The following is a 57,671-nucleotide window of genomic DNA, read 5'->3' as shown; positions in this document are numbered from 1 at the left end:
CGCGACACCGGCCGCTCCGATTCCGTCGACTTCACCACGCATCCGTACGCGCTCGCCGACCTGGCAGCCGACACGGCCGCCGTTCTGGACGGGCACCACGTCACGGCCGCGCACATCGTCGGTACGTCGCTGGGCGCGGCGATCGGACAATGGCTGGCCGTGCACCGGGCGGACCGGGTACACACGCTGATCGCGATGGCGTCGGCCCCGATGGGCAACAACCCCGGACCGGCGTGGGCCCGCGCCATGGCGGGTGAACCGGCGCCGGCCGGCGAGCTCCCGCCCCCGAGTGCACGGTTCCTCGACCACCTGATGGCCTCGGCGAAGGCGCCCCGGACGACCCCCCAGCAGCGCATGGACGCCGACGTGCAGACCTGGCGGGTGCTCAACGGCGATGTCCTGCCGTTCGACGAACCCGCCGCACGGCGGTTCGTCGAACACAGCTACGCCCGGGCCGGCGACCTCGCCGCCGCCGCGAATCACGATCTCGCCGGACGGCGCTGGGCCGACGACCGGCGGGCCTCCCTGTCCGCCATCGCCGCACCGACCCTGGTCCTGCACGGCAGCGCCGACCCGCTGTTCCCCCCGGCGCACGGAGAAGCCCTCGCGGCGCGGATCCCGACGGCGCGGCTGGAGATCGTGCCCGGCATGGGCCACCATCCGTTCTTCTCGCCAGGGCTCACCGAGCGGATCGCCGGCTCGATCATCCGCCACACCACCTGATCCGAGCCGCGTCGGCCGGACGGTTGTCCGCCCGGCCGACGCCGGTGAGCGCGCCGCCGGCGTACCGGACCGGGCTCGGGTTGCCAGCGGCCCCCGTGACCGTGGAAACCGCGCCGCTCCAGCCGGTGGGCGGGGTGCTGAGGAGAAGTTTCGACGGCCGGTCATGAACGAATCTTGATTCGAAGGCCGGGACTCTTGACCACGCGGCGTCAGGACCGGCCGATCGACGGCCGTCTTCTAGAGTGATCCGCAGGGGTCGGCCGGCGAGGCGAGGGAACCGTGCAGTTTCGCGTGCTGGGTGCGGTGGAGTTGTGGGACGGCGACGGGCGGGTCGACCTGGGCCCCATGAAGCAGCGCACGGTGCTGGCGGTGCTGCTCGCCGACGCCGGCAGGCCGGTGAGCCCGGAGGCGCTGATCCACCGGGTTTGGGACGACCGGGCGCCGGCGCAGTCCCGCAATGTGTTGCACACGTACGTGGCCCGCCTGCGCGGCCTGCTCAGCCGGCTCGGTGACGACCCGCCCCGGGTGGTGCGGCAGCCGGCCGGGTACCGGCTCGACACCGCAGCGGCGACCGTCGACCTGCACCGGTTCCGGGCACTGGTCGACTCGGCGGCCGCCGGCACCGCTGAGCAGCGCGCCGGGCTGCTCGGCGAGGCGGTCCAGGTCTGGACCGGCGAGCCCTTGGACGGCATGGAGGGCGCGTGGGCCGACGAATGCCGCGCGTTGTGGCGGGCCGAGCACCGCGACGCCACCGTCCGCTGGGCAGGCCTGGCGCTGGAGCTCGGCCGGGCCGCGGCCGGCGTCGCCCCGCTGGAGCGTGTCGCTGAGCGGTACCCGCTGGTCGAGCCGGTCATCGACGCGCTGATGCGGTCGCTGCACGCGGCCGGCCGGAGCCCTGAGGCGCTGGAGCGCTACGAGCGGCTGCGCCGCCTGCTCGCCGACGAGCTCGGCACCGACCCGGGCCCCGGCCTGCGGCAACTGCACCGGTCGATCCTGCGCGGCGGGCCCGGCGCGGCACGCCGGGAGTTCGAGGACAACGCCGTCTACGTGTCGCTGAGCGGAATCGACCCCGACAGGCTGGGCGGAGTCGCCATCCCGGTCCACGACGGTTCGACGGTCAGCGACCTCCTCAACGAGGTGTGGTTCCGTATCGCGGACTACGTCCCGGCCTACACGTACGGCAGGACGTGGGAGCTCGCGAAGTCCGACGCATCCGGAACGCGCCGGATCATCGAAGCATCGCCGCCGCCGGGTGTACCGGACGTCAGAAGACTGAAGGACGTGGGGGTGGCGGGAACCGACAGGCTGGTCGCGCGACTGCTCGGTCCCGCTGATCCGTAAGTGGATCGGGAAATCTCCACCGGTCGATTCGTAGGACCCTCGATGGATGAGATTCTCACGGGTACTCGCGGGGGCGTGCTCGCTGGTCGCCGGCGCGGCCGTCCTCCTGACCCGGCCGTCCGCCGCGCAGGCCGCGCCGACGCCGACGGTGCTGCCGTTGCCGAGCGGTAAGAGCGCCATCGCGTCCGCGGTCAACAACGCCGGTGTCGTCGCCGGGTCCGCCGAGCCCGCCTCCGGCTGCTGGCACGCGTCATCGTCGGCAGCGCCTACTTCGTGACGCCCGGCTGGTCCACGCGACCCGTGGTCTGGCGCTGACGAACCACCCGCACGAACGAACGTGGGCCCCGGGGGAGATCCCGGGGCCCACGTCGTCATCTGTTCCACGCTCACCCGGATGGTGACCCGGCCGTTCGCCGGCGGGTTCCGCCGGTCCGACCGCACGCGGGCGTGGACGCTCCCACTAGAACAGCGCGGTCACCGGCGACCCGAGTACAGCTGCGTCACGTGGTCGGCGGTGAGCTCGTAGCCGTACAGCCGGAAGTCGTCGATCAGGCCGTCGAACCGGGGGTCGCCCCAGCTCGTCCCGCCGATCAAGTTGGCCGTGGTGTTGCCGCCCACGCCCACGTTGCCGATGCCGATGGGGAAGTTGGTACGGGTGGCCTGGAGCACGCCGTTGAAGTAGATCTTGCCGGTCGAGCCGTTCATCGTGAACACCACATGGGTCCACTGGTTGAGCGGCAGGTCCCGGCCCGAACCGAGCGTGAGGCGCTCCTGTGCCGGGTTTCCCGCCGCCTTGAAGGTGGCCCCGAAGCCGGTGGTCCCGCTGTTCGTGCCCGACTGGAGCAGGAAGAACGTGTCCGTGCTGCTGCCGATCTGCAGCAGCGGCACCCAGTTCGGGAGGGTGTCCGGACGTGCCCAGAAGGACACGGCGAACTGGTTGGTCAGTCCGGCCTGGATGTTGTCGGGCAGCTTGACCTGGTTGCCCGAGTTCGCGGCGCCACCCGGCAGCGACACCGCGCTGCCGATCCGGCCGGCCGCCCAGGACGTCGTGCCCTGCAGCGCGGCCGCACCGATCGACGTCTTCGCGCCCGAGTTCCCGGCGGTGGTGCCGGTGTTCTCGTTGAAGGTGTAGCGGACGGCGTTGCCTTCGTTGTACATCGCCGTCACCGCCGCGGCGTTCTGCGCGGACGTGTACACCCGGACGTCGTCGATCAGACCGTCGAACGGGGCGTCGCCGTAGCCGTTGCGGCCCAGCCAGTTGTTGGCCGTCGGGCCGATGCCGGTCATGGTGACCGTCAGGTCCGTGCGGGTCGCGATCGCCACGCCGTTGAGGTACAGCGTGCCGGTCGCGCCCTGCCGGGTGAAGGCCACGTGGTTCCACTGGCCGGCCACCACGTCCCGGACCGGACTGGCGTAGACCCGCTCCTCGGGACCGGTCTTCGCCTTGAAGCTGGCGGCGAGCCCGGTGTTGCCGCTCACCTGGGTCTGCATCTGGATGTGGAAGTAGCTCCCGGCGGAGCCGAGCCCGTCACCGATGTGGAACATGCTGGTCCAGTTGCTCTTGGTGTCGGGGCGCACCCAGAACGCGGTGGTGAAGTTCGCCGCGTTCTGCAGCAGGTTGTCCGGCAGGTCGACCGCGTTGGCGGTGCTGCCACCGGGCAGGTTGACCGCCTTGCCGAGGATGCCGTTGGTGGACCAGCCGGTGGTGCCGGTCAGCACCGCTGCGCCGACCGAGCCGACGCTGCCGGTGTTGGCCGCCGTGGTGCCCGTGCCTTCCTCGAACTCGTAGCGGATCGGGACACCGCTGGCCGGCGGCGGCGGTGGTGAGCAGTCGGCGCTCAGCAGCCCGGCGGCGTAGGCGAGACCGTTCTTCATCTGGGCCCGCATGTACGGCTCGGCGTAGGCCGTGCCCTCGTGCCCCATCGCGGTGTACCAGGACCGGCCGGAGTCGATCTTCTGGCACCAGGTGATCGGGTGCGGGCTGCCGTTGGCGCCGCCGCCGTAGGACGACTCGTCGGCCTCGATCAGGGTGCGGACGTTGGGTGCGGGGTTGACCACCCAGTCGTACCATTCGTCGCTGCGGGTGAGCGAGGCGGTCACGCCCTGGACCAGCGGGTGGCTGGTGTCCGGCGTGAACACGCGACCGGGGCGGACGCCGGGGTTCTCCGGGTGTCCCTCGGAGACGGCGCCGACGAGGCGGGCGTAGAACGGGTTGACGTCGTGCTCGCTCTCACCGACCGACCATCCGGCGTAGTGCATGCCCATGTACCCGCCGCCACCGCGGATGTAGGCCTCCAGGGCGCTGCGCTGCGCCGCGTTGAACAGCACGCCACCGGTCTGGGCGAAGACCACGGTGTCCTTGGTGGCGAGGTTCGCGGTGGTGAAGGCCGCCGGGTCGTCGGTCTCCTGGATGTCGACCGGCTGGTTGTACTGCGTGCCGAGCTGGGTGGCCAGGTCACGCACGGCCTGCCGGGCCTGCACGTTGGAGGCGTGGAAGTTGGTCTTGTAGAACAGCAGCACGGTGAGCCGGCCGTCATCGGCCGGAGCCGCCAGAGCGCCGGCGTCGGCAGCGGCGGGCGCCGCCGATCCGGCGAGCATCGCCGCGACGAACGCCGCGGCGAGCGGGGCGATCGCTCGCCCGCGCCATCGATCGGCAGGTGCGAAGAGGGTCATGAGACATCCCTTGGGGTTCGGCATGGCGGATACCACCACCAGTAGGACTGAACGTGAACACTTCTTAACACAAAACACCGAACTGCGTCTATGTACTCGAACCCAAATCTATCGAGTTCTCATATATGAACAGGCCTCCGGATGTCGATGGTGGGGCGAGCTGGTCGAACGTCCTGGCAGTGGATCGCACGGAACGATGGTTCACGCTACTGGTCTGTCCTCTGTGGACGGTGGGGCGCTTGGTGCGCACTTCTGTCGAGTGCGTCGGTACACCTGGATAATACGTATTATCGTATTGACTGCCCGGAGTGCGCCCACCACCATTCGAGAAGCGCGCCAATTACACACAGCGGCAGGAGGGCCACATGGCGTATTGCCACGGCCGGCCGGCACCCGCCACCGTCCGCGGCAAGACCGTCCACTGTGGAGCCCCAGGTTCCGTTGCGACACCCCGGCTCGATCTCCACCGTTCACCGTTCATCGCCCGGACGGTCTGTCGTGCCTGCCCTACGGCCGCCACCAACGGCGCCGTGGGGACACCGTGCGACGTCGACCACCGTCCACAAGGGAGCTATCTGTGACATCTCAGCGCCTTGTCCGTCGTACCGCCTACGCTGCGGCCACCGGACTCGTCACCGCCGCCGCCCTCGCCGCGAACCCGGCCGCGGCCGCGTCACCCGCCGGCACCCCGTTCAGCTTTCCCAGCTTCACCTACGTCGGCACGGCGTTCGACAAGACCCAGCTGAAATACAACCCGACGAACGAGTTCATCTTCCCCAGCGTCATCCGGGCGGCCGACTACTTCGCGCACCCGCTCGGCACCTACTACCTGTACTACGCGCCGCACGAGAAGCCGGGCGGCATCTCCCTGGCCTACTCCGACTCCGTCAACGGCCCGTGGACCGAGTATCAGAGCAACCCGCTGGTCGCCAACACCTGGCTGCCGCACTACGACACGGTCAGCCACATCTCCTCGCCGCACGCCTTCTGGGTCGAAGGCGAGCAGAAGCTCTTCCTCTACTTCCACGGCGAGAACTCGATCACCCGGTACGCCACGTCCGACGACGGCATCCACTTCGAATACGGCGGCACGGCAGTCCAGCGCGACGACAGCACCGGCCGTGAGACGTCGTACGCCCGGGTCTTCGAACAGTCGATCCCGCGGCTCGGCAGCAGGTACCTGATGCTGTTCATGGACAACCCGATCAACGCGCTGCCCGGCCCGACCGGTCCGGTGGCGCGGCGCATCCGCTGGGCGGTCTCCACCGACGCCCGGAACTGGACGGTCCAGCCGGAGCCGATCGTCACCCCGCAGGGCGTCGAGGCCCCCAACGCCTCCGGCCCGTTCTACCTGCGGTGGCAGGGCCGCAACCTGGTGATCTTCCACGCGTCCGACGGGGACATGCACGCGGTGGACGTCGGCGAGAGCTTCGACCAGGAGGTCCACCTCGGCGTGGTGCACGACTCGATGGCGGCCGCGCCGGACCTGGGCCGCTCCGCGGCGCCGACCTTCTACTTCGACGGCACCACCGTCCACATGTACTACGAGGCCGGCGCCCGGCTCACCGCCACCATCGGGCACGCGGTGGCCACCCTGGACGAACCGCTGCCCGAGCGGCAGCTGAACTGCACGGTCGACCGGCCGCGGCTGTGGCCGCCGAGCCACCGCATGGTCGATGTCAACGTGAGCGTCGACCTCCCGGACGGCGTCCTCGGGCCGCGCGGGTTCCAGCTCGCCGGCGTCACCGGTGGTGACGCTTCGGACGTCACGGGGTTCGTCGCGGGGCAGCCGTCGCTGACCGGGCAGCTGCGCGCCGAGCGCGCCGGCAACGGCGGCGACCGGGTCTACACGCTGACCTACCGCGGGCACGACGAGATCGGCCGGGCGGCCGGCTGCACCGTCACGGTCACCGTTCCGCACGACCAGGGGCAGGGCCGGTGAGCTCCGCCGCGATGCGCCCGGGCCGGTAAACGCGACCGGCGCCGCGCCGGCGTGCGGCTCTCCCTCATCGGCAGCGACACCGCCACCTGTACAACGTGGTGGTGTCGCTGCCGGCGGACGGCGTCACCGTCGCGTCGGCGTGCCGGGCGATCGACGACGTGTACACGCCGGAGCGGCTGTTCGACGCGTACGTGGGTGCAATACGTCACAGCAGGTGGTCGCGGACGACGGCGATGGCGATCGGGGTCAGCAGCGCGGCCACCAGCACGATCCAGGCGATGACCCGGACGGCCGTGACCACCCCCGCCGGTGCCGTCCGGGGCGGCCGGCCGGGACCCGTGCCGACGCCGCGGCCCGACACATCGGAGTCGCCGCGCAGGTCCGATCCGGCGTCCCAGCCCGACGGGCGGTGCAGGCCTCCGTCCGCGCTGCCGGCGGCCCACCCCGAGTCGGCGCCGGCGCCTTCCCCATACGACATCGCGCACCTCCGTGTCCGGCCCAGTATCGCTGACGGCGTAGGTCGGCGCCCGCAGCCGGTGACGCCGTCACCTTCGGCGACGGGCTGAGTCGGTGCAGACACGCGAGGCATGGCAGTCTCGGGTTGTGGGTCTCGTGACCCACGCTGTCACCGCACCCGCTAGGAGCAACGCATGATCATCACCGGTACCGTCCAGCACGAGGCGTGGCAACGGCGGGTCCTGCCCCCGGTCGAACAGGTCCGCCCCGACGTGTGGTCGATCCCGGTGCCGATTCCGGACAGCCCGCTGCGGTACACCCTCAGCTACGCCTTCCTCGACGACACCGGCGTCGTCGTGGTCGATCCGGGCTGGGACACCCCCGAGGGCCGGGCGGCCGTGACGGCGGGCCTGCACACCGCGGGTGCGACCGTCGACGACGTCGCGGGCGTCGTCGTGACCCACGTACACCCTGACCACCACGGGCTCAGCGGCTGGCTGCGCGAACGCGGCGGAGCCTGGATCGGCATGCATCCCGTCGAGGCGCAGACGCTGGCTGCCCGGATGGGTCGCGCCCTCGATCCGGAAGCTGACTCCGCCTGGCTGCTGGAGCACGGGGTACCCGAGCCCGACGTCCCGGCGATGATCATCAACAAGGAGCGGATCGACGACATCCTCGGCATGGCCGACCCGGACCGGATGATCGAGGACGGCGACCTGCTGCCGCTCACCCGGCACGAACTACGGGCCGTCTGGACCCCCGGGCACACCCCAGGTCATCTCTGCCTGCACGACGCCAGCGCCGGCGTCCTGCTGACCGGCGACCATGTGCTGCCCAGGATCAGCCCGAACATCGGGGTACACGCCGCGCCCGAAGGCGACCCGTTGAGCGCCTACCTGGCGTCGCTGGAGCAGACCGCCAAGTTCGGCACAGATGAAGCACTGCCGGCGCACGAGTACCGCTTCCGCGGCATCGACGACCGCGCCGCCGAACTGATCCGCCACCACGACGCCCGCGGCCTGGAGACGCTGCACCTGATCGACACCCTGGACGCCCCGACCACCTGGGCCATCACGGCCGGGCTGAGCTGGTCGCGCGGCTGGACCGCGCTGCACGGCATGATGCGCCGCATGGCACTGGCCGAGACGCTCGCCCACCTGCAGCATCTCGCGGCAGAGGGCGCCGTCCGCCGGCACGGGGGCGCGCCCGCCCGCTGGCGCCGCGCCACTGCCGCCTGACCCGGCAACCGAAGAGCTCCGGCATCCGTCTGTTCCGTAGCATCGTCGAGCCATGACGGGGCCGGACCGAATTGGAGTGCCTCCGTGCCGTTGCGCCGCATCGCCGTACTCGGGTTGACCATCCTGGTCCTGACGCTTGGCGGCAGCCGCGGCGACAGTGGCCCGCCCGCGCCTCCCGCGGCCGCGCCGGTCGCGGCGGCACCGGTGGTCGCCGAGCACCAGGAGCCGACGGTCCAGCCGGGCGTGCCGAGCCCCACGGCCTCGCCGTCCGCGTCGTCGCCGGTCATCGCGGCCGGCGACGGCCCGGTCGGGACGGTGCGGAAGACCGGGTCGGACGCGGTCGCGCTGACCTTCGACGACGGGCCTTGGGACGACACTCCTGCCGTGCTGGACCTGCTGGCCCGGCACCACGTCAAGGCGGCCTTCTGCATGGTCGGCCGGCAGGTCGCCGCGCGCGCCGAGATGGTCCGGCGGATGGTCGCCGAGGGGCACACCCTGTGCAACCACTCGTGGAGCCACGACGAGAGGCTGCGCACCCGTACGCCCGATCAGATCAGAGCCGACATGCAGCGCACCAACGACGCGATCCGGGCGGTCGCACCCGGCGCGGTGATCGGCTACTTCCGCGCCCCCGGCGGCAACTGGTCGCCCGACATCGTCAGCATCGCGGCCGGCCTGGGCATGACGTCGATCTCGTGGACCGTCGACCCGCGGGACTGGAGCGGCCCTGGAGTCCAGTCGATCGTCAACACCGTGCTGACGAAAACTCGTCCCGGCGGGATCGTGCTCCTGCACGACGGCGCGGGGCCACAGACGGTCGCCGCGCTGCGGACGATCCTGCCCGACCTGGCGGGCAGGTTCACCCTGATCGCTCTTCCGGCGCCGACCGGCGTGGGCCACCCCTTGGCGATGGGAGGCCGCCGGGTTCTGCCGCAATCCGCGTTCGACATGATCGAGACAGGATCGATGCGCCGGACCGCACGGACGTCCGTCGCCGGACCCGCGTTCATGCGGTACCTCCGCCGCGACCACCACGAACTCGGCATCGACGCCGCCGGCTGAAGACCGAGCCGGGCCTCGCTCGAATGCGCTCGCCGATCGGCAAACGCACAGCGCCCCCGACCGCGACATGCAGACCGGCGGCGCGGCTGGACAAGCCGTCCAGCCGGTCGCCGGCATCCATCGGGAGACATGAGCGTCGACCCCGATTCCCGTCGAGTTCGCTCCGCATGGCTTTCTGCCTCGCGCCCCGAGAACCTGCCCCGGTTCGCCGGATCTCGCCGGTGAACCGAGCCCCCGTTCACTGCGGCTTCGGTGCGCGTCGCAACGTCATGCCGGGTATGGCGTGGAGTTCGCTCGCACGTGCCATGGTGACCGACGCCGTCACCGTTTCGTCCTCGATCGGTCTCCTCGCGGCCGGACCGCTCCTCGTACACTCGCCAGGAGCTTGACAAGGGTGGGAGGCGGCGTGGAGTTCGGCATCCTGGGGCCGCTCGAAGTCCGGCACGGCGGCGGTCAAGTCACGATTGGCGGGCCGAAGCAGCGGCGTGTCGTTGCTACCCTGGCGCTCAACGCAGGCCGGGTGGTCACGTTGGGTCAACTCGTGGACGCCGTGTGGGATGGCGAGCCTCCGGTTACGGCCCGTAAGCAGGTCCAGAACGCGGTGTCCGCGTTGCGGCGTACCCCTGTGGGCGCGGCGCTGGCGGCGGTCGGCCCCGGGTACGTGTTACGGGTCTCGGTCGACCAGGTGGACGCCGGGAGATTTGAACGATGCCTGGCCGAGGCGCATGCGGCCCGGGCCCGCCACGATCTGACGCGCGCAGCCGAGACGTTGCGGGCAGGGTTGGCGATCTGGCGCGGGCCCGCGCTCGCGGGTGTCGGGGGCAGGACCGCATTGACTGCCGCGGGACAGCTCGAGGAAAGGCGCTTGTCGGCGGTCATCGCTTGGGCCGAGATCTCTCTTGAGCTGGGATCGCACGGTGTCGTCGCCGACGAGCTGGGCGCGGAGCTCGATCGGTATCCGTTGTGTGAGCCTCTGGCCGGCCTGCTGATGCTGGCGCTGTACCGTGCTGGGAGGGCCGCGGAGTCGCTGGTGTGCTACCAGCGGATCCGCCACACGATTGCGGAGGACCTGGGCGTGGACCCGGGTCCTGAGCTGCAACGTCAGTATCATCGAATCCTCGCCGCTGATCCGGCGCTGCATCACCGGTCCGAGGCGCTCCAGCGCAACTATCTGCCCCGAGACATCGGGCATTTCACCGGCCGCCTCGCCGAACTGGACCGGCTGATGTCCATTGTGGACAGTGGCGGCGTGACTGTGATCCAAGCCATCGACGGGATGTCGGGGGTGGGCAAGACGGCCATCGCGGTGCACGCGGCACACCGGTTCGCGGGCCGCTTCGCTGACGGCCAACTGTTCATAGACCTGCATGGGCACACTGCCGGCCGTGATCCGTTGACGGCTGAGGAGGCCCTGGATGTGCTGCTGCGCGCCGTCGGGGTTCCCGACGCTCGAATCCCGAAGAGCCTGGATGAGCGGGCCGCTGTGTGGCGGGGGGAGCTCGCCGGACGGCGTGTCCTGCTCGTCCTCGACAATGCGTTGAATTCCGCCCAGGTCAGGCCACTGTTGCCGGGTTCGGCCAGCTGCGCCGTCATGATTACCAGCAGACGCCGATTGACCGGGCTGAACAGTGCGGAAGTGTTGTCGCTGGACACTCTGCCCCCGGACGATGCCGTTGCCCTCTTCCGGGCAGTCGTCGGGCCGGACCGCTGTGAGGCCGAACCTGACGCGGTCGTCGAAGTGGTCAAGCTCTGCGGCCATTTACCGCTCGCGATATCCATCGCCGCGGCCCACCTGCGTACCCGTCCACAATGGACAGTATTTGATCTGGTCGAGCGGCTTGCCGATGACCATCGCAGGACGAGGTTGCTGCAGTCCGAAGACCGGGGCGTCACCGCTGCCTTTTCCCTGTCATATCAGCATCTTGTCGACGCTGAGCAGCGCATGTTCCGTTTGCTCGGTGTGCACCCGGGCTCAGACATCGACGTCTTCGCCGCGGCGGCGCTGGTCGGCCTGACCGTTGACGAGGCCGAGAACCTGCTCGACGCCCTGTGCGACATGCATCTGCTGATACCGCACCTCCCCGGCCGGTACCGTCTGCATGACCTGGTGCGCGACTTCGCCCGGGCCGCCGTCGAAGCTGAGGAGCCCGCATCGGAACGGTCGGCCGCACTCGACCGGCTCCTGGACTACTACCTGCATGTCACTCAGATCGCCACCGAACTGGACGCGCCGGGGCGGCCCAGCCTCGGCGCAAGCCCTCGATATCGGCCGACGGCCGTCCCTCGACTCACGAAGACCTCAGAAATCCGGTCGTGGGTCAACGCCGAACATGCCAATCTTGTTGCCGTCGCCCGGCTCGCGGCGCAGCACCGGGCCGCCGAATCCGGCTGGCAGCTCCCGCGCAATGTGGGGTCACTCCTGTTCGAGAACGGTCAGCTCTCGGCGAGCCTCGAGGTGTTCAGGATTGCGCTGGCCGCATGCGGGCCCGAGACCGCGCCCGTGGTGAAGTCCGCCTGCCTGTTGGACGTCTCCATGATGCACAAGGTGCTGGGCCAATACCGGCTTGCGCTCGACTTCCTCAACCAGGGCACAGCCAATGCCGCTCATTCGGGCGATGGCGACGGCATCGCGCGGTCACTGATTCACAAGGCTGACCTGAGCTGCCTGATCGGCTCGTACACCGATGCCGTCACATACGCCACCCGCGGTTTCGAGATTTACCATGACCTGGCCGACCTGTGGCGTGAAGCAGCAGCCTTGACGGTGATCATGGATGCCCTGAGTCGGCTGGGACGCCACCGTGAGGCGATCGACGCCGCGGATCGGGCGGCGCTCCCCCTCGACGGATTCGCGAACCTGCGGCAGGCCAGCGCTGTTCTGAGTCGACGGGGCACCGCCCACAGCGGACTGGCCGAGCACGACAGCGCGATCCGGCTGCTTCACCAGAGCGTAGACCTCGCCCGGCAGGGTGAGGACCGGCGCTTTGAAGCTGACTATCTGCACCGCCTCGCAGAGGCGACCCGAAGATCCGGGCAGCCTTATGAGGCACTGGACCACGCGCGTGAGGCACTCGCCATCCTCCACGACATCGCCGATCCGGTGGATCTGGCCGAGACACACAACGTGCTGGGCGCGATCCACAGCGACATCCATGACTACGAGGCTTCGCTTGCCCACTACCGTCAATCGCTTGAGATCACGGCAACCGTTGAATACCGCGTGGCGAAGGCACACGCTCACAGCGGAATCAGTCGTTGCCTGACTGCGCTGGGGCATCCCGGCGCACAGACGCACCGGCAACAAGCGCTGGCGATCTATGCCGAAATCGGCGTCCCGGAGGCCGATTCGCTGCCTGACGAAGTGGCGGAGCGAACGATGTGAATGGACCAGATTTCAGGGTTCAGCGGTCCACGTCATAGGTTGTAATCATCCTGCGCCACGTCGAGGACCGCACGGTGGCCGAGACCGCCGAGCTGCTGGGCTGCTCGCCCGGCACGGTGAAGACCCTGGCCTTGCTGGCCCTCGAGACCCTGCGCGCCGACACCGCCGTCCGCGCGCTGCTCACCGCCGAAGGAGCCGAGCGATGACGCACCCCGACGACGGCCGCCTCCTCGGCACTCTGGTGCCCGACCTCCCGGCGCCACCCGACCGGCCGGCCGCGGTCGGCCGGCGGGTGCGCCGCCGTCGGCTGCGCGCGGTCGCCCTCGCCGCGGCGGCCGTCGCCGTCCTGCTGCTCGGCGGGGCGATCGCGGTCGCCGCCCGCCCGTCCCCGGACATCGTCGGCGACCGGAGCCTGCCGGCCGACGCGCCCTGCCCGGCCACACCTCCCGAGTTCCCGTACGGCAACGGCGCACTGCCGTCCAGCGCCCCCGGCGAACTGGCCCCGCCCGGTGCGGTCCGCGCGGTGCTGTGCCGCTACAACCCGGTCCCGGAGCTGCAGATGACCCGCCCCGGTCCGCCCCGGCGAGTCGTGCTCACCACCGACACGCCGGCCTGGTCGGCGCCCTCAACACGCTGCCGTCCGGCAGTGGCATGGACGACTGCTTCCTGTCGGGCGACGGCGGCGGGTACCTCACCCTGCAGTACGGCAACGGCCGGACCACGACCGTCGAGCTCTCCGGCCCCTGCTCCTACGCGCGCCGCGGCGCGATCACCCGCCACGACGCGTACCAGGCGATCGAGGCCTTCGACAGCCGCCTCATCGCCCAGGAGCGCGCGGCGCCCCGGCCCGCCGAGGTGCCGCCCCCGGACTGTTCCCCGCAGCTCACCCCGTCCACCTTCGACGGCCAGTACCTGCCGAACCCGATCTCGGACGTCTGGATGCACACCCACGGCCCGGACCCGGACTACCTGACGGTCCCGCTCGCGGTCATCACCGCCTGCCGCTACACCCGCGCGGACGGCGACACCTGGACCCGAACCCGCCAGGTCACCGACCGCGACACCGCCCGCGACACGGCAACGACACTGGAGGCGACGGCGCGGACCCGCACGGGCGAGATCCCGTACCTGACCTGCACGGGCCGCCCGAGGACGGTCGACGTCCTGGTGCTGCGCGACCTGGCCGGCGAGACCCGCGAGGTGCGGGCCACCCGCGACACCTGCCCGGTGGTGACCTTCGACTTCGACGGCGCCCCGCCGTCCGCCGCCCTCGACCGCATCCTCGACGACCTGCTGGGCCGCCCGTCCTAGCAGCCGGGCGGCCAGGTCCAGGGAGGGTCGTCGCAGCCCTCGCCGAGCACAGCGCCATGCCGAGCTGGGTGTCGTGCGCCGCCGCCCGTGTGAGCTCCCGCGGCGACGGCGTGGCCTGCACCAGCACGCCGCCGTGGGCGAGCCCGACGACCCGGTGGAAGGCGCCCGCCGCGGCTGTTGCGGTGTCGACGACGGCGAGCCGCAGCGCCTGGATCTCGCTGGCGGCGACGCCGTCCGGTTGGTCGGCCACCATCGCCGCCGCGCGCGTGTGCTGCGCGTGCTTGGCGAGCAGCCTGACGATCATCGCGACCGGGTACACCGTCAGGCGACCACGGCTGAGGTCGGCGGCCAGCAGGACCTGGTCGCCGGCAGAGATCCCGCACAGTTGCCTCGCCGCGACAGGCACGGTCAGCGCGCCGCGCGTGTCCACCAGTTGCCGACCGTCGGGGTGGAGTTCGAGCACGATCGTGCCGTCGGCGACGCGGTTCTCCGGGCTTGACTCTCTCTTGACGAATGCGATCAGCGGTGCAGCGGTGTCGTTCGATCTGGTCCAGGGCGCCGCGGCGCAGGGTGCCGGAGGTCCGGGAGTGATGTCACAGGTCGCTGTAGCGGATCATGACGGGGGTTTCGGTCAGGGTGAGCTCGGCACCGCCGGCCAGGGGCTCCGTCGTGCCGTCGAGTCGGAGCAGCGCCTCCGCCGTGGCCTCGGCGCGTAGGCGTACCGAGCCGGTGTGGGTCCAGCGGATGACGGCGCGCCGGTTGCCGGCCGGGGTCGGCACGATGAACTCGCACTGCCACGCGTGCTCGGGCAGGCCGGCGGGCTGGCCGTGGCCGCAGGAGCGGATCTGCGCGCCGGCGAGCCAGCGCTGCAACTGCTGCACGGCGAGGGCGGCCTCGGTCGGCTCGCCCTCGTCGGCCTGCAGCACGATGGGGATCTTCGTGCCGCCCCAGTTGTAGAAGTACATGCGGTACAGGTTCGTGGTGCGGGCGAGCAGCCCGACGAGGTAGAAGCGGACGGCGTAGTCGCGGGCGCGGGCCCGGTCGAGCTGGCCCTCCAGCGGGATGGCGTAGGTCGTGCCCGTGTTCCACAGCGGCGGGTGCAGGCCGGCCTCGTGGAAGAGCCGGTCGATCTGCGCGGTCAGCTCCAGCATCGTCTCCGGCGGGTCCTCCGGCGAGCGCTGGTGCAGCTTGACGGCGGCGGCGTCGCAGTACTCGTAGCCGCCGAGCCGGGCGAACTCCCGCAGCACCTGCTGGCCCTCGGCGCTCCACAGGTTGCCCATGCCCGGGCACACCACGGTGGCGGCGGGATCGGTGGCACGGATGATCGCGCTGCCCCGGCGGGTCATCTCGACCAGGGTTTCGACGCTGCCGGTGTACATCCGGGCGTCGTTGGCGAGCACCCACAGCTCGTAGGCGGCGATGCGGCCCTTGTACCGGCCGGCCAGCGCGCTGACGTACGCGTCCCACACCGCCAGGTCGTCCGGCGGCGACGACTTCGCGTTGTCCGGGTAGACCGACCGCTTGCCGTTGGGCGCCGCCCAGGCCGGCGTGCCGCCCATCGTGTAGAGCACCGGCAGCCTGGCGGCGGCGGCCCCTTCGACGAGCCGGTCCAGGATCGTCCAGTCGAACCGGTCCCGCGCCGGGTGCACCCGCGACCAGCCCGTCTCGCTGTCCCACAGGCGCACCGCGCCGGTGGTGAACCCCGGCATGTGCCCGGTCGCGCTGTTGATCGTCACCCCGAAGTACTCCGGCGGGACCGGTCGCGCGGGCAGCGTCCAGCTCGGGCCGCTGATCCACTGCGGGGTCGCGCTCGGCGGCGCGGTCTGCGGCCGGTCTTCCCTGCCCCGCCACCACACCGCCGTGACCGCACCCGCCAGCACCAGCAGCGCCGCGGCCAGCCCGGCGTACAGGGCGAGGCGCCGCGGCACCGGTGCAACGGCGGCCTTCGACGGGGCGGCGGGTCCTGCGGTGGCGGCGGGTTCTGAGCCGGCGGCGGGTTCTGGCCCGGCGGCCGGGTCTGCGGTGGCGGCCGGGTCTTGTCGCGGGGCCGCGGCCCACAGCGGATAGAGCCGGTCGAGCTCGTCACGGTCCGCCCCGCACGCCGTGGCGATCCGCTCCACCGTGCCGAAGTCCTGCGGCACCGCCGCCCCGGCGACGAACCGGTGCACCGTCGACTTGCTCAGGTTCGTCTTCTGCCCGATGCGGGCATAGCTGAGCCCGCTGCGGTCCTTCAGCGCGGTCAGCAGCGCGGCAAGCTCGCCGGGACGGTGCGGCATCGCCGTCATCTCTCCAGGTGTCGGGGCGGGCTGCATCCTATCGGCCGTCCCAAGACCGCAACATCCCCGCAGGTCAGCCCGTTTCCCCCGTCCCGCCGTCCCAGATCGGTCCCGGCATCTGGCGCCCGTACCGCGGCATTGACAGACTGCCAGCGCGGTGGCCCGGACCGTTGGGGGGAGTGGCGGTCCGGGCCACCGGCGACGGTGACCGGATGCGAAACGGGGGCAACCGGTCACCGTCCGTCTCGAGCGCGGCATCGACGGGTTCGCACGCGAAATGCACGGGTGCTGAAACCGGAGGCGGCCACGCTGGCGGCGCAAGCTGCAGTGTGCGTCCGAGACTTCGAGGACCATCATTTTGCGACAGTTTCTGCACGCCGCCGTCGCGGCGCTGCCGGCCCTCGGCGCCGGAGCTGGTGGTGCCGGCGGTCCCGGCACGTGCGGTGTTGAACTGCAACGTCCCCGACCCGCCGCCGAAGTGCGAGGACCCGCCCGAGCCGATCGACCCGTCAGGCGCGCTGACCGGGCCGACCCGGGTGCCCGCCGGGGTGAGGGTCGTCGGGTGGGCCACCCACCCGGACCGGCGTCCGGTGACGATCAGTGTCCTGGTCGTCGGCGCCTTCGTCGGCACGGTGACCACCGGGAACGAGTGGGGGCTTCACCGGGACGGTGCCGGCGCGTGCCGGAGACCGGGTGTGCGCCGTCGCGTACAACACGGGCCCGATCGTCGGGAGCGCCGACATCGGCCGCATCGCGCTCGCCGTCAGCCCGCTGAGCGAGTCGTGGCGCGTCGAGCGCGACCGGCCGGCGTATGTCGTCAAGCGGACGAAGGCCGAGCTGGAGGCGAACCTCGCGAAGGCGACCCGCACGGTCTGAACGCAGCCGAACGGCCCGGACCGGGCCGCCGCCGTGCTGGGGCGGCCCGGGGGTGGCGCGTCAGCGTGTCTTCGGCAGGTCGAACTGGTCGGCCCGTCGGCAGTCGCTCGAGCCGCCGATGCCGGACGAGCCCACGCGGTCCAGGGCGTCGCGGGCGTTTTCGCGGCCGAGGTTCCAGCCGTACCACGGGTCCGGCTCGTCCAGGTCGTCGACGATCCAGCTCAGCGTGCAGCGACGGACCGAGTCCGGGAGGGTTGACAGGGCCGGGGTGGCGTCGGAGGACAGGGCGCGCAGGTACCAGGCGTCGATCTTGCCGGTCTCCTGGTAGCGCGCGATGTTGCGGCGGGCCGCGTAGTCCTCCGGGTTGAGCACCGCGAGGGTGAGCAGCATGACGACCGCGAGACCGACGGTCGTCGACGGGATCCAGGTGCCGCGCCAGCGGATGCCGGCCGCCATGATCATGATGAAGACGGTGCCGAGGAGCAGCTCGAACGCCATCACGAAGATGCGCTCGCCGGTGAAGCTGTAGACCTTCTGGTAGGCGTACATGCGGGACAAAGCCGACACCACGATCACGATGCTCAGCGACGAGAGCAGACCGAGCAGCGTGCGCAGCAGGATGCGGTCGACCCGGTCCTCGCGGCTGGCCCAGCGGGTCACGCCGCCCAGCACGGCGATCGTCAGCACGGTGACGGTCGCCAGCTGCCAGAAGCCGCTGCGGGCGTATTCGGCGTAGCTGAGGCCGGCGGTCTGCAGCACGTGGTGCTGGCCGCCGAACAGTACGGTGGCCTGCACGACGACGAATCCGCTGTACAGCAGGACCAGCGCCCCGATCGGCAGCCCCCACTCCAGGCGGCGCAGCCGCGCGGTGCCCGGCTTGTCGATGGTGGACAGGTCCGGCGGTGCGGCGACGGTGTAGACGGCCGCGACGGCGATCAGCGCGCACAGGACGAACAGGAACACGCGGCCGACGCTGACCGTCGGCACGACGTCGGAGAGTACCTGCGAGAACGCGGCGTCGGCGGAGGAGAGCAGCGCGCCGAAGACCAGCACGAACAGGACGGTGATGATGACCGACCAGACGACGCGCTGGGTGTGGCGGGGCTTGTCGTGCCGGTCGCCGGTGGCGCTGAGGTGCTTGGCCACCCACGGGATGCCGCGCAAGGCCGCGAACGGCGCCGCCACGAGGCTGAACAGTATGGAGCGGACGCGTTGGCCGCCGACGATGGCCAGGGCGGCGCAGCCGAGCGCTCCCAGTACACAGAACGTGACGAGCCACCAGGCGTTGCGGAACGCCAGCACCGACAGCAGGACGACCGCGGAGCCGGCCCAGACGGCCCGCATCGCACGGTCGGCCTTCGGCAGCGCTGCGGCGGCCGGCCAGATACCGGCGATGACGGCGGCGACGAGCGCGAACCCGCCGAGGAACCAGCCGATGCCGACCCGCATGCCGGGCAGGACGATCGCGGCGACGAGTCCGCCGGCGAGCACGGCGACCGGTACGCGCCAGCCGCTCGCGGGCTCCGGCCCGGGCCAACGTGCTTCCAGGAACCCGGGCGGCAGCGGTCGCGGCGGCCCCATGACCCGCGGAACAGTCTGATAGGGCTGGAACGTGGGCACCACAGGATGCGGCGGGAAGGGCGCGCCAGACGGCGGCGCGAAGGGCCGTGTTCCCGACTGGTGCTGCACCAGCGGCGGTGCGACAGCCTCCTCGTCGTGCTCCTCGTCTTGTTCCTCGTCTTGCTCCTCGTCTTCTTCGAGCTCGTCGTCGGGCAGTTCCTCAACAGGCGCGGCGGCTGCGGCCACAACGGGCGTGACTGGCTCGGCCGCGACGGGCGTGACCGGCTCGGGCTCAACGGGCGCGGCCGCCATGCCCTCGACAGGCTTGACCGCCGCGCCCGGGACCAGCGGCACGAACACGGCGAATCCCGGGGTTCCCGCGGGAATCGTCACCGGAATCGCCCACGTCGTCTGCCCCTCGGCGGTGCCGGGCCAGGCGACCGGCTGCGGCCGTCCATCACCGCCGGGCATGACCAGCAGATACGGTACGGCCACGGGCGGTTGGACGGTTGGATCGATTTCGTCGGGTACGGCGTCGGTCATTGGGTAGCTCCACGTGTCGGTGGACAGTTGCCGGACCACGCCCGTGCTCACCGCCCGTCGCCGTCCCGCCGATGAGCCCAGGCCGGCGGGTTGTCACGAAAGTGACGGCGCGTAACACGGCAGTGCGGAGACGGCGGGGCGTGGCGCCAACTGGCGCTTTGGTCCGGACCGGATTTTCCCTGCATGGCCCGGCGGCAGGGATCATGGCACGGCGGCGCGGCCGCGGACCAGCCCGTGGCGCACACCTGGGACGGTGGGACGTTGCACCACCGTCCACCTGCGAAAACGCGGCTTCCTGGGACGAGGCGCCGGGCAGTCCGGTGCGTCAGCGGCTCAGAACTCCTCCCAGGTGGCTGGGTCGCGCTTGGGCGGGGTGCCGGTGTCCAGGGCGTCGACGGCGGCCGTGTCGTCGGCGGTGAGCTCGAAGCCGGCCAGGTCGGCGTTGGCGCGGATGCGGTCCGGGTGGCCGGAGTGCACGACCGCGGTGACGTCGCGCTGCAGCAGCCAGCGCAGCACGACCTGGGCGCCGGTGACGCCGAGCCGGTCGGCGATCGCGGTCACCGAAGGGTGGTCCAGGATGCCGGTGTTGCGTTCCAGGGCGCGCCAGGCCTGCACCACGGTGCCGGTCTGCTGCACGGCACGCACCAGGTCCCGCTGCGGGTGGGACGGCGACACCTGCAGCTGGTCGACGGCCGGCCGGATGCCCGTCGCGGCGACCACCGCGTCGAGGTGCTCGGGCAGGAAGTTGGACACACCGAGCGAGCGGATGAGCCCCTCTTGCCGCAGCTCGGCCATTTCGACGTACGACTCGACATACCTGCCGACGCGGGGGAGCGGCCAGTGGATCATGTACAGGTCGACGTAGTCCAGCCCGAGCCGCCCCAGCGAACCCTCCAGCCCTGCCCTGGTCGACCCGCGGCCCTGGTCGCTGCCGCGCAGCTTGCTGGTGACGAACAGCTCGCCGCGCTCCAGCCCGCACTCCCGCACCGCGGCACCGACGGCATCCTCGTTGTCGTAGGAAGCGGCGGTGTCGATGAGCCGGTAGCCGGCCTCGATCGCAGCCAGGATCGCATCGGTGGCCGCCCGGCCCCGCAGCGGCCAGGTACCGTATCCGACGACCGGCATGTCGTGCCCGGAGTTCAACTTCACGTTGGCGATGCCCATCCTCCGACCTTATGACCACGGCTTCGCCCGCAGGCCGGCAGCGTCCGGATGGTCGAGGGCCCCTCTGGGCAGGGGCGTCCGTATCCTGTGGAAGTAGCCTCAGCCGCCGCGCCGCAGCGGCGTTGGACCACGCCCACCGGACGGACTGACGCCGCCGACATCCTGCGCCGCCTGCAAGCCGGTGAAGCGCTCGACGATCTGGGTCTGGGCATGGTCGGCGGGCGGGCGGACCTGCGTGGCATCACGTTCGGTGCCAGGTATTTGCGGTTCACTGGCGTCCGTCTCACCGGCCTCGACCAGAGGCCAGCACGCTCACCGAGTTCGTGAAGATCAATCGGTTAGGGACATCCGACGGGTTGGCCGTCGTCGGCCGAGCGGGGGGTTGGTATTGCCGACCGGGCCCGCGCGGACCTGGGCGGGCCCGGCCCGGATCGCGTGATCCTGGGCCGGGCTCCGCGTGGCGGTCAGGCCGAGGCGGTGTCGAACGTGCCGTGCTGGTAGGCGCCGCCCTTCAGGTGGAGGATCACGCCGAGCCGGTTGGCAGCGTTGATCATGGCGACCAGGTACACCAGCGCGGCGATCTGGTCGTCGTCGTAGTGTTTGCGGACCTGGGCCCAGGTGTCGTCGGACACGCCGCGGTGGGCGTCGGCGAGGCGGGTGCCCTCCTCGGCGAGCGCGAGCGCGGCCTGCTCGGCCTCGGTGTACACGGTGGACTCGCGCCAGGCGGCGACCAGGTTGATCCGGACCGCGGGCTCGCCCGCCGCCGCGAGCTCCTTGGTGTGCGCGTCGGTGCAGTAGCCGCAGCCGTTGATCTGGCTGGCGCGCAGCTCCACCAGCTCGACCGTGGCCTTCGGCAGCGACGACTGCAGGATCGCCAGGCTGGTGTTCGCAAACCGCTTGCCGATCTTCGCGCCGAGCGCGTTGTCGTTCAGGTTGAAACGGGGCTCCATGACGTCGTCCTCCTCGTGGTGCTGTCTCGAACGACCACAAGACGGCGGCGTCGCGATCCGCATAACGGCGGCGCACACGTGACGTGAACCACTACGTTTTGGTGTTACGCAACGGCGGGATCCGGCGTCTGGTGGGCGACCGAGTTGAGCGCAACCAGGAGTCACCCATGGACGACACGACGCAGAGCACCCCCGGCAGGCACCAGGACGCCACCGAGGCGTTTGTCGCGCACCGCAACCTGCTGTTCACCGTCGCCTACGAGATGCTCGGCTCGGCCGCCGACGCCGAAGACGTCCTGCAGGAGACCTGGCTGCGCTGGGCGGGCGTCGACCTGGCGACGGTACGGGATCAGCGGGCGTATCTGGTCCGGATCACGACCCGCCAGTCCCTGGATCGGTTGCGGGCGCTCGGGCGGCGCAAGGAGTCCTATGTCGGCCCCTGGCTGCCCGAGCCGCTGTTGACCGCGCCCGACGTCGCCGCGGACGTCGAGCTGGCCGACAGCGTCTCGATGGCGATGCTGCTGGTCCTGGAGACGCTCGTACCGATCGAGCGGGCGGTGTTCGTGCTGCGCGAGGTGTTCGACCTGGGGTACGAGGAGATCGCCGAGGCGGTCGACAAGAGCCCGGCCGCTGTCCGTCAGCTCGCCTACCGGGCGCGGTCACATGTCGCCGCGCGCCGGCCGCGCGGGGTCGTGTCCGCGGCCGAGACCCGCAGCGCGCTCGAGGCGTTCCAGCGGGCGGTCGAGACCGGTGAGCTCCAGAGCCTGCTCGACATCCTTGCACCGGACGTCGTCTTCCTCGGCGACGGCGGCGGCGTCGCCCAGGCCGCCCTGACGCCCATCGTCGGGGCCGACGCGGTGGGCGGCGTGCTCGCCGCCGGGCTGGCCAACCTGGTCGCGCGGTCGCCGCAGCTGGCCCACGTCAACGGCTACCCGGCACTGATCCTGCGGCTCGACGGCGACATCGACACCGTCTTGGCCGTACGCATCGACGAAGGCCTCATCACCGGGCTGTACTCGGTACGCAACCCCCAGAAGCTGTCACGCCTGCAGCACGAGACCACGCTGCGACGCTGAGGCCCGACCTCTCCATCGTCTCGCGGAGATCAGGGCCGGGACAGTGCGCGGAAGACGTCGACGGTTTCCTGTCATCCTGTTCGGTGCCGTAGTCGCTGAGTTTGACGATCACGGTGTGGGTGGCCGGGTTTGACGTAGATGTATTGGCCGTGGATACCGATGGCCGAGTAGTCGGTGCCGATACCGCCCGGCGTGTGCCACCACTGGCCGGAGTAGCCCCACGCGCCGATCTCGTGCGCGGCCGGGGTGGCGATGCGGGTGATCCAGGCGGTGGGGATGACCTGTAATTCGGTCGGTGGCTGTGACGTGCGGATTCGTCTGTGGCTCAGCTACCGGTAGCGGGATGATTCAGGGCGTGGCAGCCTCGCTGGTGTACTTGCTCCTACGTCAGATCTTGCAGATGCCCACGCAACTCGCCCGCGACGGCGGCGCGAAGGACGTCGAACTGCTCGTGTTGCGACATCAGGTGGCGGTACTGCGTCGGCAGGTGCATCGACCCGACCTGCAGCCCGCGGATCGGGTGGTGCTGGCGGCGTTGTCCCGGTTACTGCCCCGACCGCAGTGGTCGGCGTTCTTCGTCACTCCGGCAACGCTGTTGCGCTGGCATCGGCAGCTGATCGCCCGGCACCGGACGTATCCGCATGCGCGTCCCGGCCGGCCGCCAGTCGACCGGGAGCTTCGTGCGCTAATGCTGCGTCTGGCCGCGGAGAACCCGACCTGGGGTCATCGCCGCGTGCAGGCTGAGCTGGCGTGTCTGGGTTACCGGACGGCACCGGTGCGTGCGTCGAGCACGACCACCAGCGCGAGCCCACCGACTCGTATCGATCATGATCGCCGCCCATCACCTACGGCGGAAGTGTGCACCCCGTCACGACCGCAGCGTGAACACCATGTGCAGCCCGTCGTCGGGGTGGTACGTCCACGAGGCGTGGATCTTGTCCCAGTCACCGGTCTGCTTGCCGTCGATGGCACGGGTCGTCTTGATCTCGGCCAGCACCGCGTCGGGCATCTTCAGCACCTGCCAGATGCATTCGAGGTCGGTGAAGGAGAGGCCGGTCTCCTCCTCGCCGGCGGACTTGACCTCCAGCGACTTGCCATTGTCACCGACCGTTGCGTGCGAGGACGTGGCGGCGCACTTCGCCTTCGCCACCTCGAACGGCGACTCGATTCCGGCCGCCTGCCGCACCGCCGACGACGAAGTGAGCAACCAGACGCCCACGCCACTGACGGCCAGCACCAGCACCGCCACCGCGGCGAGCGCGAACCACAGCACTCGCCGGTTCCGCGGTGGCTGGGATGGTACCGCAGGAAAACCGTGCGACTGGGTCGAGATCCACGGCTGGGGTGCTGTTTCGCCGGCGACCGGAGCGCCTGGCACGAAGATCGACGGCTGTGTCACGGGCGAAGGGTTGCCGGGCTCGGGCTGACCCGTCTGGATGGGCGAGGTAGGGGTGGACATGCCCCTTCAACGAGGGCCCGGACCCGGCATGACGGCCACCTGTCTGAACGCGCCGCAGGTCCAGCTGGTCGGTCCGCCGCGGCCGACAACCGTTGAGGCACATGGGCCTTTCCGACGATTCGCGGTTGCAGGGTAGCCAGCCGTTCCCAGCTGTAGGTGGCGCCCGAGTCCGCGTTGACGGCGGCCCGGAAGGTGCCGGCGGAGCCCGATGGTTCAGCGGCCACGGCGGCGACGCCGGCGTAGGCCACCGACCGGGCGGCACTCAGACGCGGTCGCCGACCCACGGCGGGGGGCGGCGGCGGGGCGTGGCTGAAGACGCCTGCGAAGGACGGGCCCAGCCGCGGGAAGTACGGCCCGAACACCGTCGGCGCATCCGGGAAGCCGTGCGTCAGGTTCGCCTGCAGTGAGGCCGATTGCACCCTTGAACCGCAAGTGCCGGCTTGACCGGTTCTGCCCAAAATGCCGCCGGGCAGGGAATTTACGTGTCGAAGGGGGGACCCCACCCCACACATTGAGGCAACCCGCACAATGCAGGTGCTCATACGAGCATCTTAGGCATTGCAAGGCGCCGGTTCAAAGGCATTACCGCCGAAGGGTGCGGCGCAAGAAGGTTTAGTCCGTCTATCGGGCATTGCCATGTCGGGCACCACAATGGACCAAGGCGGGATGATGTCCAGATAGGTCGAACAGGGGGTCAGGGGGATCTGGGTGGCGGCCGAGGGCGGCCCGAGTCGGGTGTTGCACACTCGGCGGCTCGTTCGCCTCGGTCTGGGGGCTCTCTGCGGCGCAAGAGTCGTCAGCCGATCGCGATGTTGGAGTTGTGTCGCGGCGATGATCTGGCAGTCGTCCTCCGGCCGGTTCGAGCAAGCCTGTTCTCGACGTTGCGCCGTGGAGCGCAGAACAGACCGTTTTGTCGCTCGACCGGGTGAAATGTTCGAGTGTCGGGAATCATGAACGTCTCGAGATCATTTTGGTCTGCTGGGGTCGCCTGACGTGGCGGCGTGAGCTTGAGGAGACCGATGGTTGATCTGTACGAGATCTCGTGGAACGAGTTCTTGACTGTTGACGTAGAGCGGCGCGAGTTGGAGCGTTTGAACGGCGTGCCTGGCACTTATGCGGATTGGCCGCGGGACCTGCTGGTGCGATGGCGCCATGCGCTGGCGCAGTTGCGACTGCTTCGGTCGGTGGCGCGGCAGCAGGGCAAGGAGCCGCCGGTGCTGCCGCCGGAGTTGCGGTGGGTTGACGATCGGTGGTTTGAGCTCACGATCGATGGCGACTCCGGGACCGCGTTCTATCTGCAGACGCCCGAGCCCGCTCGCGCGTGAGTTGCCGTATCAGCGTTCTGCCGCAGGGTGTAGCGCTTGGAGGATCGCGAGAAGCAGTCCGACGCGGGCTTTGATGGCGTCGCGGTCGGGATGGATGGCGTCGATGTAGCGCTCGGCTGGGTCGTCGAGCTTCCGGTCCCGGAAGCGCTTGCCGAGAACGATAGGGCAGGCGTCGACGCAGCACCATGGCGATGACGACATCGGCTAACTGGTGGTCTTCTCTTCGAGCTTGCGCGGGTGTTGGCGCTGAGTCATGCCCTAGGTGTCGACTTGGCCGAGCGCCGGCATCAGTTCGAGGTGTTAAGCAATACCTGGTCACGACGCCTGGTCGCGGCGAAAAAGAGTTGCTTCGCTCTGGTTTGAGAGGATTATCTGCGATCGTGATTGACCGCGACGAAATCGCCGAGATGAGCTGGAAGCTTGGCGTCAATTCCTCCGACGTTCAGCGAGACTTCCTGTACGGCTGGCTGCTTGCCGGGCTCTACGGGGAGCATGCTCCATCCCATGACCGCCTCGTCTTGAAAGGTGGGAACGCCTTCCGTAAAGGCTATTTCGCTTCGACCCGGTTCTCCGGCGACCTCGACTTCGCCGCGCCGACCGGCCTGCGCCCCGACGCTTTGCTCCAGAGCCTCAACCAGGCGTGCCGGATGATCGAAGCGCGGACCGGCGTCACGTTCGACCTGGACCGCAACCGTCACGTCAGCCAGCGTCCGATTGACAACAACAAGACGGTCCACAAGTTTGCGCTGTATTTCAACAACTTTGCCGGCAAGGCCAGCGCGATGACAATCCGCATGCAGATGGATGTCACCGAGAACGGCCGGCTCTACCTGCCCATCCAGCAGCGGCAGCTGATCCATCCATACTCCGACCGCGCCGCCTGCGCCGCCGCGATCGAGGTGGTCAGCCTGGAGGAAGGCCTCGCCGACAAGCTGAAGTGCCTGCTCCAGCGGCACAGCTCCAAGGACCTATTCGACCTGGTCTACTCGATCTTCGTCAACCAAGACGTCGAGGTCGACAAGGCCCTGATTGTCAGGACATTCCTTCGCAAGACCATCTTCGAGTCAAGTCCCCGGGCCGCCCTCGGGCTCCTACTGGCAGTGCCGTTCGAGGTGATGCGCGCCTACTGGTCTAAGATCGTCTGCGCGAAGGAGAGCCTGCTCGACTTCACCGCCGCCGTCGAACTGTTCAAAAGTGAACTCACATCCCTGTTCTCGGGCTTCCGGTACGGCGACGCCGGGCAACTGGCGTTTTTCCCCGCCGAACTTCGCACGCCGATCATGGAGGCTGGGCGTACTCAGACGCTGCTGCGCATCACGTACGATGGCATCACGCGCCTCGTCGAGCCCTACTCGCTCACGTTCAAGTGGCGTAAGGACGGCAGCGGCCAGGAATACTTCTACGTCTGGGACCGCACCGGCGGGCGCTCTAACCCCGGCATCAAATGCTTGCTCAATGGCAAAATTAGGAACCTTGAAACAACCGATATCAAGTTCGAGCCACGCTTCGAAATCGAGCTCGCTAAGGCCGGCGAGTACGGCGACCGCACGACGTTCAGCGGCCGGCGGGCGGGCGTCCGACGATTCACCAAGACGGCCGGATTCCGCACTCCGCGCGAGGCTCGCTTCCGAGTGCGCTGTACCCGCTGCCAGCGGATCTTCCCCCGTGCGACTGTATCCACCGCCATGCGTGGCCATCAGGACAGCTACGGCAACCCGTGCCCAGGCCGCCGCGCCTTCCGCATGTAACAGCTAGTCCAGGGCCTGGAAGATTGAACGATTGTGACCAGGCTTGCACCGGCGGTTCGCCCGGTCCGGTTTCGGCCGCGCCGGCACGTGAAACCTGGTGCTATTGCCGAAGGTGGTTGCAGTAGTGCTATCGTCCGCGTTCACTTAGGTCCTGAAGGGGGCCTAGCCGGCCGGACCTCGGTCAGGTTGACGGATTTTGGCGCGTAGGACTGGCCGGTATCTTGTTCGATAGCGGACAGCACCATATAGATGGTGAGGGCGTAGTCGTCGTTCGGCCTGCCCGTGAAAGCGAAGGCTATATTGCCGGCGAATGACTCTGCGACCGGTGGATCCGAGTCAAGCTCGGTCTCGACTCTGGTGACGAGGTTGGCTATCGCCGTACCCAGATCGGGGGCAATGTGACCCGCGAGGAGAGCGAGGTTGACGGACAGGCGCTCCACTTGCTGCTCGAGTAGCGCGTGGTGGATCTCGGTCCATGCTTTTTTGGGCAGTACGGCCAAGCCGGACATGGTCTGCAGCGCGGCGGTCAAGTCCGAGACTGCGTCGGCGAGCGGCGTGGGCCAGGCGACGGCAAGTTCTGGGGCCCATGTGTCGAAGAGGTCTTGGCCTGGCCAGATGTCGATGATCACCTGCTGGGCGAGCTGGCGCACGGGCCGCTCGCCGATGAACGGCACTACGAGGACCGGTGGCCGTGAGGCCGGCGTTTCGAGGAACTGGTTTATCAACCCAACCACTACGGGCAGGCGTTCAAACCATTCCTCGATGGTCGTCACGGATGCCGCGATCGCGGCTGTAGACGGTGGCCATTCGACGCCGCTTCGCTCCATGACGGGTTTGACGTGAATCGTGAGATTCAGGCCGGCGGTGATGCTGGCTGCCTTGAGTTGCGTGATCTGTTCCTCGTACCGGCGCGAGGCCAGTGCGCGGGCATGGTCGGCGGCCCGATGCAAGGCTTGCTGCGCAGGCCCTTGGCGGGCGTCGCTCTGGACCTGCTTCAGAGTCAGTGTTCCCCACGTGAGTTCGGCAAGCACGGCGTGCAGATCCAGTAGGAGGAGCCGTATCCGCTCCAGACTTGGTGGCGCCCCGTCCAGGCCGGCCAGTTCCCAGCGTTCGGTGTCGGCAACGTTCTGCGCGACTGGGAAGAGCGTGTCTTTAACATAGGCTGATAGCGATGCGTAGGTGTTGTCTGTCGCGATCCGGCGGGGAAGGCTCACGATGCCTTGTACCAGCGTGTAGGCGCTGTCGGTCAGTGGCGGTGTCGGGGCGTCGCTGCCCTCGACGATGGTGTGCTCGGTGCGGTCGAGTGGCCGGGTCAAATCGGCTGCCGCGGCGTCGAGCGCCTGCAGGCGCGCAGTGAGCCGTTTGGTGGCTTCTGGCTTTCCGCGCGCTTGGCACCAGGTCTGCAACAGGTCGTCGAGGAAAGTCGCGGCGTCGGCGAGTAGGCGGATCACGTTGTGGACCCGGTGGGTGAGGTCAGTGTTGGTGGCGATGGACGCACCGGTACGCAGCCTGGACCTGGCCCATGCTACCGAGCTTGCGGTGTGCACATATCGGGCCTGCAAGCGGCTCGCGCCCGAGGTGTAGTCCCCGACGGCGATCGGCGCGCCTCCCGCGTGCATCGCCTGGACGTCTGCACGTACGCATTGCGGGAAGCAGGTCAGCAGTGCCTTCGCCAGCTCACGTACGTACGTGTCCGGGCTGCCTTGAATTTCGTCGGAGATGTGGAGGAGGCGCCCGACAGTGACCGTGTCGCTGTCGACGACGTCGATGCGTAGGTCGATTAGCCATGGGTAGAAGGCGCGAAAGCGGCGCAAGAGTCCCGCTTCCCCGCCCATTAGGCCGGAGAGTATCTCGCCGAGCTCCGGGTCAGTGTCAGCCGCCGTCTTAATCAGCTCCCCCAACTCGGCGGGCGTGCAGGTCTGTAGGGCGCGCATCAGCGGACGTGCTGATATGTCGGTATCGGTAAGCGGAGAGTCCAGGCCGCCGGCGGCGGCGATCAACTGTGCCGCCTGCAATGTGGTGGGGCAGTCGAGGAGAACGTCCACGAGCGTGCGGCCGTCAACGGCGGCTAGCAGCGTCTCGCGCCATGGTGACCGGTCGTCGCGTCGCTCGAGGATGGCGCGTACGGCCGCGCCGATTTCGGGTTTGACCTGATCGGGCAGCTCCAAGGCGATGCCGCCGCCGATGAGGACTTGCTGCATCGCGACCAGCCGGTCGGCCGGCCGCACCCGGTGCTGGTCCAGGATGTCCCGCCAGCCCGTCGCCGTGCGACGGAAGTCCGCCAGCCGCAAGGCGTTCAGTACCTCGACCCAGATGGTGGCCGACCGTTCCTCGCGCATGCGGCGGCCGAGGCCGCGGAGCACGGCCGCGTCGATGTCCGGTCGATCGGTGAGCGCGCCCAAGAGGAAGGGGCGCAGCTGCGTGCCGGCGAGGAGCCCGACGACGGTGTCCACGGTCTCGTCGATCGTCGGCGGCGGTGTGGCATGGACCGCCGTGGACAGGGCGCGGGAGCGTAGTTGGTGGAGCCCGTCGATGGCGCCGTGGCTGACGTGGATGAGGTGCTCGTCCTGCAGCCGCTGCATGGCGTGCCGCAGGTCGCCGCGCGGCGCGGCGAGGTGTCGTTCCAGGGCCGCGATGTCGAGCCGGGAGCCCCACTGGTGGGCGACCGACGAGAGCGCCAATATGTCGATCTCCAATGAACGGTGCTCCATGACGCGTCGGTTGACCTGCTCGAAGAGCACATCGGCCAGGCGGCGTCCCCGTGTCAGCAGATAGGTGTATTCGAGGGTCAGCCCTTGCGCGTCTTCGAATGCTTCGCGCCAGTGCGGCACAGCGGTCAGTCCCCGGGTGGACAACTCAGCATGGATCTTCTCAGCGAGCCGCTCGTCGAGGGTCACATCGACGACGGTGCACCGCGGTAACGTCCGGATCGGCAGCAGATCCTCGTTACGCACCGAGCCCAAGAGCAGCGCACCCGGAATCGCGGCCAACTCACCGAGGAGCCGGTCCCACGCGGCCATCACCCCTGTGCCGACGCCGTCGACGATGAGCCCGACCGGGGCCTGTGGCGACGGCCTCAACGCCTTCACGAGTCGGACGAGCGGCTCGACGTCGCGTTCCTCCAATCGCCGGACCCGGTGCCAGAGCACATTCTGCGCGACGTATGCCGACATCCACATGACCGCCGACTTGCCGACGCCCGACGGCCCGGACACGAGCGCGGGACGAAGCTCGTTCAACGCCTCAAGGACGCGGCCGGTAGCGTCCGGCCGAGGAACCGGAAGTCCCGCGGCGACATGGCCGGGCTGAACATCGACGCCCGTGAAGAAATCCGCAGCCGGTGAGGCCGTGCCGAAGTCGACCGGCTCGCACACCCCGGAACTGAGTGCCTGCTCCAACGAGTCGCGGTCGATCAGCTGCTGGGCGTCGGTCACCAGCCGCTCGATGTCGGTGCGCGTCAGGCCGGCACGGCCGGACCAGTTCGACGCCGCGTTGCTGTCAACGCAGTCAGCGATCGCCGTACGTAGCACCTGCACGATCGCCATCCCAGCCGCCGGCGGCAACCCGGTCCGCCCGGTCACTGCCGTGATCGTCTGGTCGAGCGCATCGCTCCAGCTCAGAACGAACCCACCCATGGTGTGCAGAAGTTCGTCCAGCTCGGCGGGCGCCAAGCCCTGTGCCAACGAAAGCCGGGCGATCGCGGCGCGCAGGGGGTGATCTTCGGCCAGTCCGGCGTCGAGGCTGTCACCCCAAAGACCAAACCGCGCACCCTCGACCGGCCGCTCCCAGACGATCAACGGTTGGCCCTCAACGCCGTCCCGGATGCGTTTCCGGTGCTGTTTCCACACCCCAAGGACGTGTTCGGCCGCCTTTGTCGAAGGAAAGTCTCCCACGCGCTCCTGCCGCGACTTCACCTGGATGAAGCGCGCCGGTGTGCCTTCGCCGTGCAGATCCTCGAAGCCCTCAGGAACGAGCGACTCGACAGTGTCGACGCCCGCCAGGATTCGGCCCGCCAGCCACGCCCCTACCACGTCCTGGAAGTGGAATCCGCGACCCGAGACCGCGCCCGATCGCGACTTGGCCCACAACTGCTCCACCGCGTCGTCCGACGTGAGAGCCTCTGGCCGGGATCCGGCGATCAGGGTCGGCGTCTTACGGTCGCGCCGTATAGGGCGACCGTGGGGTCCGGTCTTTCTGCGGTTGCTGGCCACGATCCCATTGTCGTCGACACCGCGACGAGACAGTCGTATTGACTGCCCTGGCCGATTGCCGAGTCGATCAGCCTGGCCGGTGCTCGGCCGGGCCGCCCCTTGCGCCGTCTGTCCGATGTAGGAAGCAGCAAGGACCTGCCACCGATCGTTGCCTCCAATTCTTCGTGGGGCCTAGGCCAACGATGCTCGCCCGAGCTGTACGAATGGGCACGCGATCGCGAGCACGGATCTGTGGTGTCTTGGTCCGCAGGGCCGTCAGCGGAACTCCACGGTGAGTTGGCTATTGCGACATGGCCGCCCTGATAGCGAAAGTCGCGAGAGCGCCGATGACCACACCGCCGACTATCCGTTTGGCGGTATCCTTGAGGCTTCGCTTGCGCTGCGCGTCGGCGGCGAGCTTCAGCCCCTTGGCCAAGAGGTCGATCTCCTGCTCGTACGGTGCCGGTAGCACCATCTTCACGGCTTCAAGGATGATCTCGCCGTCGGTGGTGTTTAGGGCATCGCCGAGCTTCAGCCCGTAGTCTCCGGCGCGGTCCAAGATGTCTTCCGCCAGTTTCTCCACAGTGACGGCTTCCGGGTATCGCCAGCTGAACGGGTGCCCGTAATAGAGGCGCCCGTAATAGGGCCGCCCGTAGTGGACCGACCGCGGTGGCGTGAAGCCTGCGGATCTCAGGAACGCTGCGATGTCCTCTGCGTTGGCCATTGTCTCTCCTATCTGGTGTATGTAGGTACTACGACGTTGTGGTCGCCGGTTCGGTCCCGTCGGCGAGACCGGTGATCACCCAGACGCCCGGCGATGCCTCGCGGGCGAGCACACCCGGCGCGACCTCCTGCTCGGTGCTGACCATGACGGGCTTCAGTGACGTGTACATGCCGCGGCCCTGCTTGCCGATCTCGCCGTCTCGGGACATCGCGGCCAGCAGGTTGCCGACGACGTTCTCGGGCCGCTCGCTCTTCGACAACCAGCGGTGCTTCTTCAGCAGTTCATAGGCGCGGTTCGCGCTCCATAGGCCGCCCTCGGTGTTGATCGTGTGACGCAGGAACGCCCGGGCTCCGCCGGGCCCGTCCTCGAGCCCCGTCGTGGCGGGTGCCGCCGCATAACGGTCCACCGTCTCCTTGAGCGCGGGTAGGCGATCCGGCCCGTCCACCATGAACACCAGCGGCTGGTTCCCTGACGTGTCCCTTCGTGTCGGGGTCGGGGTCTTCACCGGCTCGTCGAAGGCGGACATGACCTTGGCCTGCACATCGAAGGTCACCTTGTACTCATCGAGCGCCTCAGCACAGAAGCGGGCCACATGGATCTGAGCGCGGGCCTGTTCGACCGCCGCCACCGCCGCCCGATACAACGTCACCTCATCGGGCTGCCGCGCGCTGGACTGAGCCTTCTCGGCGGCCTTCGATCGGTCGGCGAGCACCGCGGCGGCGACCACCGCCCCCGCGATCGCCAGAAACCCGAGCGGCACCTGTCCACCCTCAGTGGCCATTACGCCACCTCCCCTCACTCTCGTGACCTTACACCATATACACCGCAGAGAGGTGTAACTTATGTAAGACGCCAACGATCCTCCGTCGACATCCTCCTCACGTGGGCATCCGTGTAGGTGCATGTGACGGCCCGCAACCGCCAGGGCAAAGCAGCCGTGGGCCTCACGCCACTCGCTAGGTTCACTCCTTAGAGGTTTCTCGGAGCGCCGAACGGAACCATGGCTTTACACCGATTTCTCACAAAAGGGTTGCCTCCTGGGTGTGAGCTGGAGTCTCGACCCACGCGGTCCACGAATTAGGTGCGTGAGCTCGCCAGCATGTGGCTACTCGCCGCGGAGGCAACTTCGCGCGCCGGAATGCTCGCCTGCCGGGGCCACAGTGTTGCCGGCAGTCCCGCGGCAAGGTCCGCAGACGTCCGACAACTTGCCCGACGAGAACCGGCGCGGACCTGCCGAGACAGTCGGGCAGTCGTTGCGATCGTGGTGGCTCTTCTGGGTCGGAGCTGGAGCCGACCCGCGGGATGCCGTCGATCACATGGACGGACATGCCGAGGAGGCGCAGGTAGGTTCGCTGTCGGGCTCGGCGACGTTCCGGTATTCCGTGTCTGTACATGCGGGAGAATGGGTGTTCAGCTGGACCTAGGTTGGTAGGGGAGTGGTGTTGAGCGGATCGGCCGAGCAAACCAAGGGCGAGGTTCGGTTCGCTCTTGGTCAGTTGGCCGCGCGCAATGGCCATCACGAGTTCGAGACGCTGGCGCGCATGTTGGCTCGTGCGACAGTGACGCGCAAGGTGCTGCCTGCAACCGGACCTGTCTCGGCTGGTGGTGACGAGGGACGGGACTTCGAGACGTATCGAACCGAGCTGGCCGGCCAGACGCAGCGACTCGGCCGGGAACTCGGGATGACCGACAGCGATGACGTTGCGTTTGCGTGCACGCTGCAGCAGCGCGGTCTCAATGCGAAGATCCTGGCGGACGTGGATGAGATCATGTCGGACGGCACACCGGTGCGGTTCGTCGTGGCGTACTGCGAGGCCAACGTCGCCATCGGGAATCGCAAGAAGCTTCAACGCGATGTCCGGAAAAAGCATGGCGTCCACTTGGAGATCTTTGATGGCAACGCGATCGCCGAGCTACTCGCCCACCATGCGACGTTCTGGATCGCCGAGACTTACCTCCATCTTCCAGCGCGGGCGCTACCGCCTCCACCGGATCGGCCTGGCTGGTACGAGGCCGACCTCACCCGATGGCGCGAGACATCCGAACCGATCAGGACCTGGGGCGATTTCGTCGATCTCTCGGGTTGCCTGCGATACGCCTACGGCACTCGCGAGGGGCGGGAGGACATCCCGTTCTGGCTTGAGCGGCTCGAGCCGCTCCTCGCCGAGGATGCGCCACCATCGTTGCGGCACGCGGTTCGACACCAGGTCATCCTTGCCAACTATGTCGGTCTTGGGTCGATGGAGCCGGTTGATCACCTCGTGGCGGAGGCGGTGGCCAGTGCGCTGGCGGCCCAAGACCCGCATATTGTCGCAGACTCGACTGTTGTCCTATTGCTGTGCTGCGGGGCGTACTTCAGCGGCACGACTGCGTTCTCCGCGCGACAGATCATGGAGTGGAACGGTGCGCTCACGGCTCACGTCGAGCAGTTGCTCGCCGCAACCCCGTGGCCTGGTGAAACCTGTTCGCTGCTGGAGTCGCTGGCCGCGTTGAAGATGCAGCTCGACCTTGACCAGATTCCGACCGTCGACCGTCGAACGGTCCGCCGGCCGCCGGATCTCACGATCGACGAGATCTTCCAGGCAGTCGCAGAGCGCGGGATCGGGGAAAACGAGCTGCCCCACGTGGACATCCCTGGAGCAATGCACGCGTTCGAGCGGCTCGTCGAGGTGTTGCCCGAAGCTCCGCTGTACCCGATCGAGCATGCCGGCCGGTTCCTCAACCTCCACACGCCGATCTTGGTCGATCATCCCCAATTCGAAGGACTGACCAACTTCTTCGACGACTGCCTTGCTGCCGTGGCCGGGCAGGATGCCGTCGCCGACCGTGCAGTCGACCGAGCCCAGACACTGATAAGTGCTGGCCGACCGCTTGACGCGCTGCGGCAGATGCACCGGGCGAGGATGAGCCTGCTCAACGGCGAGGCGGGGCGTCGGCTTATCGAGGCAACCTTTGCCATCGCTGAGCTGTACCTCCGCCTGCACCTGTACTCGGCAGCCAAGTATTACGGTCTTGCGGCATGTGCGTTGATGCAGCAAGACCAAACTGACATGTATCCCCAGGGGCTCTACAAGGCAGCCACGGCTGACTACCGCCAAGGCGCCTGGGTCAGCTCGACCCGGTTCCACCGGGCCGCCCTGGCCTCACAGCGGCTGTTGGCCGAGCAGCCGTACAACTTCGACATGCACCCCTGGTTGCACACAGCGCTGTTCGAGCTGGTCAACACCAAAGTATTCGCCGACAAGGTCGGCGATCCGTTCCGAGAGCTGCTCGCTGAGGCGATCGAGGAATCCGGCGTCGTGGGCATCATTGACCACTTCCTGTCCGGCAAGTTCGTGCCCGACGACGGGCAGCCAGTGCCGCTGTGGTGGGAGGACTTGGACGCTGACGAGCACCGAGCACGGATCACCGACGGCCTTGGCCGTCCGCCCTTCACCGACGCGCATGCTGTACGCCAGATCCGGTTCCACTGCCTCGGCGTTACCTGGACGGTCGAGTTCGCCAACGAGCCACCCTCCGTCGTCGTGGCGGAACGGCTGGCGGCGACGCTACAGATCACCCTGGCCTTCTTGGCGCATATGGACCCAGCCTTCCTGCCCACCAAGGTCCGGATATGTGTCGTTGCCGGGGCGCCGGCGGGGAGCTCCGACGTGGCCGACGACGGCTCATTGCCCACCGAGACGAGGCTGCGTTGCGTGCTTGCACCAATCGAGCAACGCGACACGCGGCTCTTCACGGAGGCCAGCGAGCAAACGCTTGCAGCGGTGTTCCAGGTGCTGTTCACGGTCTCGACCCTGCAAGCCGACGCGTGGTCCGCGTTGATGGACACGGCGTTCGAGGATCGCCTTCCTGACATGGCTTTCCCTGCTGTGCCCTACGACATCGCCTTCCGTGACGTCGTTGAGCGCGTTGACCCGTTCCTGCAGGTCGAAATGGGCGAAGTGCCCGAGGTCGAGGACCTCTCGGCCCCGGCGCCGGGGCCGGGTCTTGAGGCGCCAACGGGGCCTGGCCCCGGATACGACCTCACACACAGCCATGCCGAGGTACAGTTCCGGTACAAGACGCTTCCCGGCCGCATGCTCCCGACATTGCGTGCGCTTCGCGGATCAAGGCAATTCGCCGAGATCGTTGCAACGCTCCGCGAACGGGGCTGGCTCGACTGGCACATCCTTCTCGCTGTGCACAGCGTCGCCAAGAATGTCCGCGTCGTGTACCGATCGTCCGTCGCGCAGGATGATTACGACGGTGTGCGCGATCTGTTTCTCGCGCCGGAGCCTGAAGGCGATCCAGTACCGATTCGGTTCTTCTCGATTGACGCCATCGAGCACGCCCTTGACGTCACGATGCCAGCGAGCGCAACAACGATGTGGAAGATCGCCCTGCGACCGCAGTCCCTTGACATCGAAGCGATACGACAGCTACTTGTCGTTCGCTATAGTTGGGCTGCGGATGACGTTCCGCACGACGATCCGTTCGCGCGCCGATAAATGGGGCTGTACCTCGCAGGGCCGGCCCATCTCGGCGGCGGCCAGACGGGCAGCGGTTAGGGTTGCGACGATGTTCGGGGACCTGCTCGCTGACTCGCCTCGGGTGCTCGGTGCAGACCAACCCTCAACCCTCTCCATTCGCAGCTTCGGCGAGCACCACCGCCTCGTCGCTGCCAAAGACGGCCGGGTCCTGGCCGACCGCCCTGTTCCCCTTGGCCAACCTCATCCATGAGCGCGCCACCACTCGCCCTCACCCCCTGAGGCGAGCCCCTGCGACCTGGTTGCTGCAGCGCCATCATGGCGAGGGTGAGCCCGGCGGCGACCACCCCAAGGGGCAGGACGAGCCAGAACCGCTGGGTGCTGCCGGCCAGCCCACGTCTCCAGCGGTGCGGCCGGGTCGCCTCGAGCTGCTGGTCGGCCGCGTCGAGCAGGGCCGGGATGCCCTCAACGCGGCGCCGTCCCGTCCGGTGAAAACTGCACGTCGAGCGCCGGCGTCGTGTTCCGCGCGGGTGCCTCGGCATGCTCGCAGCTGCTGCGTTGCTGCACGCCGCTACGGAGTGAGCCGGTTCGCTCGGGACCGGGCTACCCAGATTCCGCTGCATTCGAAGGCAACCCGAGCTCGACTTTTAAGTCGGCTGCACTCGTGACGGTGAACGAGGTGCCGAGCCTGGCTCGATCAATCCAGCCGTTGGTTAACAGGCGCCAGCCGGACCCGTCCAACGCATTCAGGGTTCTGACGGTATCGAGTGTGGACTCCGCGGCATTGAGCCATATCGTAGCTGGCTCGACAGTCAGATCGCCGGGCAGCGGAAAGCAGAGGCCGCCGGGAAACTGAATGTATCGCAGACCCCTCTTTATCAAGCGGTGATCGGCGTCGAGGTCCATGCGCACCTGCAAAACGGATTTGCTGACGCTTCCCTCTCCCCAGGAAATCTCCACTGAACGGATGAGTGAGTCGTCCACGAGCAGTCGATCCGCTCCGACGAAGCTGTCGATCAACGGCTTGAGCCAGTTGTCGAGGTCCGGCTCAGCGTCGGACTCCCACCGGCGCCGCGGAACCGCCCACTGCCGAACGCTCAGCGTCACCTGGGAGTCGATCACGAAATCGTAGGCCGCAAGGCTCGCCGCGAGTGCGGCGTCGAACGCCGCGTGTGCGGCCTTCTTGGTCCGCAGAGACACTGGCTCAACTTCCAGGCTGAAGGTCAACTGCCCGTCGCCTGGGCCGTTGAACGGATACTCGGTCGTCGTCATCACCTCAGCATGTTGGTCGGGGCTGCATCCGTGGCCCAGCAGATCGACCTGGACGTTCAGGCGCGGCATGGCGTGTGGGTTTGCCGAGCATCGGCGGAGCGGTCTCGATGGGGAGACTGCGCTATCGCGCTGCCCGATACCGGCGTGCCCGTGCCTTGAAGGCTTCGTCGCCTCCCTCGAGAATGTGTCGCGCGGCGTCGGCGACGTCCGGTTCGTCAATGGCGCCACAGGCGACCACGCGGCTCTGGTCGACGGTGGCGTCGAGGGCGAGGATCATCTCTGCGTCGCCGAGGATCGGGATGTTCGGGTTGTGCGTGGCCACGATGACCTGGCGTCGGTCCGCGACCTCGGCGAGTTGCCGGACGACCTGGTCGTAGATGAACCGGTTGTCTAGGTCGTCTTCGGGCTGGTCGATGATGAGCGGGTCGGTGCCGGTGGCGAGCGCGAGTGCGAGCATCGCGGTCGCCTTCTGCCCGGGGCTGACCTTGCGCACGTCAAGCCAGCAGGGGTCGCCGGTGTCGACCACGTTGATCTCAACCGTCACGAGGTCCTGCATCTCGCATTGCTCGATCTGCCGGACGTCGGAGGGTCCGAGCTGACGGGCCTTGGTGGCGGTGAGCTCCGAGACGCCCAGCTTCAGCAGACTGTCGTCGGTGGCGGTCAGCGCCGCAACGAGGGTCGCCGGTCCGGCCCCAGCGAGTTTCGCTCGCTGGTCGACCCGGACGTGCTGGCTGGCGAGGAGCCGCTCCAGCAGGTTGTCGAGGTTGGTTGTGTCGGCCAGTGGCTGCACGACGACGCGGACGCGATTGCCGAGCCTGGTGTTGAGTTCCCCTGCGGCGTCCTGGAACTGCTGGGACACCCGGCCACGGAAGGTTCGCAGGTCATCGAGGAGCTTGGCTCGGGTGGCCAGGTGCGTCTCGATCTGCTCGCGCTGGCCCGGCACGGCGGCTACGGCGCGAGCCAGCTCGGCGGCGGTCCGCTGCTTGTGGGCAAGTTCCTCAGGGTCCTTCAGGCCGGCATCGGCGAGCGCGACATTGATCTCGTGACGCCGCGCGTCGACCAGCGAGCGATGCTCGGCGATGAGGGTTTCGACCGCGTCGTTCGCTTCGCGGGTCGCGTTTTCGATGCCGTCGGCGGCGGCGGCGAGGGCGGCTGCGACCCGGTCGGCGTTGCGATCGAGCTGTTCCGGAACGCAGTCATGCTCCCGGACCGCTGGTCGGACGGAGCGCTGACGGATCTGGTCGATGAGGCTTTCGGCGTGCGTCAGCCATTGTTGGACGGCGGCGACCTCCTCCTCGACCGCCGTCAGTTGTTGCGATGCGGCGACCTGCTCCGCTGCGCCGCGCTGGCCGGCGACCTTCAGCTGGTCGGTGAGGTCGGCGAGCCGTGCCTCGTGCTCCTCGGCCCGGCTGACCTCGGCCTCGAGGAACCGGAGGTCACCGTCGATCCGGTTCAGCTCGGCGACGCAGCTGCTGGCGTCGGCCTTGGCCGCGCCCATCTCGGGGTCGGCCGAGAGGGCGACGAAGGCGCGCAGCGAGTCCTGGTGCTCGGCCAGTTGGGCGAGTTCACGCTGGCCGAACACGTTGATTGCGAACCGGAGGCTCGGGTCGACGCCGATGTCGCGGCCGTTGCGGGTCAGGCGCGCGGGTGTGCTGTCGCCGGAGCGGACGATGTCGTACCGCTGCAGGTCTTCGGCGACGACGCCGAACGTCGCGGTGGCGTTGGCGGGAAAGTTGGCACGCCGGTTGGCCTGGTTGTCGCTGACCGTGGACTGGGCGCCGCCGCAGACGTGTCGCGCGATCTCGATGGCGGTGGACTTCCCGGTGCCTTTGCCGCCGATGATCGCGTTGAGGCCGGGGCCGAGGTCGACGGTGACACCGTCGTGGAACCCGCCGCTGATGGCGATGCGGGTGATGTGTGGCCAGGTCGCATTTGCGCCGGGCAGGAAGCGGATGCCGGTAACGTGCCCGTACTTCTCGCGGAGCTTCTCTGGGAAGCGGATGCGGTTCTCGGGCATGAGAAACGCCTGCCGCAGGCTCTCAAGTGTCGGTGGCTCGCCCAGCTTCAGGTACACGGCGCGCTCGCCGACGGTGTCGAGGCTGCGGACGTCGCCGGAGATGAACCAGGCCGGCCGCTGACCGTCGAACTGCGACTTGGGGTTCGTGAGCACGTCGGCGTGGTCGTTGCCGTACACATCGAAGCCGAGCACGTAGCCGCTCTGGGCGACCTGCGCGCTGGTGTTGCACACGTTCTTGCCGAACAGACCGATGTCCCTCGCGGTGGCGTGCGGCGCGAGGACCAGCGCGCCGAAGCGCTCGGTGGCCTCCTTCGCCAGCTCCAGCGGCGAGCCGGACAAGGCCGGGTGCGGGATCCGCTTGTCGTTCAGCGCGGGTGGCCCGTCCGGAGGGAACAGCCGGGCCAGGAACTGCACCCCGCGGCGGTAGCCGTCATCGTTGCAGTCCCAGATTGCCATGAGGTGGCACTTGTTGACGTTGAACTCGATGCCAGGAAACACGACGACGCCATGACGGGCCCCGGCCGCAGCGAGCTCCCGGTACCACACCAGCGTGTTGTGGTCCGTCACGGCGACGACCCGGACACCGGCGTCGGCGTGTGCCTTGATCAGGACGTCAGCGAAGCCGGCATTCGGCACCGGTCCACCCACGGCGCCGTACTTGTGATTGAAGTCCGCCGGCGTGTGGACCTGAAGGTCCGCCAGCGTCCAACGCGAATACCCCACGCGGAGCGACAATAGGTGGCAGACCCCGCCCGAGCCATGAGGTTCTCGGCCTGTCGTCACGGGTTGCTAGCGCAAATATGGACGAATCGCCCCGTTCTGCCAAGATGATCACTCCTTAGAGTTACGTCTGCCGCCGCCCGAGCCGTACCAGGCGGATCGGCCGCTGGGGCGCCACACTCATACGCGACGTTTAGCGGTTGCCTCCCATCACGGGCGGCCGCGTCAGGGTGCCGACGCCGGCTCCTGACCGAAGTGACCAGGCTGAGGACCCGGTTCGGTGACGTTCTTGCTGTGTTGCGGCAGCGCTCGGGCAGACATGATCTGGGTCGAGTCGCTGTGAACCTTGCGGTGTGGTTGCGACAGCAACGAGCTATCGCCGATCTGGTGGTGCTACGGGAGGCGCCAGAGCATCTGTGCCTTGGCAGCCGCTCCACTGGTTCGATATCGACCAGGTCGTCCCCTGACCAAACGTTCGCCGTCCACCGGCCGGCGGACGGTGCCTCCTGCCGTTGCGGCTGGCGCGCGACCGGCGACGAATATCGGTAACGCGACGAACTCGAGCTTGTCGGATGTTCGGGTTATCGCCATTGCCGAGATCGATACGTAGCATGGGGTGTCGGCGGCTTGGCTGACCGTGAGGTGTGATGGATTACGACGGGGTCGAGCGGCTGCGGCGCAACAGTGCGGCCTGGCGGTTGCTGAATGCCGACAACGCCGCGTTGGTGCTCGCCTTCCTCGGGGCGGTGTTCGTCGACGAGAACGTTCGCTCGATCTCGGGTGCCGAGTTGGCGGGTCGGCTGGAAGACGAGCTCTACGCCTTGCATGAGCGGCTCGGGCAGGTGCGGTATCCGAAGCCGGCGAAGGCCTACCTGGAAGACTGGTCGCGCGCTGACGTCGGATGGCTGCGCAAGTACTACCCGCCGGGGTCCGACGAGGTGCATTTCGACGCCACGCCTGCGGTGGAGAAGTCGCTGGCGTGGGTCCGTTCGCTGCAGGCGCGGGCGTTCGTCGGCACCGAGTCCAGGTTGAACATCATCTTCGAGCTGTTGCGGCAGATGGTCTTCGGTGCCGAGTCGGATCCGGACCGGCGTCTGGACGAGCTGTATCGACGGCGTGTGGAGATCGACGCCGAGATCGAACGGGTCCGGGCAGGCGACGTGACGGTCATGGACGCCTCGGCCCAGCGCGACCGGTACCAGCAGTTCACCACCACAGCCCGAGGACTGTTGGCTGACTTCCGCGAGGTCGAGGCCAACTTCCGTGCCTTGGACCGGGACCTGCGGGAACGGGTGGCGTTGTGGAACGGCTCCAAGGGGGCTCTGCTCGACGAAGTGCTCGGCAGTCGTAATGCGATCGCCGAATCGGATCAGGGGCGCAGCTTCCACGCGTTCTATGACTTCCTGCTGTCGCAGCAGCGGCAGACCGAGTTCGTCGGGCTGCTGGAGCAGGTGCAGGCGTTGCCGGCCATCGAGGCCGGCGACCCGCGGATGCGCCGAATCCACTATGACTGGCTCGACGCGGGGGAGCGGACCCAGGCCACCGTGCGGACGCTGTCGGAGCAGCTGCGCCGGTTCCTGGACGACCAGGTCTGGCTGGAGAACCGGCGGGTGATGGACCTGCTCCGCGGGATTGAGTCGTCGGCGCTGCGGCTGCGGGACCTGCCGACGTCCGCGTTCACTGTGCAGATCGACGCCGCTGCGCCGTCGGTGGCGCTGCCGATGGAGCGGCCGCTCTATCGGACTCGGCCGCGTGAGGCGCTTGACAGCTCCGCGGTGACGACCGGCGATGAGGAGGTCGACGTCTCGGTGCTGTTCGAGCAGGTGTACGTCGACCCGCTCCGGCTGTCTGCCGGCGTGCGTGAGGCGCTGCGCCGCCGGCCACAGGTCGGCCTGGCCGAGATCGTCGCCGGCCGGCCGTTGGAGCAGGGCCTGGCCGAGCTGGTGACCTACCTGTCGCTGGTCGATCCTGGATTCGACGTCGTGTTCGACGAATGGCAGCGCGAGCAGGTGCAGTGGACCGATGTCGACGGCCGGCGCCGGACCGCGACGCTGCCGCGGGTGACCTTCAGCCGCGCGGGCACGTCTCAGGATGGGCCATGACCGGACCTACGCCGATGGCGGCGCCGGATCTGTCGCTGGCGGTGACGCAGCTGATGAAAGGTGTGGTGTACCGCGACACGCATGAGGTCCCGTGGCGGCACCTGGTGCAGTTGCAGACGCAGGTCCGCGACTACGTCGCCGTGATCGGTCTGACCGTGGTGGTCGACGAGGCCGAGGGATATGGGTTTCTGCGTTCGCGCCCGGTCGACCTTGACGGCGAGGAGCCGGCAATCCCGAGGCTCATCGCACGACGGCAGCTGTCGCTGCACGTCAGCCTGCTGCTGGCGCTGCTGCGCAAGAAGCTCGCCGAGTTCGACGCCAGCTCGGGCGACACGAAGCTCGTGCTGACCCGCCAGCAGCTCATCGACATGGTGACGGTGTTCATGCCCCGTGACAGCACCGACACCCGGTTGATCGACCAGATCGACACCCACATCGGCAAGGTCGTCGAGCTGGGGTTTCTCCGGCGGTTCGGCGACGGTGAGGCCGCGTTCGAGGTACGTCGCATCCTGAAGGCGTTCGTCGACGCGCAGTGGCTGGCCGACCTCGACGCCCGGCTGGCCGAGTACGCAGCGGAGTTCGCCGGCCCGGTGGGGAAGGACGGCTCATGACGTGGGAGCCGGACGGTGCGGACGGCCCGAGTGAGACCGTCGGGCCCGGCTACCGCCTGCAGCGCCTCGAGGTGCGCAACTGGGGCACGTTCCACGAGCGGGTCTGGGCCTTCACCCCCGACGGGGCGAGCGCGCTGCTGACCGGTGACATCGGCTCGGGCAAGTCGACGCTCGTCGACGCGATCACGACGCTACTTCTGCCCGCCAACAGGATCTCCTACAACAAGGCCGCCGGGGCCGAAACCCGTGAGCGCAGCCTCCGCTCATACGTGCTCGGTTACCACAAGTCCGAACGGAACGAGTCGACCGGCACCTCCCGGCCGGTCGCGTTGCGGTCCGGTACGTGCTACTCGGTGATCCTCGGTGTCTTCGCCAACCGTGCCCTCGGCTCGACCGTCAGCCTCGCCCAGGTGTTCTGGCTGCACGACGGCAATCAGGGCCAGCCCGAGCGTTTCTACGTCGTCGCCGACGCGGGCCTGTCGATCGCCGAGGACTTCGCCGACTTCGGATCGGACATCAACGCGCTGCGCCGCCGGCTGCGCTCCGGCGGGGCGAAGGTCACGGAGCATTTCCCCGAGTACGGCAAGGACTTCCGCCGCAGGCTCGGCATCGGCTCGGAACAGGCGATGGAGCTGTTCCACCAGACCGTGTCCATGAAGGCGGTCGAGAACCTCAACGACTTCGTCCGCAGCCACATGCTGGAGCCGTTCGACGCCGAGACCTGGATCGGGCAACTCATCGCCCATTTCGACGACCTCAACCGGGCGCACACCGCGGTGCTCACCGCGCGTCAGCAACTCGAGGCCCTCGAGCCGCTGCTGCAGGCCTGCGACCTCGCAGACACCCACCAGGAGCAGATCGTCGCCGTCGATCGGCAGCGTGCGAACCTGCCGTACTTCTGCGCCCATGGCAAGGCCGAGGTCCTCACCGCGCAGATCGGCGAGTCCACCCGCGTCCGAGCCGAACATCAGGCCCGCAGCGAAGGACTCGACACCACACTGAACGACCTGCAGGGCAAGCAGGAACGCCTCCAGCTCGAACGAGCGGGCCTCGGTGGGGACCGGATCACCGTGCTGACCACGGAGATCGAACGAGCAGCGTCGGAACGCGACCGCCGGCGGCAACGCTCTGATCGGTTCAACACGCTGCTGCAGGCGGCGGCGCTGCCACCGGCACAGACACTGGAGCAGTTCGTGCGACGCCACGACGAAATCGCGGCAGCGAGCTCCCGCAGCGGTGAGGTGCGCGAACAGCTGCAGACGGATCTGACGGCCGTGCAACGCGATCTGGATCAGGTCGACGGGGACATCGGCGAGGTCAACGCCGAACTGCGTAGCCTGCGTGATCGCCGCAGCAACATCCCGCGGCAGAGCCTGGACCTGCGCGGCCAGATCTGCGGTGAGCTTCGTATCGCTCCGGACGCCCTACCGTTCGCCGGTGAGCTGATCCAGGTCCGTGACACAGCCCGTGACTGGGAGGGCGCCGCGGAACGCCTGCTGCGCGGGTTCGCGCTGTCGCTGCTGGTGCCGAATGAGCACTACCAGTCCGTCTCGGAGTGGATCGACAGCCATCACCTCGGCCGGAAGCTGGTGTACTACCGGGTCCCGGCCAGGATCGCCGCGTCCCTGCGTCCGGAGGGGCCGCCGAGCGACCGCAGCCTGTACGCCAAGCTCGAGATCCGCGACGGGCAGTTCAGCCGCTGGCTCGAATCACAGCTCAGCCGCCGGGCCGACCATGAGTGCGTGGAAAGTATGGCCCAGTTCAGGCGGGCCGAGCGCGCCGTCACACGGTCCGGACAGATCAAGGACGTCGGCGGCCGGCACGAGAAGGACGACAGCCGCCGCATCGACGACCGCAGCACCTACGTCCTGGGCTGGAGCAACGAGCAGAAGGTCGACCTGCTGCTGCGCAACGCCCAGCAGCTCAGCACCCGGCACTCCACGCTGACCACCCGACGCGACGCACTGCGCCGGCAGCTGCACGACGCCACCGAGCGTGAGAAAATCTTCGCAAAACTGGACGAGGTCACCGCCTTCGCGGATCTCGACTGGCAGGAGATGGTCAACCGGGTCGCAGATCTCGAACAAGAGCGCCGCGCGCTCGAGGCGTCCTCCCGGGAACTCCAGCGTGTCGCCGACGAGCTCAAGTCCGTCGGCCAGGCGATCGTCTCGGCGCAGGAGGAACGCGACAACCTCCAGCAGAAGATCGGAGCGCTCAACAAGGACATCGAGCGTGACGAGGCGACCCTCGCGGAGGTCCGCACCATCGTCGCGCAGCCCGCATTCGAGGCGGCGCGACCCCACTTCGGCGAGCTCGACCCGCTGCTGGAAGGGCAGCCGCGCAGCCGGCCGCAGGACTTCGACCGGCTGGCCGTCACCATCGAACGGGCACTCACCACCCAGCGAGAAACCGCGGCCGGTCGCCGGCACGTCGCCGTGACAGCCGCAGTGCGGCACATGACGGTGTTCCGCCAGACGTACCAGCAGGCCGCCGTGGACATGGACGACGCTATCGAGTCCGCCGCCGAGTACCGGATGCTGCGGGCCAGGCTGGTCGAGGACGACCTGCCGAGGTTCGAACGTGACTTCAAGCTGTACCTCAACACCAACACGATCCGCGATGTCGCCACCTTCAACTCGCAGCTGTCGAAGCAGCGGGACCTCATCAACGAACGGATCGCGACGATCAACATCTCGCTGGAGGCAATCGACTACAACCCCGGCCGGTACATCCGGCTGGAGGGCCACCGGACCCCCAACACCGAGATCCGTGACTTCATCGGCGACCTCGTGGCCTGCACCGACAACTCGCTGCACCCCGACGACGACGAGCAGTACTCCGAGCAGAAGTTCCTGCAGGTGAAGCGGCTGATCGAGCGGTTCAAAGGGCGGGAGGGTCATACCGACGCCGACCGGCAGTGGGCGCGCCGGGTCACCGACGTGAGGAACTGGTTCGTGTTCTCCGCCTCCGAGCGATGGCGCGAGGACGACACCGAACACGAGACGTACGCGGACTCCGGCGGCAAATCAGGCGGGCAGAAGGAGAAACTCGCCTACACCATCCTCGCCGCGTCGCTGGCCTACCAGTTCAAACTCGACGGCACCGCAGCCGCCGCGCGGACGTTCCGGTTCGTCGTCATCGACGAGGCCTTCGGCCGCGGATCCGGTGAGTCCGCCCGCTACGCCCTCACCCTGTTCCAGCGGCTCGGCCTGCAGTTGCTGATCGTCACGCCCCTGCAGAAGATCCACGTCATCGAACCGTTCGTCTCCGCCGTCGGCTTCGTCGACAACGCCACCGGCGGCAACTCCAGGCTGCAGTGCCTCACCGTCGAGGAGTACCGGGCACGTCAGCACCAGCACCTCGTCCGCCAACTCCTGCCCGTCCGTCCGGCAGAGGGTGTTGCGCATGGCTGAGCGCCGCGCGGCGCGCCGGCCGTGGACCGTGCCGGAGGACGTCACGGCGGCCTTGCGCAAATGCTGGGACCGCGGCGACTACCTGGCCGCCATAGCCGCGGACCGGCCCTGGCAGCCGGTCAGCGTGCCCATCCGGGCACCGTCACCGACCGAGATTGCCTCGTCGTTCGGCGCGGTCCAGGACTGGGTGGCGCAATGGCGCGGCCCGACGGCCGTACGGCTAAGGATCGAATTGCGGCCGATCGGGGGACGGGCCATCGGCACCAACATGATCCCGGCCAGAGCGTGGCTCGACACCCCGGAGCAGTTGTGGGCCCTGCTCGGCACGACGCCACAGGTCCGGCGCTTCACCGCCATGGTGACCAGCACACGCCGGGACGCGCCGGCTCTCCTGCCACTCGTGGCTGCGCAGCCGATGAAGGTGTTTGCTCACGAGCCGGTGTGGCTGACCCTGATCCAGACAGTCCGGTGGATCGCCGAGCATGATACTGCGGACATGTACCTCCGACAGGTTGACGTCCCAGGCGTCGACACCAAGTTCATCGAACGGCACCGGACCCTGCTGGCGGACCTCCTCGACGCCTACCTCCACGACGGCCGCGTCGATCGGGGCGTCCCCGCATCCGACTTCGCCAGCCGGTATCGATTCCGCAAGAAGCCGCACTACGTCCGCCTGCGGCACCTCGACACACAAGCCACTGAACCGTTCACCGAAGTCATGGTTCGCGTCGACGAACTGGCACATCGTCCTCCAGCTGTCTCAACCGCGTATGTCGTGGAGAACGAGATCACTTATCTGGCGTTCCCGCCCGTGGCCGGCGCCATCGTCATCTTCGGCGGGGGATACGCAGTGCCGACGCTGCAGCCGCTGACCTGGCTGCACGGCCTCCGGCTGGTGTACTGGGGCGACATCGACACACACGGCTTCGCCATCCTCAACCGTCTACGCCAGGCGTTCCCGCATACCGAGTCGATGCTCATGGACCGCACGACCTTGCTGTCTCACGACAACCAATGGGTGCGCGAGCCGACGCCGACCCACGGACTCCTGCCGTCGCTGAACTTCGCGGAAGCCGCCCTGTACACCGACCTCGTCGAAGATGCCCTTGGCGAGGCGGTTCGCCTTGAACAGGAACGCGTCCGGTTCTCCGCTCTGACCCGCACCATTGACGAACACGTCGACAGCAGCCGACGACGATCGACATGACCTCATCACGCTCGGCTGGGTCGCCCGGATGGCAGGTCAAGCCAGCGGCTTGACGCGCGGAGCGGAGCAGCGGCTCGGCCAGCCGACCCGTGTCGTGTGTTATCGCCTGGTACTCGCGCCAGGGTGAAGCAGGATCGCCCCACTCGACGAATGTTTCCGTCGACTTATCGGCGCCATATGGCGCGCCGCTGGTCGGGACGCATATGGCCATGACCTATTCACTCGTAATGAATAGGTCTTCCCACTAAAGCATGAACCACATGCGGAGGATTTTCCAGCCGAAGTTCCGTCGCATTTTGACCGCTTCACATTGACACCTCCTCGCGGCGGCGCGGCGGTCCACCATCGACGATGCCCATTGTCCTAGGATGCTCATGGGGATGTGACCGGGGTCCGCGGTTGCGTAGCTGAGAGTCGGAGGTTGGGATGCCGTATTCCGCCGGTACGGCCGACGGAGGCCGGGAGGGCGAGTCGGCGGCGAAGCTGCTGACGGTCGATGCAGTGGCCGAGCTTCTCGGGGTTTCATCGCGGTGGCTCGCGGATGAGTGTCGTGCCGGGCGGGTCACCCACGTCCACATCGCTCGGAAGCGGCGCTTCACCGCCAAGCAGGTGGAGCAGCTCATCGAGCGCTTCAGTGTGCGGCCGCAGTCGCCGGAGGAGCAGCCAGAGCAGTTGCATCCAGGAGTGAGCAATCGTGTCTACCGTCGGCTTCAGCGGCAGGGCGTAGTTCCGCCGAGGAGACCGGTGTAACGGCTTCAGACCCTGGTTTGCCGTCGAGTGGAGATGCGGTCAAGCCCGAGGCGTGCTGCGTTGTCTGCGGCGCGCATCTGGAGAGCATCGAGGAAGGCTTGATGGGCCGGGCTGCCGTGCGTAGCGTTCAAGTCCTCGGCGTGCGTCGATTCTCCGGTGACATACTCGGCATACAGCGTGCAGCACCCGCGGAGCCCGGCCACGAGCTGCTCCAAAAGGTCAGGGGCCGGCCGGTGCGGATCGAGGGGAGTGAGCCTCACCCGTTCGATCTGCTCAAGGTCGCTGTCGCTGTCAGCCTCCGCGAGCCGGATCGCCGTCGTAATCGCATCCCTGGCGCCGTACAGATCGACGGTCTCCCCGTCGGCGATGGCGGTCGCCTGTTCGATCAGGTCGATGACCGCATCGCGCGGCGAGCACCGCAACGACATCAGCTCCAGGATTGTTGTCGCCGCTGTGTGGGGGAGGGCCTCGACGTCGTCTGCAGCGTGAAGGACCGCCGTGCTGGAGATGCCGGAAACGTCCGCGACAACGCTGGCGGCCGCCTCGAGCCAGTGCGCTGCGGCGACGGCAGCGGCTGTTGCGTCCAGCGTCGTGAACAGCTCATCGTTGCCGAGCGGGTCGCGTCGCAGCGCTTGGTCTGCTGCAGCTACCTGAACTGGGGATACGTCGAGCCGGCTCAGCGTCACAGCTTGACCCGCTCGTCCCGAAAGGTCGCCGCGGGCAGCGGCCTCGACCGCCGAAACTTCACGGCGCACCTCAGCGAGCACCGCAACGTCCAGGTCAGCGCTGTCGATGAGGCACAACGCTTCCCTGATGCGGTGCCCGGCATCGTCGATCGGATCGTAGAAGGCGATGAACGCGTCGTTGGCGGTGCCGGTCTCTCGTTGCAGCATCGCGACGATCCGATCGGTCAACGCAACGTCATCATCGAGTTGCGCCTGGTGGATGCTCGCGTTGGCTTCGCCTGCTGGATCAGCCTGGACGTAGGACTCCCACAGCGCTGCCGAAAGTGCTGATAGCCCCGTCGTCAAGTGCTGGCTGTGCTCGACCGCAGTGCGGGCGGGCAGCGTTGCCACGGTCTGAGCCACCCCGCCGCCATTGCCCACTTGCCACATGGCGATCAGCAGCCCATGGTCGCCGTCAATCCCGTAGATCGTCATGAACCCTCCCTGGAAGGCGGCGTAGCAACCGCCTCGGCTTGACCCCATGTCATTGATTCGCTGTGCGACGCCGACGCCAGGGGATGAGGTTCGCCGGTGAGGGCGGCTGTCGCCGCCGCGACCTCGTGGACGTCGGCGCGGACGTACGTGGCGGTCGGACCGGCGTCGTTGCGGCCGGTGTGGCCGGCGAACGCACGAGCAACGGCGTAGCTGAAGTTCCGCTCGACCCAAGTCAGCGTCGTGTGTCGTAGCCAGTGGGTGCTGACCTGCTGCGTAGCGACCCAGGAGAGATGCCGACCGACGCGCCGCCACAGATAGTCGTACCGCCGACGGGTGATGACCCGGCCATCGTGGTAGCGGAGCAGCTGCCCGTGCAGGTCGTTGCTGGCGCCGCGCTCCTCGGCGTGCGTGACGAGGTGCTGCATCATCGACGGCGACACCGGCTGCCAGCGGACGGTGTCGCCCTTCTCTCGGAGCCGGATCAGGCACTGCTCGACGTCCAAGTCGATGCGGCGGAGCGCGAGCGCACCCCCGCGGCGGCAGGCCGTCTCCACATGCAGTCGCAGCAGCAAGACGTCCAGACCTGGGTCGTTGCCGGTCGTTGAGGCAACCGAGTACAGCTGCGACAGTTGCCCGTCGGTCAATGCGTGTCGCGCACTGGCGAGCCGCCTGGGCTTCTCGACACGTATCGCCGGATTCGCGGCCTCCGTGAGCAACCCGTCCGCGACGGCATACCGGTACAGGCAGCGCAACGCCGAGATCGTGTGCTCCGCGGCGCTGCGTCCGCCGCGCGAGTTGCTGCGTACCAGCGCGGACCGCTTGGCAGACTCAGCGAGCTGCTTGATCTCCGACGGCGTGGGCTCATCCAGCCGACGATGGCCCCACACCTGTCGGATACGCCGCCAGTACGTCGCGTACGCCCGCCGGCTGCCGGACGGGACCGCTTCGGCGATCTGGTCCAGGTACTCATCAAACGTCGGCACAGCCTGCAACGCGGTGTTGGCCACGAGTTCGTCCGGAGTGACACCGAGCCGGGCCAGCAGCATACGAACTGTCTCGACGTCGATCGCCGCCGACGGTCCGGAACCGGCCGTCACTGTCGAGGTCCAGCAGTGCTGGCGTCGTACAGGCGGAGCGCCTCGGCGACGACCGGCATCGGGTAGACGATCACCGCGTCGAGGTCGGGTCGCGCCACCGCCAGGACACGGTCGCCGTCAAGCAGCCCCACGGCATGCCGGGCCTCTGCGGGCACACGGACATGTCCCTGCTTCGTGACGGCCAGGCCGCCTGTCCCGCCCGCCGTAAGGTGGACTGCTCCTGCCGAGATCGTGGCATTGAGCGGCCGGCCTGGCAGCCATCCGAGGCTCCGAACCGGAGACCGATCCGCGAGCCGTCCGCGTGCATCGACGGTCGTTACCGCACAGAAGCGGGTGGCCGCGGCTGCCTGTGCCGGCGGTAGTGCCGGCACAGGCAGCCCGGCGCGGGCGTCCCGCGCAACAACCCTGGAGACCAACGTCACGATCTGAGCGTCGTCCATCAGCGGCGTAGCCGATACGTGTCAGGGGGTGTGACCACGTGTCGGCCATGTGGTCAGAGCAAGGGATGCGGCTCCCCGGTCAGCGCCGCGACCGCGGCGGCGAGTTCCTCCAGGGTCGCCTTCACATACGTGGCGGTGCTGCCGACGTCACCGGCGCTGTCAGCGTGGCCGGCATAGCCACGGGCGATGGCGTAGCCGAAGTTCCGCTCCACCCACGTCAGCGTCGTGTGCCGGAGCCAGTGCGTGCTGATCTGCTGGGTGGCCACCCACGGCAGGTGATCACTGATCCGCCCCCACAAGGTGTCGTACCGGCGGCGCGTGATCGGCCGGCCGTTGCGGTAGCGCAGCAACTGCCCGTCCGTCGGCGACTGCCGCTGCTCGGCGTGCAACAGCAGATGCCGCATCAGGGTGGGGGAGACCGGCTGCCACCGCACGCTGTCACCCTTCTCCTGCAACCGGATGAGGCACTGCGTTACGTCGAGGTCCATCGGCCGCAGCGCCAGAGCACCGCCGCGACGGCAGGCAGTCTCCGTGTGCAGCCGCATCAACAGACCGTCCAGGTCTGGATCGTCGCTGGTCCGGACGGCGACCTCGTTGATCTCCGCCAACCGGTTGTCCGGCACCGCCCGCCGGGTGGTCGGCAACCGGCGCGGCTTGCTGACCTTCAACGCCGGGTTCTCACCCTCCGACAGCAGACCGTCGGCGACGGCCCGCCGGTACAAGCACCGCAACGCCGTGATCAGGTTCTCCGCAGCACTGTGCCCACCTCGGGCGTTGCGCCGCTGCACCCGATTCGCCTTGACGTGCTCGGCCAGCCGCTCGATGTCCGACGGCCGGACCTCGTCGATACGCCGCTGCGACCAATGCTCCAGAACCCGGTTCCAGTACGTGTTGTACGCCTTGCGGCTGCCCTCACCGACCGCCTCCCGCACCACGGGGATGTACTCGGCGAACGTCGGCGCCGCCGGCCTCCCGGCGCCGAGGAGGTCGGCGGGGGAGATGCCCATCCGGGCCAGCAGCAGCCGGGCCGCCTCCAGCTCCGCCGCTCCTGCCGTCGCGGTCACGCCGGGTCTCCAAGACGAATCGCGTGCTGCTGCTCGACCATCGCGTCGATCGCCTCAGGCGGATGCACAACGATGAGCCCTCGGTCCGGGTCGCCAGCGAGCAGGACCCGATCACCTGGCCGCAGACCGCACCACCGCCGTACCGCCACCGGGATCACGAGATGGCCGGACGTGCCGATCTGGAACACGCCCTGCTCATCGAGACTGGACACGACCAGACGGCCCTGCTCCCGGATGTTCAGCCGTGCCCCGGCCGCCCAGCCGAGCGCGCGGACGACAGACGCGTCGGCGACCCGGCCGCGGTTGTCGATCGTGGAGACCGTGCACTGCCACGAACGCTGCCGGCCCTCCGCCAGCGACGCCAGAGGCAGCGGTGGCCGGGCGAGCGGGCGCTGCTGCTCGCTACCGGGTGATGAGAGGATGAGTGGAGCGATGGGGCGCGTCATGACGCACCCCCGCAGGTGTGCAGAGATGCGCAAAGCGCGTGCTCAGAACCACTTGAACACGCGCCACCAAAGTTAGGCAGAGATGCATCAAAAGTGTGTCGAAGGGGGGACTTGAACCCCCACGCCCTTGCGGGCACTAGCACCTCAAGCTAGCGCGTCTGCCATTCCGCCACTTCGACCTGCTCCGACCATCCTACCCGGTCACTTCCTCACCGCCCGGCTGGCCGTCGGAGACATTACACGGTCCTGGAAGATCTTGGCGAATCGGGGGGTGCGACACGCGAAGGGCCCCGGCCGAGGGGGGATCGCCGGGGCCCTGTTTCGCCAGGGTGGCCGGTTGGGGGGAGCCGGCCACCCGAGGTCAGACGTTGAAGATGCTCACACCGCCCGGGCCTACGAGGAGGGCGACGACGATGAGGATGATGCCCCACAGGATCTGGCGGCGCAGGAGTGCGAAGACGCCGGCGATGCCGATGATCACCGCGATGATCCACAAAAGGGTAGCCATGATGGTTTCGTACCTCCGGGGTGAGATCGATAAACGCGGATCAGCTCGCGAGGTCCTCGGGCCAGGTGGTGCGGCGGGTGAGGACGTCGCGGACCTTGTCGACGACGGCGACGGCCGGGTCGACGAGCTTGTTGAGTGGTGGCCGGGCGGGGGTGTTGGGGTGGGGGCGGGTCGGTGCGGCTCCGCGGGCGATCAGGACGCGGTTGCCGAGCCGGACGAGCTCGGTGTCGCTGCACTGTTCGCGCAGGCGGGGGAACACCTCCTCGCCGGTGCGGTGTGCGTGTGAGCGGACGTGCGTGGCGACCGCGTCCAGGGCGGCCTGGTAGGCGTCGTCCGCGGCGGGGGTGACGTGCAGCCGCTGTAGGGCCAGGAGCAGCTCTGCGTCCGCGGCGACCTCCTGCGAGGCGATCGGGTCGCCGTCGGGCAGGACGGCCTTGACCGTCGGGTACAGGTACTGCTCCTCGGCCGACAGGTGCCGGGCGAGGGTCGCCACCAGGACGTCCTCGATGTCCTGCGGCCTGGCCGGCTCCTGCTCGCTGGGGGTCGTGAGCCGGTCGCAGAGCTGGGTGAGCTGCCGGTGGTCCTCGTCGAGAAGGTCGAGCATGCTGCGGCCGCCGAAGTTGACGTCGTCGTCCTCGATGCCGCCAGGCACTGGTGGCAGCGGCGGCAGTGGGGCAGCGCTCACGTGGACCCTCCTCGATCGATGTGCCGGTGCCGCTTCGGTACCCGACGCGCAACTTCTTGAAACGAGGGGTTACCCGCCAGTACGCTGCTATGCACCGCTATCGATGGATGCCCAACGAAAGGGGCCGCCATGTCCATCACCGGGCGGGGACTGACCGTCCTCGCCGCCACCATGGTCGTGCTGCTCGGGACCACCGTCCCCGCGCACGCCGCACCCGGGCCGCCACCCGGATCGATCGCCAGCATGGGCGACTCCATCACCCGCGGGTTCAACGCGTGCGGATGGTTCGCCGACTGCCCGTCCCGCTCCTTCAGTACGGGCAGCACCACCGCCGTCAACAGCCACTACCTCCGCATCCGGGCGAAGAACCCAGCCATCGACGGTCGTTCGTACAATGACGGCAGAAGCGGCGCGAAGGTCGCCGACATGGCAGGTCAGGCCCAGACCGCTGTCTCGCAGCGGGTCGCGTACGTCACGATCCTCATCGGCGCCAACGACGCCTGCACCTCGTCGGAGTCCTCGATGACCACCGTCGCGGCCTACCGGGCGTCCCTGGACGCCGCGCTCGGCACCCTCAAGGCCGGGCTGCCCGACGCGAAAGTCCTGCTCATCAGCGTGCCTGACCTCAAGCGGCTCTGGCAGGTCGGCAAGGACAGCTCCGGCGCCCGCACCGCCTGGGGGCTGTTCGGCATCTGCCAGTCGATGCTGGCCAACCCGACGTCCACGGCCGCGGCGGACACCGCGCGCAGGGACCGGGTCCGGCAGCGTGTGATCGACTTCAACGCTCAGCTGGCCTCCGCGTGTACCGCCTACGGCCCCAACTGCAAATACGACGGCGGCGCGGTCTTCGGCTACGCGTTCCAGCTGGCGCAGATGTCGACCTGGGACTATTTCCATCCGAACGCGTCGGGCCAGGCAGTGCTCGCATCGGTGAGTTACTCGGCCGGTTTCGGCTGGTGAGGCACGTGTGGTCCGGTGACGCGCCGGGGTAGCCCACCGGACCACCCGCCGAAATTGTCACAGCCGCCTGGTATGACTTCTCCATGGACGCCACCGACGAGGTCATCGAGCTCTGCCGCGACCTGCTGCGCATCGACACCACCAACACCGGCGACCTGGAGACCAGCGCCGGGGAGCGGCTCGCCGCGGAATACGTCGCGGAGAAGCTCGCCGAGGTCGGCCTCGAGCCGCAGATCCACGAGAGCGCGCCGGGCCGGGCCAGCGTCGTCGCCCGGTTCGAGGGCAGCGACCCGACCCGCGACGCGCTGCTCATCCACGGGCACCTCGACGTGGTCCCGGCCGACGCGTCGGAGTGGTCCGTCGACCCGTTCGGCGGCGAGATCCGCGACGGCTATCTGTGGGGTCGCGGCGCAGTCGACATGAAGGACTTCGACGCGATGGTCCTCGCGCTGGTGCGGCAGATGAAGCGCGAGGGCCGCAAGCCGCCCCGCGACGTGGTGCTGGCCTTCGTCGCCGACGAGGAGGCCGGCAGCACCTATGGCGCGCAATATCTCGTCGAGCACCACCGCGAGCACTTCGACGGGGTGACCGAGGCGATCGGCGAGGTCGGCGGGTTCTCCGTCAGCGTCGGCGGTGACCAGCGGCTCTATCTCATCGAGACCGCGCAGAAGGGCATCGACTGGCTGCGCCTGCACGCCAAGGGCCGCCCCGGCCACGGCTCGATGATCAACGACGACAACGCGGTGACCGCGGTCGCCGAGGCCGTCGCCAGGGTCGGCCGGCACAAGTTCCCGGTGATCATGACGCCGACCGTGCGGGCGTTCCTCGAGCAGACCTCCGAGATCCTCGGGTTCGAGCTCGACCTGGAGGACCCCGAGCGGGCCGTGGAGAAGATCGGCCCGATCGCGATGATCATCGGCGCGACCCTGCGCAACACGGCCAACCCGACCCGGCTCGCCGCCGGGTACAAGGACAACGTCATCCCCGGCCGCGCGTCCGCCACGATCGACTGCCGCACCCTGCCCGGCCAGTCCGAGCTGTTCGAGCAGCAGCTGCGCGACCTCGTCGGCCCCGACATCGAGCTGGAATACATCCACCGCCAGGCCGCCCTGGAGACCACCTTCGACGGCGCCCTCGTCGAGGCCATGACGGCGGCGCTCAAGGCCGAGGACCCGGGGGCGCTCCCCGTGCCGTACATGCTCAGCGGCGGCACCGACGCCAAGCAGTTCGACAAGCTCGGCATCCGCTGCTTCGGCTTCTCACCGGTGCGCCTGCCCGCCGACCTCAACTTCGGCGCGTTGTTCCACGGCATTGACGAGCGCATTCCCCTGGAGGGACTACAGTTCGGCGTGCGAGTCCTCGACAGGTTCCTGCAGCAGTCCTGATCAACCCGATAACCACCACGACAGCCACCAATCAGGGGGAGTCCCATCATGACCGACCGGCACGCGGAGCTTGACACCGCGCTCGAGCGCGTGATCACGGCGGCCCGCGACCACCTTGCCGCGGTCAAGGCCGCCGACGGGCGGGCCGACGACGACGAGGTGTGGCGCGCCTACGTCGAGCTCAACAACGCCTCCAACGGCTATGACGAGCTCCTGCTCGACGCCTTCGGCGAGGTCACCCCGTGGGACGTCGAGGCCATCGACCCCGACGAGGCCGACCGCCAGTTCGGCGTGGGCATCGGCGGCGTCGACGGCACCGAGGCCGAAGACCCGCACCCGCAGATCATCTCCGTCCGCCAGCGCCGCGACTACCGCGTCCCCAGCGTCGCGGCCCTGCTCCGCCTCGCCGACGCCGCCCGCCGCACCAACCCCGGCGACGGCGACACCGCCCCCGTCGAGACCGTCGGCGAAGCCGTCCTCGAGCTCATGCAGGCCGGCGACGGCTCCCTCGGCGCCCTCGACATCCCCGAGCTCGAATCCCTCGACGGCGTCGTCGTCGTGGCCGAGGTGGCCACCCCGCTCGACCCCGAGGCCTATGAGGACAACGACGGCACCGGCCCCTTCGCCGTCGGCGCCGAGGACAGGGTCGTCGACCGGCTCGACGAGCACGCGTTCGTCGACCTGGAGGAGGACCTGGACGAGGACGAGGACGGCGGTCTCGCCCCCACCGGCGAAGCCACCGACCAGACCACCGAGCCCGCCGACCGCCGCTGACAGGCGTCCACGGCTAACCGTTCACGGCCGACCGTCCACAACTGACCGTTTACGGCTGACCGTCCACGACTGACAACCGTCCGCGGCTGACCACTGAGCCAGCCGACCGCTGTCTGCCAGTGACCGCTGCCGCCCCGCCGCTTCAACCGGGGCGGCAGCGGTCCGGGTCGCCCGCGCACAGGCCGCCAGCACGAACGAGGCGGCCGTGCCGGGCAACCGTGGGCATTGGGCGGGCATCGGGTGGTCGAGCTTTGACGTGGCGGTGCTGCCCGTCCCACGATCATGGCCATCTGAGCCGGGGACGACAGCCAGGGCCCATCTGCTGTCGGCCTGGTGGCGGAGACTCCGGTGACGAACTGATCCCTAGTCCCGTCCGGCCCCGGCTATCGTGTCCGGCCCCGGCTATCGTGTCCGGCCCCGGCTATCGTGTCCGGCCCCGGCTATCGTGTCCGGCCCCGGCTATCGTGTCCGGCCCCGGCTGGGCCTTCGCCCCTGATCTTGGACACGCGTTTATGCGGCTTGGGGCAGCGTAGCTGAGATGGTTTGGGTGGCTGTTTCGTAGGCGATTGGTGATC

The 57,671-nt window shown here is 68.6% G+C and carries 43 protein-coding genes and 1 tRNA gene (1 of these 44 running past the window's edge); 24 read left to right on the top strand and 20 right to left on the bottom strand.

The annotated features are described in order from the left end of the window. From ACZ6TV_RS47210 to ACZ6TV_RS47200, 3 genes are all read left to right on the top strand, one after another. Positions 1-723: the 3' portion of an alpha/beta fold hydrolase gene (locus tag ACZ6TV_RS47210; RefSeq protein ID WP_465306774.1), read on the top strand. It extends 186 nt beyond the left edge of the window; only the last 723 of its 909 coding nucleotides appear in the window; its start codon lies beyond the left edge, outside the window; its stop codon occupies positions 721-723. A gap of 279 nt (positions 724-1,002) precedes the next feature. After that, entirely contained in the window at positions 1,003-2,064 is a 1,062-nt protein-coding gene (locus ACZ6TV_RS47205; protein WP_465306772.1) for an AfsR/SARP family transcriptional regulator, read from the top strand. 46 nt (positions 2,065-2,110) lie between these two features. After that, positions 2,111-2,341: a hypothetical protein gene (locus tag ACZ6TV_RS47200; protein WP_465306770.1), complete on the top strand. Its 231-nt coding sequence runs from the start codon at positions 2,111-2,113 to the stop codon at positions 2,339-2,341. A gap of 197 nt (positions 2,342-2,538) precedes the next feature. Here the strand turns inward: ACZ6TV_RS47200 and ACZ6TV_RS47195 are convergent, their stop codons facing one another. Further along, the gene (locus ACZ6TV_RS47195; protein ID WP_465306768.1) at positions 2,539-4,737 is read right to left on the bottom strand and encodes a LamG-like jellyroll fold domain-containing protein; all 2,199 of its coding nucleotides are present in this window, start codon (positions 4,735-4,737) and stop codon (positions 2,539-2,541) included. Between the two features lie 577 nt (positions 4,738-5,314). Between ACZ6TV_RS47195 and ACZ6TV_RS47190 the strand changes: the two genes are divergently transcribed. Further along, entirely contained in the window at positions 5,315-6,679 is a 1,365-nt protein-coding gene (locus ACZ6TV_RS47190) for a glycoside hydrolase family protein (RefSeq protein WP_465306766.1), read from the top strand. 205 nt (positions 6,680-6,884) lie between these two features. Here ACZ6TV_RS47190 and ACZ6TV_RS47185 read toward each other — a convergent pair whose 3' ends face one another. Continuing rightward, on the bottom strand, positions 6,885-7,157 hold the full coding sequence (locus ACZ6TV_RS47185; protein WP_465306764.1) for a hypothetical protein: 273 nt from the start codon (positions 7,155-7,157) through the stop codon (positions 6,885-6,887). Between the two features lie 172 nt (positions 7,158-7,329). Between ACZ6TV_RS47185 and ACZ6TV_RS47180 the strand changes: the two genes are divergently transcribed. From ACZ6TV_RS47180 to ACZ6TV_RS47155, 6 genes are all read left to right on the top strand, one after another. Further along, entirely contained in the window at positions 7,330-8,373 is a 1,044-nt protein-coding gene (locus ACZ6TV_RS47180) for an MBL fold metallo-hydrolase (protein ID WP_465306762.1), read from the top strand. Between the two features lie 114 nt (positions 8,374-8,487). Further along, positions 8,488-9,435 carry a polysaccharide deacetylase family protein gene (locus tag ACZ6TV_RS47175; RefSeq protein WP_465306760.1) on the top strand — a complete coding sequence of 316 codons (948 nt, stop codon included), beginning with the start codon at positions 8,488-8,490 and terminating at the stop codon, positions 9,433-9,435. Between the two features lie 406 nt (positions 9,436-9,841). Next, a complete protein-coding gene (locus ACZ6TV_RS47170; protein ID WP_465306758.1) occupies positions 9,842-12,817 on the top strand; it encodes an AfsR/SARP family transcriptional regulator in 2,976 nt (991 codons plus the stop codon). 44 nt (positions 12,818-12,861) lie between these two features. Then, a complete protein-coding gene (locus ACZ6TV_RS47165; protein WP_465306843.1) occupies positions 12,862-13,023 on the top strand; it encodes a sigma factor-like helix-turn-helix DNA-binding protein in 162 nt (53 codons plus the stop codon). Between the two features lie 445 nt (positions 13,024-13,468). After that, positions 13,469-14,128 (top strand): hypothetical protein, encoded by a 660-nt coding sequence (locus ACZ6TV_RS47160; protein ID WP_465306756.1) that lies wholly within the window; start codon positions 13,469-13,471, stop codon positions 14,126-14,128. A gap of 133 nt (positions 14,129-14,261) precedes the next feature. Beyond that, a complete protein-coding gene (locus ACZ6TV_RS47155; protein WP_465306754.1) occupies positions 14,262-14,627 on the top strand; it encodes a hypothetical protein in 366 nt (121 codons plus the stop codon). 94 nt (positions 14,628-14,721) lie between these two features. Here ACZ6TV_RS47155 and ACZ6TV_RS47150 read toward each other — a convergent pair whose 3' ends face one another. Continuing rightward, positions 14,722-16,404 (bottom strand): helix-turn-helix domain-containing protein, encoded by a 1,683-nt coding sequence (locus ACZ6TV_RS47150; protein ID WP_465306752.1) that lies wholly within the window; start codon positions 16,402-16,404, stop codon positions 14,722-14,724. A 693-nt stretch (positions 16,405-17,097) separates the two neighbouring features. Here ACZ6TV_RS47150 and ACZ6TV_RS47145 point away from each other — a divergent pair. Continuing rightward, entirely contained in the window at positions 17,098-17,280 is a 183-nt protein-coding gene (locus tag ACZ6TV_RS47145; RefSeq protein WP_465306750.1) for a hypothetical protein, read from the top strand. 60 nt (positions 17,281-17,340) lie between these two features. Here ACZ6TV_RS47145 and ACZ6TV_RS47140 read toward each other — a convergent pair whose 3' ends face one another. The 3 genes from ACZ6TV_RS47140 to ACZ6TV_RS47130 form a co-directional block, all read right to left on the bottom strand. Then, complete coding sequence (locus tag ACZ6TV_RS47140) at positions 17,341-19,335, bottom strand: DUF4153 domain-containing protein (RefSeq protein ID WP_465306748.1); 1,995 nt, start codon at positions 19,333-19,335, stop codon at positions 17,341-17,343. Between the two features lie 381 nt (positions 19,336-19,716). Beyond that, entirely contained in the window at positions 19,717-20,547 is an 831-nt protein-coding gene (locus ACZ6TV_RS47135) for an aldo/keto reductase (RefSeq protein WP_465306746.1), read from the bottom strand. Positions 20,548-21,011: 464 nt separating this feature from the next. Next, positions 21,012-21,497, bottom strand: a complete 486-nt coding sequence (locus ACZ6TV_RS47130) for a carboxymuconolactone decarboxylase family protein (RefSeq protein ID WP_465306744.1) — start codon at positions 21,495-21,497, stop codon at positions 21,012-21,014. Positions 21,498-21,664: 167 nt separating this feature from the next. Between ACZ6TV_RS47130 and ACZ6TV_RS47125 the strand changes: the two genes are divergently transcribed. Continuing rightward, positions 21,665-22,573: an RNA polymerase sigma-70 factor gene (locus ACZ6TV_RS47125; RefSeq protein ID WP_465306742.1), complete on the top strand. Its 909-nt coding sequence runs from the start codon at positions 21,665-21,667 to the stop codon at positions 22,571-22,573. 868 nt (positions 22,574-23,441) lie between these two features. Here ACZ6TV_RS47125 and ACZ6TV_RS47120 read toward each other — a convergent pair. Beyond that, a complete protein-coding gene (locus ACZ6TV_RS47120) occupies positions 23,442-23,846 on the bottom strand; it encodes a hypothetical protein (protein WP_465306740.1) in 405 nt (134 codons plus the stop codon). A gap of 1,205 nt (positions 23,847-25,051) precedes the next feature. Here ACZ6TV_RS47120 and ACZ6TV_RS47115 point away from each other — a divergent pair. From ACZ6TV_RS47115 to ACZ6TV_RS47105, 3 genes are all read left to right on the top strand, one after another. Then, a complete protein-coding gene (locus ACZ6TV_RS47115) occupies positions 25,052-25,357 on the top strand; it encodes a hypothetical protein (protein ID WP_465306738.1) in 306 nt (101 codons plus the stop codon). 36 nt (positions 25,358-25,393) lie between these two features. Continuing rightward, entirely contained in the window at positions 25,394-25,552 is a 159-nt protein-coding gene (locus tag ACZ6TV_RS47110) for a hypothetical protein (RefSeq protein WP_465306736.1), read from the top strand. Positions 25,553-25,737: 185 nt separating this feature from the next. Further along, positions 25,738-27,105: a nucleotidyl transferase AbiEii/AbiGii toxin family protein gene (locus ACZ6TV_RS47105; RefSeq protein WP_465306735.1), complete on the top strand. Its 1,368-nt coding sequence runs from the start codon at positions 25,738-25,740 to the stop codon at positions 27,103-27,105. A gap of 140 nt (positions 27,106-27,245) precedes the next feature. Here the strand turns inward: ACZ6TV_RS47105 and ACZ6TV_RS47100 are convergent, their stop codons facing one another. From ACZ6TV_RS47100 to ACZ6TV_RS47090, 3 genes are all read right to left on the bottom strand, one after another. Then, positions 27,246-31,316 carry a hypothetical protein gene (locus ACZ6TV_RS47100; protein WP_465306733.1) on the bottom strand — a complete coding sequence of 1,357 codons (4,071 nt, stop codon included), beginning with the start codon at positions 31,314-31,316 and terminating at the stop codon, positions 27,246-27,248. A gap of 280 nt (positions 31,317-31,596) precedes the next feature. After that, a complete protein-coding gene (locus ACZ6TV_RS47095; RefSeq protein ID WP_465306731.1) occupies positions 31,597-32,019 on the bottom strand; it encodes a hypothetical protein in 423 nt (140 codons plus the stop codon). Between the two features lie 28 nt (positions 32,020-32,047). Beyond that, entirely contained in the window at positions 32,048-32,800 is a 753-nt protein-coding gene (locus ACZ6TV_RS47090) for a hypothetical protein (protein WP_465306729.1), read from the bottom strand. A 661-nt stretch (positions 32,801-33,461) separates the two neighbouring features. On the opposite strand from ACZ6TV_RS47090, the gene ACZ6TV_RS47085 reads away from it, so the two are divergent. Then, the gene (locus ACZ6TV_RS47085) at positions 33,462-36,506 is read left to right on the top strand and encodes a hypothetical protein (RefSeq protein WP_465306727.1); all 3,045 of its coding nucleotides are present in this window, start codon (positions 33,462-33,464) and stop codon (positions 36,504-36,506) included. 582 nt (positions 36,507-37,088) lie between these two features. On the opposite strand, the gene ACZ6TV_RS47080 is transcribed toward ACZ6TV_RS47085, so the two are convergent. Continuing rightward, positions 37,089-37,757, bottom strand: a complete 669-nt coding sequence (locus tag ACZ6TV_RS47080; RefSeq protein ID WP_465306725.1) for a hypothetical protein — start codon at positions 37,755-37,757, stop codon at positions 37,089-37,091. Between the two features lie 121 nt (positions 37,758-37,878). Further along, positions 37,879-40,497 (bottom strand): TrlF family AAA-like ATPase, encoded by a 2,619-nt coding sequence (locus ACZ6TV_RS47075; RefSeq protein WP_465306841.1) that lies wholly within the window; start codon positions 40,495-40,497, stop codon positions 37,879-37,881. Positions 40,498-41,141: 644 nt separating this feature from the next. Here ACZ6TV_RS47075 and ACZ6TV_RS47070 point away from each other — a divergent pair. The 5 genes from ACZ6TV_RS47070 to ACZ6TV_RS47050 all read left to right on the top strand — a co-directional run bounded on the left by ACZ6TV_RS47070 (position 41,142) and on the right by ACZ6TV_RS47050 (position 48,577). Then, positions 41,142-42,596, top strand: a complete 1,455-nt coding sequence (locus ACZ6TV_RS47070) for a DUF3375 domain-containing protein (protein ID WP_465306723.1) — start codon at positions 41,142-41,144, stop codon at positions 42,594-42,596. Further along, positions 42,593-43,207 (top strand): DUF4194 domain-containing protein, encoded by a 615-nt coding sequence (locus ACZ6TV_RS47065; protein ID WP_465306721.1) that lies wholly within the window; start codon positions 42,593-42,595, stop codon positions 43,205-43,207. Before ACZ6TV_RS47070 ends, ACZ6TV_RS47065 begins: the two co-directional genes overlap by 4 nt. Next, positions 43,204-46,620 carry an ATP-binding protein gene (locus ACZ6TV_RS47060; RefSeq protein WP_465306719.1) on the top strand — a complete coding sequence of 1,139 codons (3,417 nt, stop codon included), beginning with the start codon at positions 43,204-43,206 and terminating at the stop codon, positions 46,618-46,620. Before ACZ6TV_RS47065 ends, ACZ6TV_RS47060 begins: the two co-directional genes overlap by 4 nt. Beyond that, on the top strand, positions 46,613-47,827 hold the full coding sequence (locus ACZ6TV_RS47055; RefSeq protein WP_465306717.1) for a Wadjet anti-phage system protein JetD domain-containing protein: 1,215 nt from the start codon (positions 46,613-46,615) through the stop codon (positions 47,825-47,827). Before ACZ6TV_RS47060 ends, ACZ6TV_RS47055 begins: the two co-directional genes overlap by 8 nt. A 426-nt stretch (positions 47,828-48,253) precedes the next feature. Further along, positions 48,254-48,577 (top strand): helix-turn-helix domain-containing protein, encoded by a 324-nt coding sequence (locus ACZ6TV_RS47050; RefSeq protein ID WP_465306715.1) that lies wholly within the window; start codon positions 48,254-48,256, stop codon positions 48,575-48,577. A gap of 5 nt (positions 48,578-48,582) precedes the next feature. Here ACZ6TV_RS47050 and ACZ6TV_RS47045 read toward each other — a convergent pair whose 3' ends face one another. The 8 genes from ACZ6TV_RS47045 to ACZ6TV_RS47010 all read right to left on the bottom strand — a co-directional run bounded on the left by ACZ6TV_RS47045 (position 48,583) and on the right by ACZ6TV_RS47010 (position 53,977). Then, positions 48,583-49,737: a hypothetical protein gene (locus ACZ6TV_RS47045; protein ID WP_465306713.1), complete on the bottom strand. Its 1,155-nt coding sequence runs from the start codon at positions 49,735-49,737 to the stop codon at positions 48,583-48,585. After that, entirely contained in the window at positions 49,734-50,834 is a 1,101-nt protein-coding gene (locus ACZ6TV_RS47040; protein ID WP_465306711.1) for a tyrosine-type recombinase/integrase, read from the bottom strand. Before ACZ6TV_RS47040 ends, ACZ6TV_RS47045 begins: the two co-directional genes overlap by 4 nt. Continuing rightward, positions 50,831-50,965, bottom strand: a complete 135-nt coding sequence (locus ACZ6TV_RS47035) for a hypothetical protein (protein ID WP_465306709.1) — start codon at positions 50,963-50,965, stop codon at positions 50,831-50,833. Before ACZ6TV_RS47035 ends, ACZ6TV_RS47040 begins: the two co-directional genes overlap by 4 nt. A 362-nt stretch (positions 50,966-51,327) precedes the next feature. Then, a complete protein-coding gene (locus ACZ6TV_RS47030; protein ID WP_465306707.1) occupies positions 51,328-52,338 on the bottom strand; it encodes a tyrosine-type recombinase/integrase in 1,011 nt (336 codons plus the stop codon). Beyond that, positions 52,335-52,784, bottom strand: coding sequence for an AbrB/MazE/SpoVT family DNA-binding domain-containing protein (locus tag ACZ6TV_RS47025; RefSeq protein ID WP_465306705.1), 450 nt, complete (start codon positions 52,782-52,784; stop codon positions 52,335-52,337). The genes ACZ6TV_RS47030 and ACZ6TV_RS47025 overlap by 4 nt, the downstream gene beginning before the upstream one ends. A 96-nt stretch (positions 52,785-52,880) precedes the next feature. Beyond that, positions 52,881-52,963 (bottom strand) — tRNA-Leu (locus tag ACZ6TV_RS47020). Positions 52,964-53,145: 182 nt separating this feature from the next. Beyond that, entirely contained in the window at positions 53,146-53,292 is a 147-nt protein-coding gene (locus ACZ6TV_RS47015) for a GPGG-motif small membrane protein (RefSeq protein ID WP_354786963.1), read from the bottom strand. A 40-nt stretch (positions 53,293-53,332) separates the two neighbouring features. Beyond that, positions 53,333-53,977, bottom strand: a complete 645-nt coding sequence (locus ACZ6TV_RS47010; RefSeq protein WP_465306702.1) for a hemerythrin domain-containing protein — start codon at positions 53,975-53,977, stop codon at positions 53,333-53,335. Positions 53,978-54,106: 129 nt separating this feature from the next. On the opposite strand from ACZ6TV_RS47010, the gene ACZ6TV_RS47005 reads away from it, so the two are divergent. The 3 genes from ACZ6TV_RS47005 to ACZ6TV_RS46995 all read left to right on the top strand — a co-directional run bounded on the left by ACZ6TV_RS47005 (position 54,107) and on the right by ACZ6TV_RS46995 (position 57,096). Further along, entirely contained in the window at positions 54,107-54,937 is an 831-nt protein-coding gene (locus tag ACZ6TV_RS47005) for an SGNH/GDSL hydrolase family protein (protein ID WP_465306700.1), read from the top strand. Positions 54,938-55,020: 83 nt separating this feature from the next. Then, positions 55,021-56,322, top strand: a complete 1,302-nt coding sequence (locus ACZ6TV_RS47000) for a M20/M25/M40 family metallo-hydrolase (RefSeq protein WP_465306698.1) — start codon at positions 55,021-55,023, stop codon at positions 56,320-56,322. Positions 56,323-56,370: 48 nt separating this feature from the next. Then, the gene (locus ACZ6TV_RS46995; RefSeq protein WP_465306696.1) at positions 56,371-57,096 is read left to right on the top strand and encodes a hypothetical protein; all 726 of its coding nucleotides are present in this window, start codon (positions 56,371-56,373) and stop codon (positions 57,094-57,096) included. Positions 57,097-57,671: the final 575 nt, after the last annotated feature.

Source organism: Dactylosporangium sp. NPDC051087, from assembly GCF_055586325.1.
Note: the sequence above shows the minus strand (reverse complement) of the source record. Positions and strands in the feature narration are given on the sequence as shown.

Excerpts from the sequence above, each read along its gene's own strand:
- ACZ6TV_RS47200 (WP_465306770.1), top strand. The coding sequence starts at position 2,111 with ATGAGATTCTCACGGGTACTCGCGGGGGCGTGCTCGCTGGTCGCCGGC.
- ACZ6TV_RS47195 (WP_465306768.1), bottom strand. The coding sequence starts at position 4,737 with ATGACCCTCTTCGCACCTGCCGATCGATGGCGCGGGCGAGCGATCGCC.
- ACZ6TV_RS47185 (WP_465306764.1), bottom strand. The coding sequence starts at position 7,157 with ATGTCGTATGGGGAAGGCGCCGGCGCCGACTCGGGGTGGGCCGCCGGC.
- ACZ6TV_RS47180 (WP_465306762.1), top strand. The coding sequence starts at position 7,330 with ATGATCATCACCGGTACCGTCCAGCACGAGGCGTGGCAACGGCGGGTC.
- ACZ6TV_RS47160 (WP_465306756.1), top strand. The coding sequence starts at position 13,469 with ATGGACGACTGCTTCCTGTCGGGCGACGGCGGCGGGTACCTCACCCTG.
- ACZ6TV_RS47150 (WP_465306752.1), bottom strand. The coding sequence starts at position 16,404 with ATGCCGCACCGTCCCGGCGAGCTTGCCGCGCTGCTGACCGCGCTGAAG.
- ACZ6TV_RS47135 (WP_465306746.1), bottom strand. The coding sequence starts at position 20,547 with ATGGGCATCGCCAACGTGAAGTTGAACTCCGGGCACGACATGCCGGTC.
- ACZ6TV_RS47130 (WP_465306744.1), bottom strand. The coding sequence starts at position 21,497 with ATGGAGCCCCGTTTCAACCTGAACGACAACGCGCTCGGCGCGAAGATC.
- ACZ6TV_RS47125 (WP_465306742.1), top strand. The coding sequence starts at position 21,665 with ATGGACGACACGACGCAGAGCACCCCCGGCAGGCACCAGGACGCCACC.
- ACZ6TV_RS47115 (WP_465306738.1), top strand. The coding sequence starts at position 25,052 with ATGGTTGATCTGTACGAGATCTCGTGGAACGAGTTCTTGACTGTTGAC.
- ACZ6TV_RS47095 (WP_465306731.1), bottom strand. The coding sequence starts at position 32,019 with ATGGCCAACGCAGAGGACATCGCAGCGTTCCTGAGATCCGCAGGCTTC.
- ACZ6TV_RS47090 (WP_465306729.1), bottom strand. The coding sequence starts at position 32,800 with ATGGCCACTGAGGGTGGACAGGTGCCGCTCGGGTTTCTGGCGATCGCG.
- ACZ6TV_RS47080 (WP_465306725.1), bottom strand. The coding sequence starts at position 37,757 with ATGACGACGACCGAGTATCCGTTCAACGGCCCAGGCGACGGGCAGTTG.
- ACZ6TV_RS47070 (WP_465306723.1), top strand. The coding sequence starts at position 41,142 with ATGGATTACGACGGGGTCGAGCGGCTGCGGCGCAACAGTGCGGCCTGG.
- ACZ6TV_RS47065 (WP_465306721.1), top strand. The coding sequence starts at position 42,593 with ATGACCGGACCTACGCCGATGGCGGCGCCGGATCTGTCGCTGGCGGTG.
- ACZ6TV_RS47060 (WP_465306719.1), top strand. The coding sequence starts at position 43,204 with ATGACGTGGGAGCCGGACGGTGCGGACGGCCCGAGTGAGACCGTCGGG.
- ACZ6TV_RS47055 (WP_465306717.1), top strand. The coding sequence starts at position 46,613 with ATGGCTGAGCGCCGCGCGGCGCGCCGGCCGTGGACCGTGCCGGAGGAC.
- ACZ6TV_RS47050 (WP_465306715.1), top strand. The coding sequence starts at position 48,254 with ATGCCGTATTCCGCCGGTACGGCCGACGGAGGCCGGGAGGGCGAGTCG.
- ACZ6TV_RS47045 (WP_465306713.1), bottom strand. The coding sequence starts at position 49,737 with ATGACGATCTACGGGATTGACGGCGACCATGGGCTGCTGATCGCCATG.
- ACZ6TV_RS47025 (WP_465306705.1), bottom strand. The coding sequence starts at position 52,784 with ATGACGCGCCCCATCGCTCCACTCATCCTCTCATCACCCGGTAGCGAG.
- ACZ6TV_RS47015 (WP_354786963.1), bottom strand. The coding sequence starts at position 53,292 with ATGGCTACCCTTTTGTGGATCATCGCGGTGATCATCGGCATCGCCGGC.
- ACZ6TV_RS47005 (WP_465306700.1), top strand. The coding sequence starts at position 54,107 with ATGTCCATCACCGGGCGGGGACTGACCGTCCTCGCCGCCACCATGGTC.
- ACZ6TV_RS47000 (WP_465306698.1), top strand. The coding sequence starts at position 55,021 with ATGGACGCCACCGACGAGGTCATCGAGCTCTGCCGCGACCTGCTGCGC.
- ACZ6TV_RS46995 (WP_465306696.1), top strand. The coding sequence starts at position 56,371 with ATGACCGACCGGCACGCGGAGCTTGACACCGCGCTCGAGCGCGTGATC.